The organism is Terriglobia bacterium, from assembly GCA_020072845.1.
Lineage (GTDB): Bacteria > Acidobacteriota > Terriglobia > Terriglobales > Acidobacteriaceae > JAIQGF01.
Genome location: JAIQGF010000011.1, coordinates 1 through 56,090, shown reverse-complemented (window position 1 = coordinate 56,090; position 56,090 = coordinate 1). Strand labels below are relative to the sequence as shown.

The 56,090-nt window shown below is 61.5% G+C and carries 53 protein-coding genes, 2 rRNA genes and 1 pseudogene; 23 read left to right on the top strand and 33 right to left on the bottom strand.

The window, feature by feature from the left end:
- The first annotated feature begins 43 nt into the window (after positions 1-43).
- Positions 44-817, top strand: coding sequence for a zinc ribbon domain-containing protein (locus tag LAN70_11740; GenBank protein MBZ5511824.1), 774 nt, complete (start codon positions 44-46; stop codon positions 815-817).
- A 439-nt stretch (positions 818-1,256) separates the two neighbouring features.
- Here the strand turns inward: LAN70_11740 and LAN70_11735 are convergent, their stop codons facing one another.
- The 10 genes from LAN70_11735 to xseA form a co-directional block, all read right to left on the bottom strand.
- A complete protein-coding gene (locus tag LAN70_11735) occupies positions 1,257-2,090 on the bottom strand; it encodes a hypothetical protein (protein ID MBZ5511823.1) in 834 nt (277 codons plus the stop codon).
- A gap of 525 nt (positions 2,091-2,615) precedes the next feature.
- Complete coding sequence (locus LAN70_11730) at positions 2,616-3,650, bottom strand: OmpA family protein (protein MBZ5511822.1); 1,035 nt, start codon at positions 3,648-3,650, stop codon at positions 2,616-2,618.
- A gap of 323 nt (positions 3,651-3,973) precedes the next feature.
- On the bottom strand, positions 3,974-4,774 hold the full coding sequence (uppS, locus tag LAN70_11725; protein MBZ5511821.1) for a di-trans,poly-cis-decaprenylcistransferase: 801 nt from the start codon (positions 4,772-4,774) through the stop codon (positions 3,974-3,976).
- Between the two features lie 98 nt (positions 4,775-4,872).
- Positions 4,873-5,148, bottom strand: a complete 276-nt coding sequence (locus LAN70_11720) for a transcriptional regulator (GenBank protein ID MBZ5511820.1) — start codon at positions 5,146-5,148, stop codon at positions 4,873-4,875.
- 100 nt (positions 5,149-5,248) lie between these two features.
- Positions 5,249-5,863, bottom strand: a complete 615-nt coding sequence (locus tag LAN70_11715; protein ID MBZ5511819.1) for a hypothetical protein — start codon at positions 5,861-5,863, stop codon at positions 5,249-5,251.
- Between the two features lie 99 nt (positions 5,864-5,962).
- Positions 5,963-6,310, bottom strand: coding sequence for a VOC family protein (locus LAN70_11710; protein ID MBZ5511818.1), 348 nt, complete (start codon positions 6,308-6,310; stop codon positions 5,963-5,965).
- Between the two features lie 192 nt (positions 6,311-6,502).
- The gene (locus LAN70_11705; protein ID MBZ5511817.1) at positions 6,503-7,162 is read right to left on the bottom strand and encodes a hypothetical protein; all 660 of its coding nucleotides are present in this window, start codon (positions 7,160-7,162) and stop codon (positions 6,503-6,505) included.
- Between the two features lie 116 nt (positions 7,163-7,278).
- Positions 7,279-8,136: a diadenylate cyclase CdaA gene (gene cdaA, locus LAN70_11700; protein MBZ5511816.1), complete on the bottom strand. Its 858-nt coding sequence runs from the start codon at positions 8,134-8,136 to the stop codon at positions 7,279-7,281.
- 103 nt (positions 8,137-8,239) lie between these two features.
- The gene (locus LAN70_11695; protein MBZ5511815.1) at positions 8,240-8,695 is read right to left on the bottom strand and encodes a DUF4442 domain-containing protein; all 456 of its coding nucleotides are present in this window, start codon (positions 8,693-8,695) and stop codon (positions 8,240-8,242) included.
- Positions 8,696-8,700: 5 nt separating this feature from the next.
- The gene (gene xseA / locus LAN70_11690) at positions 8,701-10,071 is read right to left on the bottom strand and encodes an exodeoxyribonuclease VII large subunit (GenBank protein ID MBZ5511814.1); all 1,371 of its coding nucleotides are present in this window, start codon (positions 10,069-10,071) and stop codon (positions 8,701-8,703) included.
- Between the two features lie 157 nt (positions 10,072-10,228).
- Here xseA and tnpA point away from each other — a divergent pair, with 157 nt between their 5' ends.
- Positions 10,229-10,672 (top strand): IS200/IS605 family transposase, encoded by a 444-nt coding sequence (tnpA, locus tag LAN70_11685; protein ID MBZ5511813.1) that lies wholly within the window; start codon positions 10,229-10,231, stop codon positions 10,670-10,672.
- A gap of 414 nt (positions 10,673-11,086) precedes the next feature.
- Here the strand turns inward: tnpA and LAN70_11680 are convergent, their stop codons facing one another.
- Positions 11,087-11,311: a DUF2905 domain-containing protein gene (locus tag LAN70_11680; protein MBZ5511812.1), complete on the bottom strand. Its 225-nt coding sequence runs from the start codon at positions 11,309-11,311 to the stop codon at positions 11,087-11,089.
- A gap of 70 nt (positions 11,312-11,381) precedes the next feature.
- Between LAN70_11680 and LAN70_11675 the strand changes: the two genes are divergently transcribed.
- Positions 11,382-13,127 (top strand): tetratricopeptide repeat protein, encoded by a 1,746-nt coding sequence (locus LAN70_11675; protein ID MBZ5511811.1) that lies wholly within the window; start codon positions 11,382-11,384, stop codon positions 13,125-13,127.
- Between the two features lie 145 nt (positions 13,128-13,272).
- On the opposite strand, the gene bstA is transcribed toward LAN70_11675, so the two are convergent.
- Positions 13,273-13,809 carry a bacillithiol transferase BstA gene (gene bstA, locus LAN70_11670; protein ID MBZ5511810.1) on the bottom strand — a complete coding sequence of 179 codons (537 nt, stop codon included), beginning with the start codon at positions 13,807-13,809 and terminating at the stop codon, positions 13,273-13,275.
- Between the two features lie 62 nt (positions 13,810-13,871).
- Here bstA and LAN70_11665 point away from each other — a divergent pair, with 62 nt between their 5' ends.
- Both LAN70_11665 and LAN70_11660 read left to right on the top strand, forming a co-directional pair.
- Positions 13,872-14,243, top strand: a complete 372-nt coding sequence (locus LAN70_11665; protein ID MBZ5511809.1) for a sulfurtransferase — start codon at positions 13,872-13,874, stop codon at positions 14,241-14,243.
- Positions 14,244-14,268: 25 nt separating this feature from the next.
- The gene (locus tag LAN70_11660; protein MBZ5511808.1) at positions 14,269-14,508 is read left to right on the top strand and encodes a hypothetical protein; all 240 of its coding nucleotides are present in this window, start codon (positions 14,269-14,271) and stop codon (positions 14,506-14,508) included.
- A 26-nt stretch (positions 14,509-14,534) separates the two neighbouring features.
- Here LAN70_11660 and LAN70_11655 read toward each other — a convergent pair whose 3' ends face one another.
- From LAN70_11655 to LAN70_11645, 3 genes are all read right to left on the bottom strand, one after another.
- Positions 14,535-14,849, bottom strand: a complete 315-nt coding sequence (locus tag LAN70_11655) for a PilZ domain-containing protein (protein MBZ5511807.1) — start codon at positions 14,847-14,849, stop codon at positions 14,535-14,537.
- Between the two features lie 113 nt (positions 14,850-14,962).
- Positions 14,963-15,517 carry a hypothetical protein gene (locus LAN70_11650; protein ID MBZ5511806.1) on the bottom strand — a complete coding sequence of 185 codons (555 nt, stop codon included), beginning with the start codon at positions 15,515-15,517 and terminating at the stop codon, positions 14,963-14,965.
- Positions 15,518-16,193: 676 nt separating this feature from the next.
- Positions 16,194-17,570 (bottom strand): choice-of-anchor D domain-containing protein, encoded by a 1,377-nt coding sequence (locus tag LAN70_11645; GenBank protein MBZ5511805.1) that lies wholly within the window; start codon positions 17,568-17,570, stop codon positions 16,194-16,196.
- Positions 17,571-17,657: 87 nt separating this feature from the next.
- Here LAN70_11645 and LAN70_11640 point away from each other — a divergent pair, with 87 nt between their 5' ends.
- Positions 17,658-18,233, top strand: coding sequence for a hypothetical protein (locus tag LAN70_11640; GenBank protein MBZ5511804.1), 576 nt, complete (start codon positions 17,658-17,660; stop codon positions 18,231-18,233).
- Here the strand turns inward: LAN70_11640 and LAN70_11635 are convergent.
- The 3 genes from LAN70_11635 to LAN70_11625 form a co-directional block, all read right to left on the bottom strand.
- Positions 18,230-18,790, bottom strand: a complete 561-nt coding sequence (locus tag LAN70_11635) for a hypothetical protein (GenBank protein ID MBZ5511803.1) — start codon at positions 18,788-18,790, stop codon at positions 18,230-18,232. The two genes, LAN70_11640 and LAN70_11635, sit on opposite strands and share 4 nt — an antisense overlap.
- A 452-nt stretch (positions 18,791-19,242) precedes the next feature.
- A complete protein-coding gene (locus LAN70_11630; GenBank protein ID MBZ5511802.1) occupies positions 19,243-19,641 on the bottom strand; it encodes a nuclear transport factor 2 family protein in 399 nt (132 codons plus the stop codon).
- Positions 19,642-19,732: 91 nt separating this feature from the next.
- A complete protein-coding gene (locus tag LAN70_11625) occupies positions 19,733-20,362 on the bottom strand; it encodes a SagB/ThcOx family dehydrogenase (protein MBZ5511801.1) in 630 nt (209 codons plus the stop codon).
- Between the two features lie 283 nt (positions 20,363-20,645).
- Between LAN70_11625 and ggt the strand changes: the two genes are divergently transcribed.
- The 6 genes from ggt to LAN70_11595 all read left to right on the top strand — a co-directional run bounded on the left by ggt (position 20,646) and on the right by LAN70_11595 (position 30,234).
- Positions 20,646-22,454: a gamma-glutamyltransferase gene (gene ggt / locus LAN70_11620; protein MBZ5511800.1), complete on the top strand. Its 1,809-nt coding sequence runs from the start codon at positions 20,646-20,648 to the stop codon at positions 22,452-22,454.
- 177 nt (positions 22,455-22,631) lie between these two features.
- On the top strand, positions 22,632-23,474 hold the full coding sequence (locus tag LAN70_11615; protein MBZ5511799.1) for a sugar phosphate isomerase/epimerase: 843 nt from the start codon (positions 22,632-22,634) through the stop codon (positions 23,472-23,474).
- A gap of 87 nt (positions 23,475-23,561) precedes the next feature.
- A complete protein-coding gene (asnS, locus tag LAN70_11610) occupies positions 23,562-24,917 on the top strand; it encodes an asparagine--tRNA ligase (protein ID MBZ5511798.1) in 1,356 nt (451 codons plus the stop codon).
- An 80-nt stretch (positions 24,918-24,997) separates the two neighbouring features.
- Entirely contained in the window at positions 24,998-25,975 is a 978-nt protein-coding gene (rocF, locus tag LAN70_11605) for an arginase (protein MBZ5511797.1), read from the top strand.
- A 377-nt stretch (positions 25,976-26,352) separates the two neighbouring features.
- Entirely contained in the window at positions 26,353-26,553 is a 201-nt protein-coding gene (locus tag LAN70_11600) for a cold-shock protein (protein MBZ5511796.1), read from the top strand.
- 357 nt (positions 26,554-26,910) lie between these two features.
- Positions 26,911-30,234, top strand: a complete 3,324-nt coding sequence (locus tag LAN70_11595; protein MBZ5511795.1) for a fibronectin type III domain-containing protein — start codon at positions 26,911-26,913, stop codon at positions 30,232-30,234.
- Positions 30,235-30,439: 205 nt separating this feature from the next.
- Here LAN70_11595 and LAN70_11590 read toward each other — a convergent pair whose 3' ends face one another.
- The 6 genes from LAN70_11590 to LAN70_11565 all read right to left on the bottom strand — a co-directional run bounded on the left by LAN70_11590 (position 30,440) and on the right by LAN70_11565 (position 38,118).
- Positions 30,440-31,372 (bottom strand): ABC transporter permease, encoded by a 933-nt coding sequence (locus LAN70_11590; GenBank protein ID MBZ5511794.1) that lies wholly within the window; start codon positions 31,370-31,372, stop codon positions 30,440-30,442.
- Complete coding sequence (locus LAN70_11585; GenBank protein MBZ5511793.1) at positions 31,369-32,244, bottom strand: ABC transporter ATP-binding protein; 876 nt, start codon at positions 32,242-32,244, stop codon at positions 31,369-31,371. The genes LAN70_11590 and LAN70_11585 overlap by 4 nt, the downstream gene beginning before the upstream one ends.
- A gap of 4 nt (positions 32,245-32,248) precedes the next feature.
- Entirely contained in the window at positions 32,249-32,668 is a 420-nt protein-coding gene (locus LAN70_11580; protein MBZ5511792.1) for a GntR family transcriptional regulator, read from the bottom strand.
- A 44-nt stretch (positions 32,669-32,712) separates the two neighbouring features.
- Positions 32,713-33,222, bottom strand: coding sequence for a hypothetical protein (locus LAN70_11575; protein ID MBZ5511791.1), 510 nt, complete (start codon positions 33,220-33,222; stop codon positions 32,713-32,715).
- 282 nt (positions 33,223-33,504) lie between these two features.
- On the bottom strand, positions 33,505-36,531 hold the full coding sequence (locus LAN70_11570) for a protein kinase (protein MBZ5511790.1): 3,027 nt from the start codon (positions 36,529-36,531) through the stop codon (positions 33,505-33,507).
- Between the two features lie 162 nt (positions 36,532-36,693).
- Positions 36,694-38,118: an adenosine deaminase gene (locus tag LAN70_11565; GenBank protein ID MBZ5511789.1), complete on the bottom strand. Its 1,425-nt coding sequence runs from the start codon at positions 38,116-38,118 to the stop codon at positions 36,694-36,696.
- 329 nt (positions 38,119-38,447) lie between these two features.
- On the opposite strand from LAN70_11565, the gene LAN70_11560 reads away from it, so the two are divergent.
- Complete coding sequence (locus tag LAN70_11560; GenBank protein MBZ5511788.1) at positions 38,448-38,972, top strand: DUF4337 domain-containing protein; 525 nt, start codon at positions 38,448-38,450, stop codon at positions 38,970-38,972.
- Positions 38,973-39,092: 120 nt separating this feature from the next.
- Here LAN70_11560 and LAN70_11555 read toward each other — a convergent pair whose 3' ends face one another.
- On the bottom strand, positions 39,093-40,307 hold the full coding sequence (locus tag LAN70_11555; protein MBZ5511787.1) for a P1 family peptidase: 1,215 nt from the start codon (positions 40,305-40,307) through the stop codon (positions 39,093-39,095).
- Positions 40,308-40,578: 271 nt separating this feature from the next.
- Here LAN70_11555 and LAN70_11550 point away from each other — a divergent pair, with 271 nt between their 5' ends.
- The 3 genes from LAN70_11550 to LAN70_11540 all read left to right on the top strand — a co-directional run bounded on the left by LAN70_11550 (position 40,579) and on the right by LAN70_11540 (position 45,691).
- Positions 40,579-43,194 (top strand): tetratricopeptide repeat protein, encoded by a 2,616-nt coding sequence (locus tag LAN70_11550; GenBank protein ID MBZ5511786.1) that lies wholly within the window; start codon positions 40,579-40,581, stop codon positions 43,192-43,194.
- A gap of 155 nt (positions 43,195-43,349) precedes the next feature.
- Positions 43,350-43,601, top strand: a complete 252-nt coding sequence (locus LAN70_11545) for a hypothetical protein (protein MBZ5511785.1) — start codon at positions 43,350-43,352, stop codon at positions 43,599-43,601.
- Between the two features lie 338 nt (positions 43,602-43,939).
- Positions 43,940-45,691: an LOG family protein gene (locus tag LAN70_11540; protein ID MBZ5511784.1), complete on the top strand. Its 1,752-nt coding sequence runs from the start codon at positions 43,940-43,942 to the stop codon at positions 45,689-45,691.
- An 82-nt stretch (positions 45,692-45,773) separates the two neighbouring features.
- Here the strand turns inward: LAN70_11540 and LAN70_11535 are convergent, their stop codons facing one another.
- Together LAN70_11535 and LAN70_11530 are read right to left on the bottom strand one after the other, a co-directional pair.
- Positions 45,774-46,286 carry a nucleoside deaminase gene (locus LAN70_11535; GenBank protein MBZ5511783.1) on the bottom strand — a complete coding sequence of 171 codons (513 nt, stop codon included), beginning with the start codon at positions 46,284-46,286 and terminating at the stop codon, positions 45,774-45,776.
- A gap of 69 nt (positions 46,287-46,355) precedes the next feature.
- Positions 46,356-47,057, bottom strand: a complete 702-nt coding sequence (locus LAN70_11530; protein ID MBZ5511782.1) for a hypothetical protein — start codon at positions 47,055-47,057, stop codon at positions 46,356-46,358.
- A gap of 89 nt (positions 47,058-47,146) precedes the next feature.
- On the opposite strand from LAN70_11530, the pseudogene LAN70_11525 reads away from it, so the two are divergent.
- A pseudogene (locus LAN70_11525) lies at positions 47,147-47,278 on the top strand (lysine decarboxylase).
- Between the two features lie 225 nt (positions 47,279-47,503).
- Here the strand turns inward: LAN70_11525 and LAN70_11520 are convergent.
- Positions 47,504-48,091: a VOC family protein gene (locus LAN70_11520; protein MBZ5511781.1), complete on the bottom strand. Its 588-nt coding sequence runs from the start codon at positions 48,089-48,091 to the stop codon at positions 47,504-47,506.
- Between the two features lie 152 nt (positions 48,092-48,243).
- On the opposite strand from LAN70_11520, the gene LAN70_11515 reads away from it, so the two are divergent.
- Together LAN70_11515 and LAN70_11510 are read left to right on the top strand one after the other, a co-directional pair.
- Complete coding sequence (locus LAN70_11515; GenBank protein ID MBZ5511780.1) at positions 48,244-48,957, top strand: thiamine phosphate synthase; 714 nt, start codon at positions 48,244-48,246, stop codon at positions 48,955-48,957.
- Positions 48,958-49,056: 99 nt separating this feature from the next.
- The gene (locus LAN70_11510; GenBank protein MBZ5511779.1) at positions 49,057-50,280 is read left to right on the top strand and encodes a DUF711 family protein; all 1,224 of its coding nucleotides are present in this window, start codon (positions 49,057-49,059) and stop codon (positions 50,278-50,280) included.
- A 206-nt stretch (positions 50,281-50,486) separates the two neighbouring features.
- Here the strand turns inward: LAN70_11510 and LAN70_11505 are convergent, their stop codons facing one another.
- The gene (locus LAN70_11505; protein ID MBZ5511778.1) at positions 50,487-50,675 is read right to left on the bottom strand and encodes a hypothetical protein; all 189 of its coding nucleotides are present in this window, start codon (positions 50,673-50,675) and stop codon (positions 50,487-50,489) included.
- 166 nt (positions 50,676-50,841) lie between these two features.
- Between LAN70_11505 and LAN70_11500 the strand changes: the two genes are divergently transcribed.
- Together LAN70_11500 and LAN70_11495 are read left to right on the top strand one after the other, a co-directional pair.
- Positions 50,842-52,680 carry a M2 family metallopeptidase gene (locus LAN70_11500; GenBank protein MBZ5511777.1) on the top strand — a complete coding sequence of 613 codons (1,839 nt, stop codon included), beginning with the start codon at positions 50,842-50,844 and terminating at the stop codon, positions 52,678-52,680.
- 142 nt (positions 52,681-52,822) lie between these two features.
- Positions 52,823-53,668 carry a prohibitin family protein gene (locus LAN70_11495; protein MBZ5511776.1) on the top strand — a complete coding sequence of 282 codons (846 nt, stop codon included), beginning with the start codon at positions 52,823-52,825 and terminating at the stop codon, positions 53,666-53,668.
- A gap of 37 nt (positions 53,669-53,705) precedes the next feature.
- On the opposite strand, the gene LAN70_11490 is transcribed toward LAN70_11495, so the two are convergent.
- Both LAN70_11490 and LAN70_11485 read right to left on the bottom strand, forming a co-directional pair.
- Positions 53,706-54,062, bottom strand: coding sequence for a phage holin family protein (locus tag LAN70_11490; protein MBZ5511775.1), 357 nt, complete (start codon positions 54,060-54,062; stop codon positions 53,706-53,708).
- Between the two features lie 143 nt (positions 54,063-54,205).
- Entirely contained in the window at positions 54,206-54,673 is a 468-nt protein-coding gene (locus LAN70_11485) for a YdeI/OmpD-associated family protein (protein ID MBZ5511774.1), read from the bottom strand.
- Positions 54,674-54,786: 113 nt separating this feature from the next.
- Between LAN70_11485 and LAN70_11480 the strand changes: the two genes are divergently transcribed.
- Complete coding sequence (locus tag LAN70_11480) at positions 54,787-55,026, top strand: hypothetical protein (GenBank protein ID MBZ5511773.1); 240 nt, start codon at positions 54,787-54,789, stop codon at positions 55,024-55,026.
- Positions 55,023-55,256: a hypothetical protein gene (locus tag LAN70_11475; protein ID MBZ5511772.1), complete on the top strand. Its 234-nt coding sequence runs from the start codon at positions 55,023-55,025 to the stop codon at positions 55,254-55,256. Before LAN70_11480 ends, LAN70_11475 begins: the two co-directional genes overlap by 4 nt.
- Before the next feature lie 50 nt (positions 55,257-55,306).
- Here the strand turns inward: LAN70_11475 and rrf are convergent.
- Together rrf and LAN70_11465 are read right to left on the bottom strand one after the other, a co-directional pair.
- Positions 55,307-55,423, bottom strand: a 5S ribosomal RNA gene (rrf, locus tag LAN70_11470).
- A 244-nt stretch (positions 55,424-55,667) separates the two neighbouring features.
- Positions 55,668-56,090: ribosomal RNA gene (locus LAN70_11465) — 23S ribosomal RNA — on the bottom strand; the annotation flags it as partial.

The following is a 56,090-nucleotide window of genomic DNA, read 5'->3' as shown; positions in this document are numbered from 1 at the left end:
CGGCTGCGCAGTCCCCGCGCTGATGGCGTATCCTTGGGCAGAAATGGCGTTTTGTAGCCACTGCGGAAAACGGGCGGAAGGAGGGCGTTTTTGTGCTGCCTGCGGGGCACCGATTGCGCCCGACGCGGTCGTGGCCATGACCGCCGAACTCCATCGCCACCACAAACAGATGCGCCTCATGGTGGTCGTGCTTGGCCTGGTCGTATTAACCGGGGGGCTAATCGTCATCCGGGTGATGTTCGTCCAACGGGCAGCCCGCTTCGGCGGCGAGACCTCCGCTGCCGCGCTCCAGCCACCGCTTCCCACCCAAAAAGGTAGCGCCGCGCAGACTCCGCCAGGTCAGGCAATCGCTCCCGACACATCCATATCGCAGCCGCCGCAGCAACCCGTAATCGTCCCGGACGCCAACCACCCCGCGAGCCACTCGTCGGCGGGCAGCATCGACCCGCAGGCGGTGCAGAGCGCGTTGAGCACCCTGGGTCAGCAGGGCAAGCAGGGAGACCCATCCCTGCAACGACTGCCGGCGCCAGCGGTGGGTTCGTCCGACTCCGACCGTTATCCCGGCTCGCAGCCGGTCGAGGTTAAGGACGCCAACCTCCCCGACATCGGCATCCCCGTTGCCAGCGAGGTCTATACCACTTCCGACTCCGTCGCAACGGTCATCAGCTACTACCGGCGGCGCTACCCCGACGCCGAAGTGACGGAAATCAGCGGCCAGAAGATTATTGCCGTCAACCGGCCGGGGGCCACCAAGGTGTTCGCCATCGGCACGACCGGCTCGGAGACGCGAATCGCAATCGTGCAGCCGGCTCATTGAAGCTCACAGGTGGATTGCTTGCGGGTGGCCCGTCACACAGGAGCAGGTCGGCAGTTGAGAACTCAAGTCCAGAATGTCACGTTCCACAAGCCGACTTCCCGGTACTGATCTCGTCATGGCGAGGCCAGATTACTTCCGGATCGCCGACTAACCGCCCAAGTGGACGCGTGATGAGCTTCAATCCCGCCAGGGTGCGTGTTTACCCGCATGACAGTGAAGCTTCATTCTTGACACTGCGGGCTACATGTGTCGCCTGAACAAGCAAAAGGCAAGTCCGCAGACCGCTCAGAGGCACGGCGTGCGTCAGCGCGTCATGGCGTTTTCGGTCGGAGTTCGGGGACCGACCTGGGGGCGATCTTCTATCCGTGGAACTCCAGCCAGCCGGAGCGGTTAATGGGTTCCCGCCGGGCTGTCCAAGTCAAGGCCAGCCACGTGGTCTTCACTCGGGCGGCGCCGGTGGCGTCCCCGGATCCTCGGCCCCCGCCACGTGCGGCCCTGCCCTCCGGCGACGCAGCCACACCACGAGCAGCAGGATGACGATTACGAGGGCCAGCCCGGCCGCCCCGGCCGCGACGTCGCGACGCACGTCGACGCTACCGATGCGAACCATCGCGTTCAGGCGGCCCTGGGAGTCGACCCTATACGTCCCGGTCCGGCTGGCACCGAACAGGGTAGCGGCCTCGGTCGATGAGAGCCGGACTTTCGTGTCCGTCGAAAAGAGGCAGGGTTCCTTGTCGACGAACGGGACCCACCCCGTAATGACGGCGTAGCGGAACTCTGCCGGTGCCTGGGAGGACTCCTTCACGTTGATCGTGAACTGGCGAACCTCGCTGGCTTCGTAGTCCCCCTGGAACCCTTTGCACTCGAGGCGGCGCACTCGGGAAGCGTCGACCCACAGACGCGATACGCGCAACTCCATGTTGGCGGGCTGCGCCTCGCCCCCGATCGTGAGGTTGAGCGTCATCTCCCGGATTTCGTCGATGTTTCCCAGGAGCCATCCTCGGACCGTGAGCCGCGCCACGAAAGGACCGACGCCCTGGCAACCCTCCGCTTCGTGGGCGGCACAGGCCACGCTGAACGCCTCGAGCGCGGAGATACCGTCACCCTTCTTGACGAACTCCCCGGCAAGCTCGAGGCAGCGCCGAGGGTCTTCGAGCCTACACCCCTTCGCCACGACCACTTTTTCCGGCGCCTCCGCGGGTTCGGCCGCGTACACCGGCCTCCACGACGCGTGGGCTAGACAGATGCCGATGATTAGGGCGATGACTCTCAATTGGTTTTTCCCATCCTTCGCGATCTGAACTGTGCGCTCCGGCGAACGACAGTAGGCTTGCCGACCGAGCAGGTGAGAGGTTACACACCAGCAAGCGGCCAGGCAGTGACCATGAACACCTTCTTTGGTGATGAGTCCAGTGGAGGGGGCAACCGCTAGCACGACCAGGCCATCCCCGTGCTGGAAGTGGAACGCGACCATCGCCTCGGCATGGAATGTGGTCCAAGCTCAACTGGACGTGTAACGGGCTAACCGGAACTAATGCCTCCGGATTGGTCCCGATAAACGCCCTTGTGATCACGTTACTCCCGGATTGTCGCCGACTCGGTAGCAATTCCACCGCCCGCCTGGACGTTAGGTCGGCGTAACCGGGCCGCCTCGCTCCGAAGTCGGAAATCACCAATGAAAAAGCCCCTCGCTGTCGAGAGGCTTTAACTCCGAGTTCCTGTCAATGCGCCGGAGCCCAGGAACTCGGGGGGGGCGCCCGGTACGCGCGGGGGAGCCACGTACCGGGCTTCGGGGTTGCTACTGCTGAGGATTCGACTGCGGCGGCGGAGTGCTGGGGGAAGCGCTCTGCTGTGCAGGCAAAACCATCTGAGCGGTAGCCGGAGAAATACTGGTTGCCGGAGCGGTGATGTTCGAAGTCGGGCTGTTCGACATCGGGGCGCTGAGCTGCTCCAGGTCGTTCTTCAGCAGGCTGACTTCGACGCGGGCGCCGCGCACGCGCTTCGCCGTACCGTCGCTCGACGGCATGGGAGCATTGCCCAGGCCGAGCACATGCACGCGGTACACCGGGATGTCGTTGTTGATGACCAGGTAGCGGCGGACGGCGTCGGCCATGCGCTGCGAGCTCTCGATTGCCGACTCACCGCGGCCGGCGGAGAAGCCCTGGATTTCCACGATGTAGCCCTTCTGGTCTTTTATTCCGTTCGCCATGTCGTCGAGCACGTCCTTGGCTTTCTTGCTGAGCACGGTCTGGCCGGGACGGAAGCGGATTTCGGTCTGCGTGACCGGCTTGTACTGGTCAATGTTGGTGACTACCTGCTCGACGGTCTGCAGGCGCGTGGTCGCCTGGGTGGCGGTCTGCTGCGCCGCCTGGGCACGGTTGCCGGCGTCCACGGCGTGCAGATCGGCTTCATTGGCCTTGTTGTGCGCCAACTGGATGCCTTGCTGCGCGCGGTAGTCCACGTCCTTGATGTTCTTGGCGTTGGCGGCGGTCAGCTCATCCAGTTCGTTAGTGCGTTCGCGGATCGGGCCGAGCTGGCGCTGCACGTACTTCTTGCGCGCGAAGGGGTTGATCTTGCCCCAGAAGCCTTCGTGCCGCTCGGCGGTCAGGGGCTGGCGCGCCTGCAGGTCATGGTCGGCGGCCTTCTGGTCGGGCGTCTGCCGGGGAGCCGGGGGCTGGTCCTGCGGTAAAGCCGGGAGCTGCTGGGCCGAGTTATCCACTTGCGACATCGGGGGTGGGTTGTTCTGATTGCTGGAGCTGGGGGAGATCTGCGCGGCAGCCGGAAGGATCAAGGTGGCGGCCAGCGACAGAGCGATCCAGAAACGAGTCTTCATTGCGAAATTCCTCCGAGAAACGTGAGCGGCACATCCCGGCAGCTTGCGCCAGGGCGAGAACTGATCGCGCTCCGGAAGGTTGATAATCAAATCAGTTGCCAAAGTTCTCTTTAGTTTTTCGCCTGTAAATGACTGAAGAGTAAAGACGTGGCGTTTGCGGCCAGGTGACGCGGTACGTAGGAAAGGGCGGAGTAAGGTAATTTTGTCGGGGCGGGAGTTGCGAGTTGCGAGTCGGGAGTCCCGAGTCCTGAGCCGCGAGTCGGAATCTCTCCATCGCGCACAGTTTTCCCGGCGCCGTGAAGTGGCCGTTCGTGCGACCTGTTCTAACCGGCGTTAACCGCTGGTTGATTCACCACTGGCAAGGACGCGCCGGCCACCGCCTCCGGCACCCCGCCGAAGCGCCGCTCGCGCCGGTGAAACTCTTCTACCGCCAAGGCCAGATCGTCGCCGTCGAAGTCCGGCCACTTGCGCTGGGTGAAGACAAACTCGGCGTAGGCCGCTTCCCACAGCAGGAAGTCGCTGATCCGCTGCTCGCCTCCGGTGCGGACCAGCAAATCCACGTCACAGGCGGCATCGGCGTACATGGCATCGGCCATCGCCTGCGCGAAAGCCTCGGGGGTGAGTTGCTTGGGGCGCTCGCCAGCGCGCATGGCCAGCGCCGCTTCCATCGCCATGCGCCGCGCCGCTTCCAGGATGACCTCGCGCCCGGAATAATCCACCGCCAACCGCACCAGCAGCCTGCGGCCATGGCGGGTGGCGTTCTCGGTGGCCTCGATTGCAGTTTGCAGCAGGTCGGGCAAGCGGTCGCGGCGGCCGATGACGCTGATGCGCACGCCTTTCTCCGCGCATTCCTCCGCCTCCGACCGCAGGTAGCGCAGGAACAGCCGCATCAGCGCCTCCACTTCGGGACGCGGACGGCGCCAGTTGTCGCTGGAGAAGGCGTAGAGCGTGAGCGTGCCGATGTCCAGGTCCGGCGCCGCCTCGATCACCCGCCGCACCGCCTTGGCGCCTTCGCGATGCCCGGCCACCCGCGGCAGCCCGTGGCTACGCGCCCAGCGCCCGTTCCCATCCATGATGATGGCGACGTGCAGCTTGGCTTTGCCGTTGTCTCCCGCAGCGTTCATTCGGCCTTCCTTCCCCGGTTCCGCCTCTGGCCGGCAGCGACCGGCAACCATCCTTGCTACAAATAACTTTGTGTTGCAAAGCAAGCATTCAAAAAAAATCAGCCCTGCCGGGTTGCCCGGATAATCTCTTCCATGCGGTCCAAATATCGCTGCAGCGACTTGCGCCCGGTGACGGTCAGCCAGAACTCGGTCTTGGGGACGCGGCCATCGAAGTACTTGTCGCAACCGAGGTAGCCGGCTTCCTCCAGCTTGCGCGCGTGCACGCTGAGGTTGCCGTCGGTGGTGCTGAGCAGCCGCTTCAGCTCGTTGAAACTCAGGCGGTCGTTCACCGCCAGCGCGCTGACGATGCCCAGCCGGATGCGCTCGTGGATCATGGGATCGAGATCGGGAACGGCCTGTTCGGCGCGCGGACGCGCCACCGTCTCCCGCCGGCGCCCGCGTTCTTCGCTGCTTCCGTGCCGTCCTGGTTGTGCCTTACCCACCGTGCCTCCTTGCGATCAGCGTTCCGAACACCGCGTGCAGCCCGCAAAAGCCGCTCAGCATGAACCAGTTCTCCCAGGGGCCGGGGGCCAGCAGCGCCAGCCCGCCCAACAGCATGAAGCAACTGCCCATGGCGGGCACGATGCGCACCGAAAACGCGCCGCCGCTGACCACCGCCGTGCCGTACAGCAGCAGCCACATGCCGGGAATGGCGTGCAGCGAACCGCCGCGGTACATGGCCGCGGTCAGCACCGCGCCCACCAGCATGGGCGGCATGAAATTCAGCAGAAAACGCCGGCCCGGTCCGGAGAAGAGCGGAACCTGCGCCCGCCGCGCCTTTTGCCGCATGGCAACCATCGCCAGCGCCAGCGCCACCACGCCTTCGGCCAGCCACACGAACATCCAGCGCTCGAACTGCGCCTGCCACCAGGCGACGCCCGCCGCCACCAGCGCCGTCGCCGCCATCCCCACCATGCCCCATCCGGGAACGGCGGTGAACGAGGCCGAGTTCTCCAGCGTCTGGCGGATGAAATGCAGGTCATCGAGCGCGTTGCTGGTGGTGACGGCCGGCCGCACGCGGGTTGCCCGGCATCGCCTTGCATCTGCCATGGGGGTAGAAATATCTTGGATTGGAGGTGTTGTCAAGTACTTTGTTATACAAAGTGACCGGAAATTTCGGTAGTGTCCTAATTTGAATGCGACGTTCGGTTAGTCATGGTGGAAATAGAAGAGGTTCCCGTCCAGATCCTTTACGGTGAACTGCCGTAATCCCCAAGGCTTTTTTTCCAGAGGATCCACGATGTTTGCACCTAACGACTTCAGTTCCTGGTGCGACGCATCTATATCTTCGGCGAACACCCAGTGCACGGCAGGTTCAAACGGCGGCTTCCTCTTCCGAAAAAATATTGGCCCCATATCACCGTGTGACACTGCCCCAATTTCTTTGCCTGGGTAAAGCCATCCGATCTCAAAGCCGAGTGCATCTCTGTAGTGCTGTTGTGCGCGTTCGACATCAGCGACCGGCAACTCCGGCACTGGCTTGCCAATTGAGTTCATTTTCTCTCTTGCGCCCACAGAACTCTCCTTGCACTCCTTTATGCAACAAGACCGCCAGAGCGTCAAATTAGGACACTACCGAAATTTCGAGCATTCGGCTATCGGCTATCGGCCGACGGACCCCTCGCCGACAGAGCGCAGGCGTGACACGTCAGTCATCGCTCCTGACGACTGAAGACTGACGACCGAAGACTATTTCTTCGATTTTTCCGTGGTCACCGTCACCCGGATCGGGCTCGGGTTCGCCAGCCGCACCAGCGGGTCGGAAACGTAGGCGTGGGTCACAAAGGTCGCCGTGCCCACCACACCGGAGGCGTCCACCGGATCGGTAATCGCTGTCTCCACGCCGCGGACGTGGGTGGCCGGGCCCACGATGGTCACCGACTGGGGAATCGCCGTGACCTGCTCGATGCGATAGCCGGAGGCGAAGGTCCCGATCACGCGCGGCTTCACTTCCACTTGCCGGCTCTCGCGACGGTCGAAGCTGATGCGGATTTGCGCCGGCACCGCCTGCACCACCTGCACGCCGTCGGGGACGTGAATCCGCGCCGGCGAAAGATCGTAGGTGCGCTCGCCGGGCTGCACGTTGGCCAGGTCAATCACCGCGTGCACCTCCGAGGCCGAAAGGTCGCGCACGGCGCGCACCGGCCCGCGTACCCGCACCTGCACCTGCGGAATGGTCTCCGAGTTGATCTCCAGATGTTCCGGCGAGTTGTGAAATTCGATGGGCACGTTGAGCGCGACCTCCGCCACCGGATCGCGGGTCACCGCCATCCACAGCAGCACCGCCACGGCGAGCGACAGCACCTTTAGCGCGAAGTTGTGGAACACGTATTTGCGGAGAAAATTCATCGCTTCATTTGTGATTTAGTGATTTGTGATTTAGCGATTGCCAAAAGCAGTGCAGCGCCTATCACTGACCACAAATCACTAAATTGCTAAGTTACCAATCCACTCGCGACTCGCGACTAATCGTGGTCCGCCCTCTCCAGCTTGGGGGGCGCCAGGCGACGTTCCGCCTGCTCCGCCGTAGTGGCAACCGGAGTCGGCAGGGTGGTCGGCGGCACGTAGCGGCGCAGCAACTCGCTCAGCCGCTCGCGCAGCGTCTCCACGGAGATGTCGCGCTCGATATTGCCGGCCACGGCGATGCTGATCGCCCCGTTTTCTTCCGACACGATGACCGCGATCGCGTCCGTTTCCTCGGTGATCCCGATGCCGGCGCGATGCCGCGTTCCCATTTGCGTGGACAGCACCGGGTTCATGGAAAGCGGCAGGAAGCAGGCGGCGGCGGCGATGCGGTCTTTCTGGATGATGACCGCGCCGTCATGCAGCGGCGCGCTCGGCCGGAAGATGGTGGCCAGCAGGTCGTAGGAGAGCTGCGCGTCCATGGGCACGCCGCTTTCGATATAGGTGCGCAGCCCGATTTCGCGCTCGATCACCACCAGCGCCCCGGTCTGGTTCTGCGCGAACAGGTTGGCCGCCAGGACGATGTCGTCATACGATTCCGCCACCGCCGCCGACATGCGCGACAAGGTCAATTTCCTACCCAGCTTGGCCAGCGCGAACCGAATCTCCGCCTGGAACACGACAATGAGCGCGAAAATGGCGTACGGCAGCAGCGTGCCGACCAGCCAGTTCACCGTCTTCAGTTCGAAGGCGTGCGCCAGGTAAAAGGCCAGCGCCAGGCCGCCGACGCCCACCAGGATGGGCACCGCGCGCGTGCCTCTGATCAGCACCAGGAATTCGTAAATGAGCACGGCCACGAGCAGGATGTCGATCACCGACACCGCCGACACGTGTGGCCACTGTAGCCAGGCTGGCGTCACCTACGCGCTCCCTTCCGTGCAATGCGCCGGACAACGACAGGTTAATTGTAATGCAATCGGAGCGATGGCCGCGGCCCGATGAATGGCCGAGTTGGGAGACGACTTAGGAGTTCTTCTTGCGCACGTGCAACACCTTCTGCACCTCGGCAATGACCTCGCCGCTTTCGTCGGTGACCTCCACCAGGAACGTGGGCTCGATCTTGGGCTGCGTTTGCAAGCCGCGCCGGATCCCTTCAATCTGCTCGTCGGACAAACGAAAGCGCGCCACGACTCTGCCTTTGCCCGGCTTGCGGAAGCGAATGTTCGCCGACTTGTCCCAGACGATGTAGTCGCGGCCCAGGTTCTGGATCAGCATCAGCATGTAGAACGGGTCGGTCATGGAATACAGCGACCCGCCATAATGCGTGCCGACGAAATTGGCGTTCCAGAAATGCAGGTTCATCTCCACGTCGATCTCTTTCCAATCGGACTGCAAGCGCTTGACCCGGATGCCAGCGCCCAGCAATGGTGGCCACAGGTTCAGCAACCGTCGCATGTTCCGCTTGTGCAGTCTTGGCATGGGTCCTACTCCGTCGTCTTCTTCACGGTTGCGGCAATCGTGCCCCGGCTCACCCGGGCGCGGATCTCATTCCCCGGCTTCACCTGTCGCGCATCCTTGACCAGATTTCCCCTGGCATCGAACACCAGCGCGTAGCCGCGTTCCAGGATGCTCAACGGCGAGAGCGCTTCCAGGGTTGCGCGCAGTCCCTCGAAGCGCGCCCGCCGGCGCGCCAAATCCGACCGCGCCGCCGAGGCCAGCGCCGACGTGTGGGCGTCGAGGTCGCGCCGCATTGCGTCCAGGGTTCGCCGCAGGTCGCGCGCCCGCACCCGAGCCGACGCCGTATCCAGCCGCGTCCGGTACTCGTGCAAACGCCGCCGTTCCGCCGATGCCAGGCGGAACACCAGCTCGTCCAAGCGCTGCTGGCGGCGCCCGATCAGATCGTGCATGCGGGCGAACGCGCCGTGCTGCGCCAATTGCGTGAGCGTCTGCCGTGCCATCAGCAACTGGTAGCGCGCCGCCCGAGCCAGCCGCTGCCGAAACGTTTCCACGCGCTGCTCGAGCTGGTGCTGCGACTCGATCACCAGTTCCGCCGCCGCCGAGGGCGTGGGCGCCCGCAGGTCGGCGACGAAATCCAAGATCGTGAAATCGGTTTCGTGCCCGATCGCGGAGATCAGCGGCAACTCCGACGCCGCCGCCACGCGCGCCAATCCTTCATCGTTGAACGCCGCCAGGTCCTCCATGGACCCGCCGCCACGCGCCACCACGACGACGTCCACGTTGCCGGCGCGATTGAAATACTGGATGCCGGCGCTGACCTCGCCCGCCGCCGCCTCGCCCTGCACCTGCGCCGGATAGATGAGCACGTTGAGCCCGCGGTGCCGCCGCTGCACGATGTTGACGATGTCGCGAATGGCCGCGCCCCGGGGCGAGGTCACCACGCCGATCCTCCGCGGCAGCGCCGGAATCGGCCGCTTGCGCGCCGGGTCGAACAGCCCTTCCGCCGCCAGCTTCTGCTTGAGTTGCTCGAAGGCGATCTGCAACGCGCCCGCGCCCCTGGGCTCCAGGTACTGGGCCGAGAGTTGCAGTTCGCCGCGCGTTTCGTACACCGTCACCCGGCCGCGCGCGATCACCGCCATGCCGTCGGCGGGCTTGAACCGCAGCAGGCGCGCCTGCGAGCGGAACATCACCACCCGCATCTGCGCCCCATCTTCTTTCAGCGTGAAGTACAGGTGTCCCGACTCCGCCGGCCGGTAATTGGAAATCTCGCCTTCGACGAACACGTCGGTGTACTCGCGCTCGACGGCCGAGCGCACCGCGCTCATCAGGTCCCTGACCGTCCAGATGCGCCGCGCCGGCGCCTGGAAGGTGAACCCCAGTTGGTCGGGAAGGGACATGGAGGGCAGTGTAACTCAGGGAGGCTTCGGGCTTCAGGCGCAAGGCACAGGGGACAAGGCGAAGAGCACAGCCGCGGAGCGGCGGAATTCGTTAGCCCACCGCGCGGCAGCGGTGGGTAGTCGTTCCCCTATAATACGAGCCCCGGAGGGGCGGCACATGAGCCATTCCTACTGCACGAATCTTGTCCATTGCGTGTTCAGCACCAAGAACCGTGCCGCGATCATTCCCGCGGAATTCCAGGAGCAACTGTGGGCCTACCTGGAGGGAATTGCGAACCACCATCACATGCCGTTGCTGGCGGTTGGCGGAACCGCTAACCACGTGCATCTTCTGGTCTCAATCCCCAGTACGACAACGGTAGCTTCGGCCATCAATCGGTTTAAGGCGAATTCGTCGCGATGGTTGCGCGAACACGGCAACAATTTCGAATGGCAGAAGGGGTATGGCGCGTTTAGCGTCAGCCCGTCGCAGGTGCCGGCCGTCAAGGATTACATTCGCAACCAGGCGGAACATCACGCGAAACACACGTTCGAAGAGGAGTTCATCTCGTTATTGCAGAAATGCGGTGTGGCGTACGACCCGAAATACGTGTTCGGGTAGGTGCCGCGCCGCTGGCGCTCCGCCACGTATCCCAGCCTACCCACCGCTGCCGCGGTGGGCGAACGAATTCCGCGGCTCCGCCGCTGACAATCGAAACGGGTGATTTCCGGCCAAGACCGAAAAAGCCTAAAGCCGAAGACCGAACATCTCGTTATTGCAGCAATGCGGTGTGGCGTACGACCCGAAGTACGTTTTCGGCTAGGTGCCGCGCCGCTGGCGCTCCGCCACGTATCCCAGCCTACCCACCGCTGCCGCGGTGGGCTAACGAATTCCGCGGCTCCGCCGCTGACAATCGAAACGGGTGATTTCCGGCCAAGACCGAAAAAGCCGAGAAGCGAATACCAAGGACTGAAAACCGAAGACCGAAAACCTAAAACCGAAAACCTAAAACCGAAAACCGAAAACCCTTCCCACCTACCGGCTAAACCGGCCGATCAGGTACAACACCAGCGAGAGCACGATGCTGATCAAGATTGAGGTCACGATGGGAAAATACACCGTCGTATTTTTTCCGCGATAAACGATGTCGCCCGGCAGCCGGCCGATGGGCAGGTGCAGGCGGCCCCCGAAGACGAGAAGCACCCCGAACACCGCCAGCAGCACGCCGAGGAAGATCAGGATCTTGCCGAGCTCGGTCATCAGGTGAATTCTATGCGCGCAGAGCGACCAGCTACCACCTGCCAGCTACCTTATAATGGCTTCGCGCCCCATGAGTTCCTCCTCGCAGCTCTCCCGCGCCGACACGCCGGAAGTCTCCTGGTTCGAAAAGCCGTGGGCGCCGCCGGCGCTGGCCTGCGGTCTGGTGTTCCTGATTTACGCCGGCGCAGTGTGCTTCGAATTCGTGTACGACGACACCACCCAGATCCTGCAAAACCCCTGGCTGACCTCATTCTCTTACCTGCCGCGCTACTTCACCTCGCACGTCTGGGCGTTTGCCAACATTGCCGGCGCTTACTGGCGGCCCCTGTTTCTCATCTGGTTGCTCCTCCACCGCATCCTGTTCGGAACCCATCCGGCGATGTGGCACCTGGACAGCGTTCTGCTGCACGTCGCCGCCACCGGGTTTGTTTACCTGCTCGCCCGCCGCCTCACCCGCGACCGCGCCGCCGGCCTCATAGCCGCGCTCATCTTCGGACTTCATCCCGCGCTGATCGAAAGCGTCGCCTGGATTTCCGGCGTCACCGATCCTCTGCTGGCGGTGTGTCTCGTCCCGGCATTTCTCACATTCCTGAACTGGCGCGAAAGCCGCTCACCACGCTGGCTGGCCACGTCCCTGGTGCTTTACGCGCTTGCCCTGATGTCCAAGGAACCGGCGATCGTCCTGGGGCCGCTGATTTTCATTTACGCGTGGATCTACTCCAACCACCGGAGCACCGGCCGCCTCCGCGACGCCTTCGCCGCCGTTGTCCCTTACATCCCGGTAACCATCATTTACCTCGCCATTCACCTGCTCGTGCTGCAGCGCGTCAGTTACTCCCGGACGCTGGCAACGCCGGCGCGCACCCTGCTTACCGCGCCTTCGCTGCTGCTGTTTTACCTGCGCACGCTGGTCTTTCCCGCGGTCATCAGCCCGCATTACAACTTCAAGCTTGTCACCGCCTTCTCCGCGATCCGGGTGCTGCTGCCGTGCCTGGTACTGATCGCCGCCGCCGTTCTGCTTTACCTGTCGGCGCGGGGTGATCGCGATCGCTCCCACCTGACCGCCTTCGCCAGCACCTGGATCCTGCTTCCTCTGCTGCCTGCCTTCTACCTGGCGCCGCAGGGCCCGCACGACTTCGCCCACGCGCGCTATCTTTATCTTCCGTGCATCGGTTTCGGCATCATCGTGGCAGCCGCGATTCGGCGCCTGCGGGTACCGGCGATGCAGGCAGGGGTCGCCGGCGCCATCGTCGTCCTGCTGGCCGCCGGCACCGCCGCCCAACAGCGTTACTGGACCAACGACATGACGCTGTTTTCCCGCGGCGTTGCGGTCGCTCCTGACAATCCCACCGCCCTCACCGGCCTGGGCATCGAGATCGGCAAACGCGGACGCTATCCCGAAGCCATCAACCTGTTTCAGCGCGCTCTCGCCATTGACTCCGACGACTGGCACCCCAACTTCTCCCTCGGCTACACCTATTTCATTCTCGGCCGCTATGCGGAAGCCGAGCCGCTGATCGCCCGCGCCGTTGCCATCAATCCCTGGGGCGCCGATCCCGACCAGTTTGCCTATCTCGGCCTGGTCGAATCGAAGCTCGGCGATTTGCCCAAGGCGGAGTGGGCGGTGCGCCAGGCGGTGCGGCGCCAGCCGAATCGCGAGCAATTCCGCTTTGCTCTGGCGCTCATCCTCGAGCAGGAAGGCAAACTCCCGGATGCGGTGAAGGAGTTAAAGGAAACACTGGCCATTAATCCCAACAACGCCAGCGCCCGAGGGCGCTTGGATCGTCTACAGAAGTCGTTGGTCGACAGTCGTTAGTCGTTGGCGCATTGCGCCTGCGCCGCAATCAAGCACTCTTACCACGGACGGCGAGCGACCAACGACCAACGACTTTCCCCACTCATCCCGGAAACGAAGACCGAAGACCGAAGACCTAAGACCTTAAGACCTGAGACCTGCTTTTCTACCATCCCATCCTCTTCCGCAAGCTCATGATGTGCGCCACGTGGTGCTTGCCGTGCCAGGCGTACAACCCGAGATAGCGGTCCAGGTTCAGTTCGCCCAGTTCCGGGTGCTTCAACTTGAACTCAAACTGCTCCGGGGTCATCGCTCGCAGCACCGCCACCCAGCGATGATGCAACGCCTCCAGCAGCACCAGCGAGGTCTCGATCGGCACCTGCACGTCCGCCAGTTCCGCCCACAGCTTTTCGTCGTAGGGCTTGACCGTAGGGTTCGGCTCGGTGAGCGCCAGCTTGAAACGGATGAAGGCATTCATGTGACTGTCGGGCACATGATGCACCACCTGGCGCACGGTCCAGCCGCCGGGACGATAGGGCGTATCGAGCTGCGATTCGCGCAGGTTGTGCACCGCGGCGCGCAACCGCTCCGGGGTAGCCGCGATCTCGTCGATGAAGTGCCGCCGCTGATCGTCCGTGTACGGGCCTTCGTAGTTGAATTTGCCGATGGGATAGCTCAGGTTGGGGGTCGCTGCGGTGCTCATTTGCACATTTTAGCGGGGAATTACAATTTCAAATTTTCAAGCTTCAAATTTACAATTCCGGGATGCAACATTCCCCGCGGTTCCTGCAAATCGTCAACGACGCCAAGAAGCGCGTCCGTGAAACCACCGTGGACGAAATCAAGCGTCGCCACGATCGCGGCGACCGCTTCACCCTGGTCGACGTCCGCGAAGAGAGCGAGTACGCCAAGGACCACCTGCCCGGCGCCATCCATTTGGGCAAGGGAATCATCGAGCGCGACATCGAGGTGAAAGTTCCGGACACCTCCGCCGAGGTCGTGCTCTACTGCGGCGGCGGCTTCCGCTCCGCCCTGGCCGCCGACAATCTGCAAAAGATGGGCTACAGCAATGTGGTTTCCATGGATGGCGGTATCCGCGAGTGGCGCCAGAAGAACTACCCGCTGACCGACCAATAGCCGGCTCAATTTTTTCTCAACCGCGATGCGCAGACTGCAACGCAAGCTGGAAGAATTCGCCGGGCCACGATGGCCCCGCTGGGTGCGGCTGCTGATCGGCCTTGCCGTGGTGGCCGCGGGATACGTGTGTTATCGCTGGCGCCTGGTGCACGCCAAGGAATTCGGCGCGCTTGGAATCGCGTTTGTCGGGGCACTGCTGCTTGTCCGCCGGGCGCTGTGGAAGGCGCGTGCCGGCCGAGTCCCGGAAGGGGCGAATCGCCAGTAGCCTGGGACCCAAGTCCTGGGCCGGAACTACTTCTGCTCCTCCGCCACCGCCGCGCACAGCTCGTTGATCGCCCGGCGCTGTCCATCGCGCGAGTAGAGAAACTCGAACCCATGCTCCGTCCCGCGCGTGTTGCGCACCATGGCATAGAGCGCGGGCATCGGCGGCATCTCCAGGCGCACCACCTCGCCGAGGTAGAGTTGGTCGGTGAGCCTGGCGCCCAGCCCGCCCTCTCCCACCACCACGGCGCGCCCGTGGAGCTTGCGAATGGGATTGTCTTCCCAGTAGACGGTGGCGTTCACGGGTCGGTTGATGAGATAGCGCGGAAACCGGCGGGATTGCACCGTACAGTACCTCTCAGTCTTGAATACTGGGACCTAAATTGTAGGGTGGGCGGTTCATCTTGTCGCGTCACGAAAGGCGCTGGCGGGAGGTAACGCCGGCGCCTAGCGCCGCTCTACCGCGCCTGGCGTCCCGCGTAGAGCTCCACGGAAACCAGACCTCGGTCTGGGTTTTCATCGTCCCGGGGGCGCTCCTCGATCAGCTTGTCGTCGGCTGCGGTGTGAAACGAGACGACCACCCAATCCCCGGCCCCCATCACCGGCCGATGCCACACGTTGGTAGGGATGGAGAGCCACCGCTCCTGCATCGGCGCTTGCGGATCGCTGCACAAAACGTGTGACACCCATTCCTGGGCATTCCACGTCTGCATATCGGCGGAACCGCGGTACGACATGAAGCGCTGGATGCTGTTGGGGTGGCGCTCGGCGCCGGAGGTGCATTCGGCGCGCAGCACAAATACCCAGCTCGATGCGATTCCTTCCGGCAACCGGTCATAGGTCTCCAGCGGAATCGGCCGCCACGCCAGCCGGGCATTGGATTTTCCCGCCAGCTCGGCGCTGACCTCATCCACCACCGCGGCAAGGATCGCAGCCGAGCGCGGCGCGCGAATCGCCGCGTCCAGCGACTCAAGGATGGCTTGCTCGTCTGGCGTCAAGGCAGTCATGTTCATGGGTATTTGATATCAGGTTGCGTGCTGGGGTTGCGGAACGGCGTCGCAGCATCCCAGTTGCAACGCTGCGGTGAATCCGGGCTGGTTTTGCCGACGGACAAGTTAGGCGGGCTGCGAAGGAAGGAAGTGGCCTCCACGCAATGGCAGCCTCGCACTACTCTTAGGGCAGTTTCGCCATTTCCTTCCTCGCCCATCCACCGCATTCGAGACATTTTTCACAGTTTCTCCACAGATATTCTGCACTTTAGACTTCCAAAAGATACGATATCCAGCGAGCCTAATTGATGTCCGCCGAATGTTGCAGCACTTAAGGCTGGAAGGCAAGCATTCGCGGTTCCGAAGTTACCGATGCACCATTGTTGCTTGTGGATTAGTTCCACGTGCAGGGGGTCCGATCCGGAGACGAGCAGTAATCTGAAGCGAGGCGATGATGGTTGCGAAGAAAGGCAAAGCGACCAAGATCAAACCCGCACCGCGATGCCAATGCGAATGCCGCGCGTGCGACATTGGGATAGCAACAAGTCCTCGAAGTTGTTGAATCGACGATGCTGCGCTTTGCGCTCCAACCAAGCATCAGTTCATCACGGTCATGCAGTTACAACAACTTACGCTTGTGTTGCAAGAGCTGATTCATTTGTGGGACTGCTTCTAGTCCCTCTCGCCGTCGGCGTAAATGTCACCCAAACGGTACAACTGCTGTTCGCTGCAATTCCGCTTTCGCAACCACTAGCCGCAAAGTCCCCCCCGTGGTGTTGATGCCAGTTGTCGTCACCGGAATGCTTTGCTGATTTCGCATGACCACGCCCTGCCGCACGCTCGTCGTCCCGACCGGCGTAGAAGAGAAGGTCAGGCTGCTCACCGACAACACGACCGGGTTGGTACCGGTACCCGACAAGGGGATCGTCTGGGGGCTGGTCACCGCTCCATACACTGCAGTGACAGCGCCGGTGCGCACTCCCCCGACCGTCGGCTTGAAACGAAGCGTGAGAGTACAGCTGGCGCCACTCGCCAGCGAAGTGATGGCGCAGCCGGACTTGGTGAAGTCGCCCGAGATTGTGATGCTGGAAATGGAAAGGCGCGTATCCAGATTGTTGGTGATGGTTATGGAATCCGGGCCGCTGGTGGTCCCCACATCCGTCTTGGGGAAATTCACGCTGGCCGGCGTGAATGTCACCGGCGGCGTTCCTCTCCCGTTGAGCGATACCGACTCGACCCCAGCGTTGGAATCGTCGGTAATCGTCAACGTAGCCGTCGTCTTCACGGTAGTCGTAGCCAGGAAATTCACCGACACCGTGCAGGTCTGCCCGGCGGGAATCGGCGATGTGCACGGATTGGTAACCTGGAACTGGGGATCGCTGACCGCCGTGCCGAGGATGTTCAACGGACGTGGCTGGTTGTTCTTGATTGCAACCGTCAGCGCGGTGCTTAGCTCGCCCAGCGGCCAGGTGCCGAATGCAAGGTTTGCCGGCGTCAGCTTGACCGGCACCACGCCCGTACCGGACAACGGTACATCGATCGAGTTGGGTACCGAATCGCTCTTGACGCTCAGCGTGCCGGTACGCGCACTCGCATCGGTCGGGGCAAATGCCACCGTGATTGAGCAGCTCAAGCCGGGCTGTAGCACCCCGCAAGTGGTGCCGGTTCGGATGAAGTCGCCGCTGATGACCGACGTGACGGTCATCGGTGTAGTACGCGCGTTCTTGACGGTCACGCTCTTGGTCGTCGTGCTAGTAAAGCCCACCGCCGTGTTCGGGAATGACAAGCTGGCAGGCGTTACGGTTGGTGGGGTCGTATCCGCCGACGAGTTCACCGTAATTCCAGTCTGCGAACCCGCGATGCCGGGCGAAACGACATCGGCCGCAGAGATCGACTGCACCCCCGCCGTCTGCAGGGTGGCACTGAACAGGTGCGATCCGGCATCCGCCGACACGAATGTGTAGTTGCCGGGCAGGGTTGCTGCTGCATCCGAGCTGCTGAAGCCGACCGTTCCAGTGTAGCCGGTAACCGTGTTGCCGAACGGGTCTCTTGCCGGGGGATCAAACCCCTTACGCATACCCACGAGACTGAGATTAAGATTCTTTGAGCATCAACAGGAAACGAACAAGGGTTGTCCGATACCGCTCCAATGAGGGAATAGCCCATGAAAATCTTAGGAGTGTTTCTTTTCGCCGGTTTCGCTTTCTTATTCGCCGCAGTCCCTGCCTGGACCCAAAATTGCAACTCTCACGTGACCCCGTTCGACACCGTCCAAAGCGCAATCGCCGAGCTGAGCCGGGGGCAGGACTGTCTTAACTTGGCCCTCATGAATTTGAAGCGGCCGGAAACAAGCGATGTTGAAAACAAAATTCAGACTCTTCAAAAGAGAATCGAGGATTTTCACGTTGACTGGCTGCAGTCCACGGCAAGCTTTACGGAAAATCGGGCCATTGATAACGAGCACAAAATTAGCGAACTCGAACTGCGGCTTTCTACCGTCGAAACCAAGCTGCGAATGGCTGAAGAAACCATCCAGAGGCTGCAGTTGGAGTCATCGCTCCAGATGCCGCGTCATCCGGCAAGGGCTGCCGCGAGCAAGCCCAAAGCCGCTGTTAGCAAGCCCAAGGCTAACAAACCGAAGATTGATGACTGGCAGGATGTCGCCACTCCCCGCTCTAGCAAGCCCAAGGGTCTGGTTAAGAAACCGACGCCCACGGTTGACCCGCCGAAGGATGACTAGTTTCGATCGCGAATCGGCTTTGCAACATCGTGGGTTTCGCTGATGGGTTGTTGGTCGGCAGCGCCGCAGATTACAGCGCGGAGTTGAGTGCCGGACATCTCACCGCATTCAAGCAAAGCCGTGGCAACCGCCTCTACCAGATACCAGTGCTGCTCAATTAGGTGGATAGTCCATTTACGCAGCATCAGGTAATGGTTCTCTATGTCCAGCTTCTTTTCATCAGGGGCGTATTTGCGCAGAAGTTCACGGCATTTGTAGAAGTCGTCCTGAGAGTGAACACGGCGAACGGAACCGGAATTGTAACGACGTTGCGCCACTTCCCCAGCTTGCAGGATCATAACCCGCTTCTCCAGCCGAAGCCGGGAAGGGTGCCAGCGGTCGCCCGAATCAATGCCCTTGTAGGTGCTTGGCTTTTCCCGAAGGCTCTCGACATGACCAGCCGAATCTTCATCGGGGACAACGGTAGCGCCGGGCACCCTCAGCCCGAGACACCAGCACATAACCGCGTGACCGGCTTCGTGGTAGGCGACAAACGCATTCTTGTTTCTGTTCTTCATTGCGCATCCGGAATTGGTTTAGTCTCCTAGTCTCCCAAGTAGTCTCCCGAACGTGTCGAATGAGGCGATGTTGCATCACTTAGGATGGTCTAACGTGCACGCAAGCTATTGAGAATAGGTTGGAGAATGTCAAGTCAGCCGATTTCAAGACCGCCCGTTTCGACCGCTCACGCATCCCTCCGCAATCAACGGGTAAGTATTCTCATCAGTCTACAACCACTGCAGCCCCCTTCGCGGCGGAATTGGTTGCACCGTAGTTGTACAGTAAGCTGTCCAGCGCTTTCATCGCGGCAATACCGGTAATCGCGTTTGCCAGCCGCTCATTTCCTGCCGGAGGAGGCGCCCGACGAGACGCTGGAGGCACTGCTCTCGTTCCTACAGAATCTGCAGAATCGCTGCTCCGCTCGCGTTTCGGCGCAGAAAGCTGTGTTTGCAAGGGCCCGAAGGAGGCGCTACTGCTGCCGCCTCGCTAAAATCTCGTAAACCGGCTTATTGTCAGCGAACACCCGCCATTCCATCACTTTGCCGTCACGCATCACCGCCTTCCAAGCCGCGGGCGTCCGCCACGATGTGCCGTCTATCGTCCCGCCCGCCTCCCCCGCCGCTAACACTACGTCATCCTCCGCCATCACATTGTCTGTGTGAATCCAGTAGTCCGGACACATCGCGAAGTAGCTGCGCCAACCAACTTCCATGGATGTCGCGGTGTGCATCCGATGCCCCACTGAGTCTACGAAGACATGATCGGCTGCCATCAGGGCCGTCAGAGCTGGCATGTCGTGATGATTGATGGCCATTGCGAATTGCACGAAGATTTCCGCAGAGTTCATTGTGGTCACCCGATCAGGCATGCCCATTGTCTCGCAACGGAACTGCTACAGACGGCAGTTACACCCGTATGGTCGGCAAACCGGAAACTGGAAGCTACCTTGCTGCGCGGTGTCACTTCTGTGGGTAGCCCACCGTTTGCGCCAGGATGATCCTCTGATCAGGGCGCAGCCGCAGGATCTTGGCCAGTGCCGGACGGTCAAGGCTGCCGCGAACCACGGTCGCCAACCGTTCGGAAGCGCAGAACAGATAAACATTCTGAGCGATGAAGCCGGCGTCGGCGGCCACGAACAGGTCGCGGTCGGCAGAGCTGCTGCGGGTCTTGGCCAGATCGGCAACGTAGACCAGGTTCAGGGGTGCGTCCTTCACGAAAGCCTGAGTTCCGGTCTGGGCGCGCACATCGTCGTGCAGCACCGGAATCAGTTGCTGCGACTTGGCGTCGTAGACATAAAGCCCATCGGCGGTGGCGACGTAAATCTCGGTCTCCTCCCAGTCCATGGCGGAAGGGGCGGTGCGTTTGCCGGAGTCGGGGCGATTCACCCCGAAGGCCGCCCAAAGCAGATTCGATAGCACCTGGGGCGGCAGCTTTTCCGGACTGAAGCTGCGCGTCGACCTGCGGTCCTTCAGAACTTGCATCAGCGGACGACCGACGTCGGTTTGTGGCTTGGGAAGCTGGACCGGCTTGAGTTCCTGGGCGAAAGCACCGGCCGGACATAGGATCAGGACTAACAACGCCCAACGCATTCTGCAGCGGCACCATGCTGGCATACGGGAGGCCCCCTTAGCCGAGTTTTTATTTCTGGGCTGCGGTCGATCGACAGAATACCCCCGCCGCGCCCGACTTCAGCAATAACGCCGCGCGAGGGCGCGGATATAGTATTCCGAATCGGGAAGAAATGGCCCGACTTGCCGGCGAGACTGCGCGGCTGGGCCGGACAGGCCACCAGCCATTTCTGGCAGGCACATTTGACTCTCCGTCATCCCCTACGCTAGCCTCAGAGATTCTGCTGTGGGACGAGAACTTGCCATGCCACTCCACCGCAAATCATTGATCGCGCTGGTTTTTGCGACCGTAGCCGCGGTATGCGCCGGGGCGGCGCCGATGCGTCCGACGCACGCGCCGCACGCCATGGTCGCCAGCCAGCACGAATTGGCGTCGCAGGCGGGCGTGGACGTGATGAAGCAGGGCGGCAACGCCGTGGATGCCGCGGTGGCCACCGGGTTTGTGCTGGCGGTGGTGCATCCGCAGGCGGGCAACATCGGCGGCGGCGGGTTCATGCTGATCCGCCTGAACACGGGAAAATTCCACTTCATTGATTATCGCGAGAAGGCGCCGGCAGCCGCCGTGCGCGACATGTATCTGGACGCGCAGGGCAACGTGATTCCGGGCGCGAGTCTGGTGGGGTACAAAGCGATCGGCGTGCCGGGCTCGGTGGCCGGGCTGGCGTACGCGCAGAAGAAATACGGCAAGCTGACGCTGGCGCAGGTGATGGCGCCGGCGATCCGGCTGGCGCGCGAGGGATTTGCTCTGTCGTACGAAGACGCGCAGGACCTGCGCAATCCGCACTACCACCTGGGCGAGTTTGCCGAGTCGCGGCGCATCTTCCAGCGCGACGGCAAGTTTTATGAGCAGGGTGAGACCCTGAAGCAGCCGGAGCTGGCGCAAACCCTGGAGCGGATCGCGAAAAATCCCGACGACTTCTATCACGGCGAAATGGCGCGACAACTGGCCGCCGCGGTCGAGAAGGGCGGCGGCCTGATGACCGCGAAGGACCTAGCGGATTACGAGGCGAAAGAGCGCGAGCCGGTGCACGGCACGTACCGCGGGATGGACATCTACAGCGCGCCGCCGCCGTCGTCGGGGGGAGTGGCGCTGCTGGAGATTCTCAACATCCTTGAGGGATACGATCTGAAGAAGTACGGCGCCGGTTCGGCGCAAGCGACGCACTTGGCGATTGAGGCCTTTCGCCGCGCGTTTTATGATCGAGCGGAATTCATGGGCGATCCCGACTTTGCGCGCGTGCCGGTAGCGCAATTGATTGACAAGAAGTACGGCGCGGCGTGGCGCGAATCGGTGAACCCGGACAAGGCGAGCGCCAGCAACGGGCTGCAGCGTCCCGCGATCTTCAATGAGCTGGAACGCTACGCAGCGGTCGACGGTCGACGGTCCCCTCGGCTGCGCTCGGGGCAGGCTTTGGTCGACGGCCGTGCTGCGCTAGCGACGGTCAATGAACCCGTGAATACCACGCACTACTCGGTGGTGGACGCCGAGGGCAACGCCGTGGCGGTCACTACGACCTTGAACGAGAGCTTCGGATCGGCGGTGACGGCCGAGGGACTGGGGTTCCTGCTGAACGACGAGATGGACGACTTCACCTCGAAACCGGGCGTGCCGAACCTGTTCGGGCTGCTGCAGGGCGAGGCCAACGCGATCGGGCCGGGGAAGCGTCCGCTGTCGGCGATGACGCCCACCATGGTGGTCAGCAACGGCAAGCTGCTGCTGGTGTTGGGGTCGCCGGGCGGGCCACGCATAATTACGACAGTCGCCAACGTGCTGCTGGGCATCCTTGATTACGGGCTGAACGTGCAGCAGGCGGTGAACGCGGCGCGTTTTCACCAGCAGTGGCAGCCGGATTGGGTCTACGTGGAGCGGGTGGGATTTTCGCCGGACACGCTCAGCCTGCTGCGCAACATGGGGCACAAGCTCGCGACCGAGGACCCGATGTACCCGAGCGGTTACTGGAGCGACGCCGAGGTGATCGAGATCAACCCGAAAACCGGCGAGCGGCTGGGCGGGACGGACGCGAGAAATAATGGGAAGGCGGTAGGGTACTAGTTGTCGGTTTACGGTCGTCGGTTATCGGTTGTCATCGTTGGACTTGGATTTGTAATTTGCAATTTGTAATTTGTAATTGAACAACGCCCCGGTATTGCACGCGGACGAACCATGAACCGACAACCGTTAACCGATAACCGAAAACCTCTGAAAGCTGAGAACTGACGGCTGATAGCTATGCTCAAAGCGATGTCCACATACGCATACGTACGCGAGCGCCTGCACCCGGGCTTGCTGGATGGACTGACGCGCGCAGGCGCGGAGGCGATCGAGATCTTCGCCTTCCGCGGACATTTCGACTACGCGCAGCGGAAGCAGCACGTGCTCGAAATCGCGGCCTGGTTCAAGAGCACGGGCGCGCAGCTCAACTCGGTGCACTCGCCGATGTACAACAGCTACGAATGGCGCCGCCGCGATGTCGCCCCGCTGAATATCGCGGAAAAAGACCGCAAGGGCCGCATTGATGCCATGGACGAGATCAAGCGCGCCATCGAAGTGGCCGAGCACGTGCCCTATCGCTACCTGGTGCAGCACGTCGGGATCGGCAACGAGGAATTCGATGAGCGCAAGTTCGAGGCGGCCATGACCTCGATCGAGCACCTCCGCGCCTTCGCCAAGCCGCTCGGCGTGAAGATCCTGCTGGAGAATATCCCCAACGAGCTGTCTACGCCGGAGCGGCTGGTGGAGCTGCTGCACACCTCGCATTTCGACGACGTGGGCGTGTGCTTCGACGTGGGACACGCGCACATCATGAGCGACGTGGGGGGCGCGTTCGCGATTCTGAAAAACCACATTCTTTCGACGCACGTGCACGACAACAAGAAGGAAAAGGACACGCACCTGTGGCCGGGCGAGGGATCCATTGACTGGGCGGAGACGATGAGGTTGCTGCGCTCGGCGCCGCATACGCCGCCGCTGCTGCTGGAGATCGAAGGCGACGGCAAGACGCAGGCGCAGGTGGCGAGCGGAATGAGCGAGGCGTTTAAGAAACTGGAGCAGGCAGCGAGCGCCGCGGGATAAAGGACTTACCGCAAAGGACGCGAAGTATGCGAAGTCATTCCTTTGCGACCTTAGCGTCCTCTGCGGTTCAATGTTTGAGTTGCCTATATGCCAACCGAAGAAGTCAAAACAGAATTGAAGACCGAAGCGCCGGTCGCGCGCATTGACGAGATCGGAAAATACGAAGGGCAGACGGTCGAACTGCGCGGCTGGCTGTACAACCTGCGCGAGAGCGGCAAGCTGCTGTTTCCGCAGTTTCGCGACGGGTCGGGCGTGATCCAGGGCGTGGTGCCGAAGAATCAGGCGCCGCAGGCCTTTGAAGCGCTCAAGGGGCTGACCCAGGAATCGAGCGTGATCGTGCGCGGCAAGGTGCGGGCCGACAAACGCGCGCCCGGCGGATACGAGCTCGACGTCAGCGACGTGCAGGTGGTGCAGAAGGTCGCGGAAGACGACCCGTACCCGATCTCGCTGAAGGAACACGGCGTTGATTTCCTGATGGAGCATCGCCACCTGTGGCTGCGCACGCCACGCCAGGCGGCGATCCTGCGCGTGCGGGCGGAGATCATCAAGGCAGTACGCGATTACTTGGACGAGCAGGGTTTCGTGCTCACCGATCCGCCCATCCTCACGCCGGCCGCGTGCGAGGGCACGAGCACGCTGTTTCCGGTGGACTATTTCGAGGAGCAGGCGTTCCTGACGCAGTCGGGGCAGCTCTACATCGAAGCGACGGCGATGGCGCTGGGCAAGGTGTATTCGTTCGGGCCCACGTTCCGCGCGGAAAAATCGAAGACGCGGCGGCACCTGACCGAGTTCTGGATGGTGGAGCCGGAGATGGCGTTCGCCGACCTCGACGACATCATGAACCTGGCCGAGGGGCTGCTCTTGCAGATCGTGCGGCGGGTGCTGGAGAAGCGGCGGAAAGAGCTGGAATTCATCGGGCGCGACGTCAGCCAGTTGGAAAAAATTGCCGCGCCGTTCCCGCGGATCAGCTACGACGAGGCAGTCGAAATCCTGCAAAAGGGTTATGCCGAGGGCAAGCTGGAGACGAAATTCGAATGGGGCGGCGATTTCGGGTCGCCCGACGAGACGTACATCTCGGCGCAGTTCGACCGGCCGGTGATGGTGCATCGCTACCCGGCCGAGGTGAAGGCGTTCTACATGGAGCCCGACCCGAACAATCCCAAGGTCGCATTGTGCGTGGACGTGCTCGCGCCGGAAGGGTACGGCGAGATTATCGGCGGCTCGCAGCGTATGGCGTCGTACGACCTGCTGCTGCAACGGATCCATGAACACAACTTGCCGGAGGCGGCGTTCAAGTGGTATCTCGACTTGCGGAAGTACGGCTCGAACCCGCATGGCGGCTTCGGCATGGGCATCGAGCGAGCAGTGGCGTGGATTTGCGGGCTGGAACACGTGCGCGAGACGATTCCGTTTCCCCGCATGCTGCATCGGATGTATCCGTAACGCTGTCGATGGTCGATGGTCGATGGCCGCCGAGCTTACGATGTTGCCATCGACCATAGACCATGGACCATCGACCTTTTATGCCTGACGGAACGACACCACACACGCCGCCCGCGCCGGGTCCGATCCTGGCGCCGTCAATCCTTCCCAAGAAGATTCGCGTGATCGGCGTGCCGCTCGATCTGGGGCAGACGCGGCGCGGGGTGGACATGGGCTGTTCGGCGGTGCGGGTTGCCGGGCTGGAAGCGCGGCTGGAGCAGCTTGGCCACAAGGTGGAGGACGCGGGCAACATCGGCGTCGCCATCGCCGAAACCAAGGCATCGTTCGGCGCGGCCAATGCCAGGTACCTGAAGGAAATCACGCAAACCTGCACCAAGGAAGCCGAGCTGGTGGTGAAGACGCTGGAGGCGGGGAAGGTGCCGCTGGCGGTGGGCGGCGACCACTCCATCGCGGTGGGCACCGTGTCGGGCGTGTCCGAGTTTTACCGGCGGCAGAACCAGGCGGCCGGGCTGCTCTGGATTGACGCACACAGCGACATCAACACGCCGCACAGCTCACCGAGCGGCAACGTGCATGGCATGCCGCTGGCGGCAATCATGGGACTGTGGCCGTCAGAGCTGGCCAACATTTTCGGTTTCTCGCCCAAGGTGAGGCCGGAGAATTGCGTGCTCATCGGGGTGCGTGACGTTGACACCATCGAGAAGGAAAACATCAAGCGCGCCGGCATCGAGGTGTTCACCATGCGCGACATCGACGAGCGCGGCATGCGCACCGTGATGGAAGAGGCGCTGCGCATGGCGGGACGCGGCACTGCCGGATACCACGTCTCGCTCGACATGGACTGGATTGACCCGGAGGACGCGCCCGGGGTGGGTACCCCCGTCCGCGGCGGCGCCACCTACCGCGAAGCTCACCTGGCGATGGAGATCATTGCCGACCACGGGCGCATGGTGAGCTTCGAGATCGTGGAAGTGAACCCGGTGATTGACGAGCATAACCGCACCGCCGATCTGGCGGTGGAACTGGCGCTTTCGGCGTTCGGCAAGAAAATTCTGTAGGTCAAACTCTCCCGCAACGACCGGCTCCTAAAGGGCTGCTGAAAAACTCGCGTAGATAGAACAAAACCGAGATTCCTCGGGGCTGAAGCCCCTCGGAATGACAATAATAAAGGGCAATTTGCGGCGCGGCTGAAGCCGCGCCCTTTCAAAACGAGCTTCACTTGGTGTTTTTCAGCGGCCCCCTAAGCTATTGAAAAATAGATAGATATATGATCGCCACGAGTTCGGTCCCGGCCATCCGGCTGCTTTCATGTATGATATTAGTGCGTGGTTTTGAAGCGGTCGAGAGCAGTATCTGCAAGCAGCACGCTCCTGCCTCTGAGGTTCCGATTCAAGATCCCACGTCCAAACACCGAAGAAAAGGAATTGGCACTGCCATGGAACAAGGAACAGTAAAGTGGTTCAACGACGCCAAGGGGTATGGATTCATCAGCCGGCAGAATGGGGAGGACGTTTTTGTCCATTACTCGGCCATCCAGGCCGGAGGCTTCCGCAGCTTGCAGGAAGGCCAAGTGGTGCAGTTTAACGTCGTCAAGGGGCCCAAGGGTTGGCAAGCGGAAAACGTGCAGCCGGTTTAACATCGGAGATTGCATGATCGATTCGGGGCGGCTTCGGCCGCCCTTTTTGCATTTCGCTGCATGATGCGGAAGTACAGAAGTTTTCTCTGGAATGCGCAGAAGTTTGCGGCTGAGGCGCCTGCCGGCCGTCCTTCCAATCGTAATCAGCAGCCTGGCAAAGACTTATGCTTCCACAGCCGAGCTACGAGTGGCAGCAAGAATGCTGCGCTGCAGTCAATAATGCGGCTCGCGTCGCTTTGCTTTTGTCAGGCCGAGCGATTAGTATGCTTGCACTCTAAGTAGCAGGATGGCAGAAGTCTCCGGCCCGCCCAGGGGTGTGCCCAAGCACCGAACAACGAAAAAGAGAGAGGAATTCCCATGTCGCTTTTCAGTATAGCGAAACCGCGTTCGCGCCGCATGGTGGCAAGGACGACCGTGATCGTGTCAGTACTTGTGCTGTCGCTGTTCGCGCTGTCAGCGTTGGCGAACAACCCGCCGGCGCCACCCCCTCTGAATTTCTTCAACAATTATTTCGTGACCGGCGATTACGTCGTCGGCGGGGTCGGGTTGCGCGGGTCGGGGGTCAACGGCTTCGCGACCGGGACCATTAGCATTCCCGACGCGAATTCCGTTCCTGCCACGGGCGTGCCTCCCGGCGCCGACATCGTCGCGGCGTTCCTCTACTGGCAGACTATCGAAAGTTCGCAGACGACGTTCGCCGGGCAGCAGGGGTATTTCAACGGTTACGCCATCGCGGGAGCAGTGCTGGGCAATCCCAACGCTCCCGTGTCGTGGAGCTCGGGTGGATGTACGGGCTGGTCCAACGGTTCCAAGACGATCCGGTCCTATCGCGCGGATGTGCGTCCCTATCTGAAGTTGGATTCGAATGGGCACGTCCAGGGTGTAGTGCGCCTGGCCGATAGTGGAAGCAATGGTGGCGGAGCCCCTCTGACCCTGGGCGCAAGCCTGGTGATCATTTACCGGGTTCTCTCGCCGACAGTTCCGCTGACCTCGGTGGTCCTCTACGACGGCGCTTTTACTCCGAGCAACCACTCGGATGACATGCTCCAGGGGATCCAGGGGTTCTATGAGGCTGCCGCAGGCCCGGTGGCGAAGATCACGCACATCGTGGGCAACGGTCAGAGTAACAAAAGTGAAAGCGTATATTTACTCAACGACAAGACCCACGTCGCTGTTCGCCTTCCCTCTCTGTACGGCACCAAGCCTCCGTTCCCGGGGTACTACAACAGCTCGGGAAAGCTCTACAACGGCTCCTGGGACAATCCGACCTGGGTGGTGAATAACTACGGCAGTGCCGTCAACGCCGAGGATTCTTCGGAGACGACTTTCGTGGACCCGGACTGCGGCTGTGTGTCATGGAGCGCAGTCGTCTTCAGCAGCACGGTGCAGAACACTGACAACGACGGACTGCTGAACACATGGAAGACCAACCATGGCTACACCGATGTGAAGGACGGTTCATGGGTGGATCTGACGGGTGCAGTCCTCGGCCAGAAGGACCTCTTCATCCAAGCCGATTACATGCACAACTGCAGCTCGTTAAACCCAGATGGGACCTGTGACCCGGCCAATGGACATTCGCATGTACCGGATCCGACTGCTGTGGCGATGATGAAAGCCGCATTCTTGGCGCAGGGCATCAACCTGCATCTGGCGCCGGGCAATGTAATCCCCGAGACCGCGTGTACCGACGACTACTCCACCTCGCCGCCGAAGCTGTGTCCATACCCTGGTCAAGCGGGGGTGGTTGGCTGGAAGGGCGGTTTTGAATTCCTCAAGAACCAGCCACTCAATTACCCGGACGAAGCCTCGTGCGAGGCCGCCACCAGCCCGGCGTGCATCAGGCGTTTCCAGCACGGGCGGAAGGATAGCTATCACTATGCATTGTTCGGCCATTCCCTGGGGCTGGCGAATTGGACCTTGCAAGACGGATCGCTGGCCAGCCTGGTGGACGCCAGTAACGTTGCAACATTGACTACTCTGTATCCCCACGGGCTTACGGCGGGGACGGACCGGGTTACCGTCTCCGACGCAATCTCGAGTGCCAATCTGAGCGGGACATACTTTGTCCAGAGTGTCACGTCGGCGAACAGTTTCACGATCCAAACCGCCAATGTACCCGACGGGAGTTACACCAAGACCACCGACCCCAGCCTTTCCGTCAGCAAGGGCACGGCCGGAACAACTTCCGGTTATTCCGACATTGGGGGGGCAGACTCGACCATTACGCTGGGTGGTTGGGGCGCCGACGGTCAAACCGTGCCGGTGCAAGCCGGAACGTTCATGCATGAACTCGGGCACACACTTGCATTGACGCATGGCGGCTTGTATTTCGACACCCCAGGTAGTTCCGTGGGTACGATTGGGCCCAACTGCAAACCGAACTTCCAGAGCGTGATGAATTACCTGTTCCAGGTGGACCTGTTGGGGCCCAATAACGTCCTGGACTATTCCAGTCAGGAGCTGACCCCACTGGACGAGAGCAGTGCGTCGCCGTCCAATGTGCTGGCGAGCGCCTTGTTCGGCACGACGACTTGGTATGCTCCCAATCAACCGGTAGGCAGTGCGGCGACGCATCATTGTGACGGCTCACCGCTGCTGGCAACCGACCCTGCTACGTTTCGTCTGGATGGTCCAAGCGCAGCGATTCAGTGGTCTGCCGGTCAGGACATTAATTTCGACGGCATTCCCAGTAGCACTTTGCGCGGCTTCAATGATTGGGCGCATGTTGACCTGCGGCAGATTGGCGCCACCGGAAACAACATACCGGGCGCCGGAATCTTCGGCGTGGGCGGCGGGATTTTCGGCGTCGGTGGCGGGATCTTCGGCGTGGGCGGCGGGATTTTCGGCGTCGGCGGCGGAATCTTTGGCGTCGGTGGCGGGATCTTCGGCGTGGGCGGCGGAATCTTTGGCGTCGGTGGCGGGATCTTCGGCGTGGGCGGCGGCTTAGGCAGTGGGGAGATAACTGTCGAGGTGGCCAACTCCGTTGTCCGTCCTCCGAGGAACCTCAACGCAACCCTGACGGCGGCTAACGCCATACAACTGAGCTGGACCGCCCCAAGCTTCGGTACGATTTCAGCTTATAAAATCTACCGCGCAGTGAATGGCGGGGCTGCCAGCCTCTACACCACGGTCACGGGCGCCCCTCCGGCGACCAGTTACCTCGACACACAAGTGGGCTGCGCCAGTTACACATATTTCGTGACTGCCGTGCTGGCGTCGGATGGCCGGGAGAGCGTTCCTTCGAATACGACTGCCAGTATCAATGTTCCTTGCATCTTCGTCGGGTTCCTGTCACCGCTCGCAACGGCTGGGGATAGTTCTAACTCGGGCGCCCTTGAGGATGACCTTATTCCCATCAAGTGGCAAATCACCGGCCCGGGCGGTAATTTCATCAGCGCGCTGAATTTCAACACGTTGGGGGTGTACTTCAGCCCGCTGCCAGCGAATCACGTGTGCCCGCTGCCCAGCACTGTGCCGCCGGGTACCAACCTGACTTCGCTGTACAATCCGTCAACCGGGGCGGTTGCAGCGCACAGCTCGTTCAGCTACGACACCGTCCACAACCAGTTCGTCTTTAAATGGAACGCCGAGTATTTCCACACCGGTTGCTACATTATTGAGCTGGATTTGCAGGATGGCCATGTAGAGAGGACTGCGCTGAGGGTGTTCGAGTGGTAAGAAATGCCCGGCAAACCCGGGCTTGACTCGGCTTGTTCCGAAGTGCCCTGGGCCTTGATCGGCGCACACCGATCAGGGCCCTGTTGTCTTTTAAGGGATCATCCTCTGTTCCGAGGATCGCCTCTGCAATCCGTTCCATCATTTCTGCTGTGGTTCATCATCGTTTCCCCTTATGGGATGAATTGGGATCAAGACTGCATGCGACTCAGATCGGCCCTTGATAGCGGCGCAGCCGGACGGCTGCGGCGAGGAATGCCGCGGCGATTGCCAGCCCGATCCACAGACCCGGGCTGAACAGGAACTGACCCGGAGTAAAGTGCATCAGGGGATCCATCGAGAGGCTGCCGGTCATGAAGTCGTCGCTGCCTCCCCCACCACCGAGCATGCGGTTTACCAGCATCGCGGCGAAATGCGAAGTATTAAACGCAATCTTCTCGACGACGCCGATCGCGAGCAGCGGTAAGGCGGCCCATAGAAATGGCGAGCGCCTTGCCCACACTGACACCAGCAGCAGCCAGCCATAGATTGGCGCGTACCAGAGGCCATGAACAGTCAGGAGGTGGTAGAGCAGCATCAGCCACGTCTGGAACAGCGACGCATGGGTCCATAGCGGCGCGACACTCAGACCGCTCCCCAGCAGGACCGCGGTGCTCACCAACAGCATGATCCACTGCGTCACAACGGTGATCGCGAAGTTGACCAGCGGGAGGATCACGATCGGAGTGATCGCCTTGGAAAGCACGGCCGTGAGATCGGAAACCGGCAGCGACTTCCAGAACAGGATGCTGCGATCGCGACGTTCGCCGTGCAGCGCGTCGAGACAGTAGAACACCCCGACGACAAGAGTGGTCAGCATCATCAGACCCGAAGCGATTAGGTACGGCTGCGCGACCAAGTTGTGCTGCTGTATGATGTCGAGCACCAACGCAGCACGCACCTTGCCCGGCAGACGAATGGTGCTGATCAAGAAGCCGAACAGAAACAGGGCGGCAACGGCCAGCGGCGCGATAAAGATGGAACGGTTCTCCCACAATTCGCGTCGCACCGACCAATACATTGGCCGAGTCGCTGACATGACCGCGGGCGCGACTCCCTGGGAGTCGAAGGACTCAGGCACGGCACTCGAATGAGTATTCATACAGCCGCTCCTTGTGTTTCTCCGGCCGGATCGCCGATCACGGCAACGAACAAGTCGGCGATGCTGGGTGTCCGCACCTCGCCCAGTGCGGCGAGTTGCTGACGATCGACAGCATCGAACAGCAGGATGCTGCGACCGAACCCCTGGCGCTCGTGCATTGGCTTGAGCGCCCGTGCCGCGGCGAGTTGCTCGGGATGCACCATCACTTCCAGATAGCGCGACTCCAATTGTTCCATGCTGCAATCGAGTACGATGCGGCCGCGGTTGATGAACATGAGATCGGTGAGGACGTGCTGGACCTCTTCCACCTGGTGCGTCGTCACCACGATGGTGCGACTGCGATCGAAGTAGTCGTTCAGCAGGGAATCGTAGAACTGCTTGCGATAGAGGATGTCGAGACCAAGCGTCGGCTCGTCCAGCACCAGCAGCTTCGCGTCAATGGCCATGACCAGGGCGAGATGCAGTTGGGCCACCATGCCCTTGGATAATTCCCTGACTTTGCTGGCGCGGCGGATCGTGGTCTTCGCCAGAAAACCTTCCGCCTTCGCGCGATCGAATCGCGGGTGCACGCCGGCGACGTAATCGAGCGCCTGCGAAACCTGCAACCAGCGCGGCAGCACGGCGACATCGGCAATGAACGAGGCGTCGCGCATGAGCTGATCACGCTCGGTCCAGGGGTTGCGTCCCAGCACACTCAGTTCTCCCTGGTAGGGAATGAGGCCGAGAATCGCGTTGAGTGCGGTGGTCTTGCCTGCGCCGTTGGGACCAATGAGTCCGAGGATGCGGCCCTCTTCAACACGCAAATTGATGCCGTCCAGCGCGATCGTTGTTCCGAACGCCTTACGGAGACCGCGTGCTTCTATGCATGCCATGGCTTCAGCGCTCCTTCTCGGGGGGATTCGACTCGGCGGGTTTCGACTGTGCGTCATCTGGAGACGACCGGTGGGTTACGCCGTCCAGGAGTTCTTCCGCCGTCAGGCCGAGCCGCTGAATGGTTGCCTGGACCCGGGGCCATTCTTCGGCAAGAAACTTCTGGCGTTCGCCCTTGAGCAACAAACTGCGCGCGCCGGCATTGATGAACATGCCGCGGCCTCGTTTGGCCTCGACCAGCCCCTCGTCCACCAGTTGCTGATAGCCCTTCAGAACCGTGAGCGGATTGACCCGATACTCGGCCGCGACATGGCGCACCGAGGGCAGCGGGTCGCCTTCCTTGAGAACTCCGTCGAGTATCATCGCGACGACACGGTCGCGAAGCTGACGGTAAATCGGCTGACTGTCGTTCCACTCAAGGTCCATCAGGTTTTCCAGGAAACCCAACCTTACCAAAGAGGCGGCGCGCCTCAGTTCTTCCGCCGCAGATCGAAGTGCGCGTGGATCGGCTTGTCCTTCATCATGAACGTCTGCATGTGGTACTCCGTGCTCCCGCTGATGTCCTTGAACTCGAACTCGACCGTCTTGCCGTCGGGCGACATCTTGCCGGTCATGCGCGGCCGGTTCCCCGCGTCGCAATAGTGAACCAGCGTGAGCTGGTCTCCGTCCACGTAAAGCATCGTGACCGGATGGTCGTACTTGGTCGCATCCAACGGCGTTCCTGCTTCCTGTAACTCGTGCACGAGCGCGTTCCCCCTCGAGGTCACGCGCAGCGAGACGTGCATCGGCATGCCGCCTGACATCTCCGGCATCTCCGGGACGGTTACGGGGCCTTCCCACTCTCCCGCCAGGGTTTTCATGGTTGCGAAGGACATCTGCGCGTCGGACTTCTGCGCGGCGGCTTTTGGCGCGTCCATCTTGTGCGCCTGGGACTGCGCGAAAGCCACGGTGGAGAGCGACATCAGAACAACGGACAGCACAAAACGAAGGGATTTCATGTTTCATTCTCCTTAAGCTTCTTTACTTTCGGGTCGGGCTTCTCTCTCGCGTTCTCAGGTGCGAGCGCTCACCGGTCCGCTTAGTGTTATAGTTAACTATAACACTAGAGCACAATGCAAGCTCTTTTTTTGATTTTTCTTTGGGCCGCCGGTTCCCGCCACCGCTTGGGAGTCTTAGTAGGGTTTTGTTACACGCTCTTAAGCTTGCGTCTTGTGCGGTAGCGAGTGGAGGCCGGGTGCGCGCGGCAAGGGCTTTCCCAGATTTCACTGACCGAGGCGCCGGCGGACTGCGGGGACCAGGGGATCCTCGCCAGTCTGGCCGCGGATGCTCAGATAGGTACGATAAGACTCCGCGAAGCCGGGGCTCTTGAGCCCTTCCCGCACACGTCCCTGGTAGTAATAAACCGGGGGAAAGTAGGCGTACGTGGCCACATTATCCATGAAGAGTTCGAGAGCTTCGCCACGGCGCTTGATGCAGCGGTCGAATTCCGAATCCGCTTCCACGAACTGCCCGGCTTCCAGATAGACCCGGCCAAGCTCGAAGCGGCCGATCCAGGTATCCAACAGGTTGTTGGCCTCGGTAAGATCTTTAATGGCCTGGCGGGCGTCTCCCCGCTTGAGAGCGGACTTTCCCGCAATGATTTTGGCATAGGCCTGAGGCTCGGCCTGCAGCTCGGAACCGAGACCGGCAGCGAGTTTTTGCGCTTTGGCCGTTTCTCCAGCCTCGAGAAAAGTCTGCGCCGCCAGGAACCTGACTTGCACGGACTGGCTATTGGCCAGCGCCTTGTCGGCGGCGGCGACTGCCGCCCCCTTCTGGCCTCGCAAGAGCTGCGTGTTGGCCAGCGCCGCAAACTTGTCGGCGGCGTTCTCAGGTCTTTTGGCCGCGAGGTCGGCGGCCGCGCCATGTTCAAGGAGTCGCACAGCCGTTTCGAAACGGCCTTCATAGGAAGCCAAGTCGGCGAGACCTGAAGCGGCAATGGAAGCGCCCAGCGCGCTGACCGTTTCCAGCTTGTGATAGGTTTCGGCGGCTTGCGACAACTGCCCCTGCCCGACTTGGGCCTCCGCCAGAGCGAGATAGGCGCCGTAGGAGGGGTTGCGGTCGAGCGCTGCCCGCGCTTCGCGCTCGCCGCCCTGGAAATCTCCGCCATAAGAGCTGTAAAACGACAGAACGAGATGTTGCAATGCGCCCTGGGGAACGATCTCGACCGCTCGCCGCGCCGCCTCAACCGCCTTGGGAATGTTGCGCAGGGCGGTATAGCAGGCGGACAGATTTGTGTATCCAATGTTGTCCGCGGGGTAGAGCTTGACCAACTCGCTGTATTCCTCGACGCATTTCTGCCAGTTACCCGTGCCCATGTAATACACGCCGCGGACGCGGATACGCTCGCGGTCGGTCAGGCGATCCTCGTGTTCCATGGCCAGTTTGATGTACTTCTCGCCGTCTTGTTGTTTGCCCAGGTTTCTCGCCATGGCGCTCATGCCGGAGTAGGCGCGGGCAAAGTTGGGATCGAGTTCGGCGGCCTTGGCGAAGGATTTCAGCGCCTCCTCCACCTTGCCGGCGAACTGCTCGTCCAACGCGATGCTGTACTGGTGCACCACCTCCAGGGAGGCAGCGGTGAACGTACCTGCGGCCTTGTTGAGTTGCTCCGATTCCGGCGTGGTATCACCGAGCGCCTTGCGGATGGGCGCCGCCAGCTTGGGAACGACAGTCAGGACCGCATCTTTGTTCGCGGCGGTGGCTTCCGCACTCGCAATGGTGTTGCCGCTGACCGCGTCCATGGCCTCCACTGAAACCTTGTACTCATCGCCACGCCGGCTCAGGGAGCCGGTCACGATGGCGCCCAGACCTTGGCTGATGGCGATCAACCGCGCCGACTGCTCGTCGAGTCTGTCAGTGGGATGCGGAAGTTTCTGGGCGAGCTTGCGAGCGGTGCCACGGCTGTAGGCATTAATGAAGCTGGCGCCTTCCAGCGCGACGTTGAACATCGGTTCCAGCGTGCCATCGAAAACCGGATCGCCGGTGTGATTGCTGAAATCGGCCACCAGGACGGTCACCGGCTTTCCTGACCCCGGACCGGCCGCCTTGAATCTGCCGCGAAGCACCAGGGCGCCGATGGCTACTGCCACCACGAGGATGGCCGCAATTACGCCGGCCCAGCGGGCTCGGGACATCACCGGCAATGCAAAGGTGAACTGGCGGCTCTCGGGCGGTTTCGCGACGGTGGGCGGCGCCACCCCAGCGTTGATGTCGTGCAAGATTTCGGCTGCGTTCTGGTAGCGCTGGTCGGGATTGCGTTCCAGGCATTTCATGATGATGCCCGTGATCCAATCGGGCAGGCCGGGGTCGAGGGTCTGCGGACTCTTGGGGACCTCGTGCACCCGCTTGTACATCAGTTGCAGGGTGGTGTCGGCGTGGAAGGGGACATCGCCGGTCACCATTTCGTAAAGGATCAGGCCGAGCGCGTAGAGGTCGGCGCGATGATCGATTTTTCCGCCCTGCACCTGCTCCGGCGCCATGTAGCGCGGCGTGCCCAGGAACTCGCCGCTCTTGGTCATGCCGCTATCGTGCTCCAGCGACTTGGCCAGACCGAAATCCGAAACGTAGACGTTCTCTTGCTTGTCGAGCAGGATGTTTTGCGGCTTGAAATCGCGGTGGACGACGCCTTCGCTGTGCGCCGCCTCCAGCGCGCCGCATAATTGCCGGGCGATCTTCAGCGTGCGTTCCAGGGTCAGCTTGCCTTCGGCGGTGAGAAGCTGGTGCAGGTCCTGGCCCTCAACGAACGCCATGGAGATGAACTTCACCCCCGCGGCCTCGCCCAGGTCGTGAATGCGCAGGATGTTCTTGTGGGAAATCTTGCTGGCCAGCAGCAGTTCCTGTTTGAAGCGCTGCTCCACCGCCGGATCCACGGCTAGTTCGGGACGGATCAGCTTGAGCGCGACCGGACGCTCCAGTTCCTTGTCCCAGGCCTTGTAGACCGCGCCCATGCCGCCCTGGCCGAGCATGCGGTCAATGCGATAGCGCGGGCCGAAATCCACGTGGTCCGAACTGGAGGAAATGCCCAGCGCCGCCCACGGCCCAGCGGTGGCAACGTTGGAGCCATCGCCCTGACGGGGTGGAACCGGGGGCGCAGGCGCGGGCGCCGCCGCCGCGCCGGCTTTGGCTGCCGGCGTGGGAGGCAAACTTACCCCGATAAAGGTGGCCGCCTCGCCCGCAGGTACCAGAGCTGCGCCACAGCGGACGCAGGCGGACAGGTTATCGAGGTTGCTGGTCCCACATCGCGGACAATTCATCAGGGGAGCTCGAGGCCCGGCAAGCTGCAAGATTATTTCACTAGCGTTGCGCAAGCGCAAACACCGGGGAGAATGCGCGCTGCGCGCCGATTTGCACCGAGTACCGAGTACTGAGTACCGAGTACCGAGTACCGAGCAAAGACCAGTTCCAGGTACCGGGACTCATTTCCCCACGGTTGCCTCGAATGCGGCAAACTGTTCTTCCAGCTTCCATTGCAGGCGAGCACGCTCGCTGCTTTGTAGAACTTGACGGCATAAGCTCGGCGACGATGTTTCCGCCACGCCAGGAGGGGGCGCCTCGCAGCCGGTGCGCCGAAACCCTTTCGTATTCGCAAACAGGCTGATGCCTGGAACAAAGGCGTGTTCCAGGCTGCTGCGGGCCATCTGCTTCAAGGTTTGATAGCTGAGGGCGTAGGTTTGGATGGCGCGCAGGTATTCGTGATCGAGGTCGGAGCGCGCCACACCCTCGTCGTCGGTGGCGAGCGCGACCGGCACACCGTACCGCAAATACATCGGCAGCGGGTGGTCGGGGCCGCGCACGCCGAGAATCATGTCGTTGCTGGTCAGGCAGATTTCCACCAGGATGTTCTTGGCCCTCATTTCGCGCAGCAATCCCAGCGGGTCGCGCTCGTGCATCACGTCCACGCCGTGCCCGATGCGCTCCGCGTGCCCAAGCTCGATGGATTGGCGAATGTGAAAGCGCAGACCGTCGGGCGGCACCAGGCCGGGCGCCAGCTCGCCGGCGTGCAGCGAGATGCGCACCTTGGGATAGAGCTTGTGCAGGTAGTCCATCATATGCATGTGGAGAGTGAAGTCGCGCATTTCCACCAGGCCGTCTTCCGGCATCACCAGGTTGATTCCGACCACGCGCGGATCGGCAGAGCCCATTTCGAATCCCGCCACCATCTCCGCGAACACCTGATCGCGTCCCAGCCCGCGGTGGACTTCATAGAGGTAGCGCACGGTCACGGCGCATCCCGGATCGGCATCGATCGAGCTGCAACGCAGCATGGAGCGCATTTTGGCTTCCGCCTGATCCACGTTGGCGCGCGCCGCCGCCACCACCCGCGCGATGTCGTTTTCGATCAGCTTCTGGCGCTGCCCCACCATGTCGCCGGTCCAGCCCATGCCCGCGCCGAATTTCGCGACGGCGCCGTTGTCCGGGCTGAGGATGAACTCCAGGTAGGTGACGTGCTCGTGACCGGCGCGCGATACCGCTTCCGCCAGCATTTCGCCCATGTGATCGTTTTTTGCCAGGGAGAATTTGCCGAAGGTATCGAAGAAATGATCGTGCGCCGACCGGTCGTTGCGATCGGGGGTGAAGTGCCGCATGGACCAGGCATCGATGATGTCGCGATAGAGCACGGGGTCGCTATGGGCGCGCGCTGCCGGCACCTGGCCCTTGGCGTCGTCACAGGCAGGCTTCTGCCCATCCGCGGCTTTTTCCGGCGCCACCGCGCGCAGCGTCTGGCGCTCGATGCACAGGTCGTCGTGGGCAGCAAAGTCAATGAAAGATTCGGCGTAGGCAGCGCCGGTCAGGTGGTTATGCAGGTCGGCGCCCTTGGGCAGTTGCCGGACAAACTCCAGCAGCAGCGACGGCTGGTGGCGGATGGAATCCAGGTAGCGCGCAGTGCGCTGCTCGCCGAGATCGGCCACAGCGGCGCTTGCGGCGGGTTTCTTGACCGGCGTCTTGGCCGCCGGCTGCTGCCCCACGGCGATGGTCGCGATCAGGACAAATAGAAGCGTGTGCCAGCGGCGGCTGAGTGCCAAAGTTTCACCTCAAGGAGTGTGGAGGATTGTAACGCGTGTTAGCTGTTAGCTCTTAGCTGGTTCATCGCTGGTTCGAAAGCAGCTTTGACCACAAAACGACTCCAGCCGACAGCTAAGAACTGTTAGCTGATATCCTACGCAGCACCATGGAAGTGAATGAAGAACTGCACGAGGTCGCGCACGAGGCGCGCAGCCGCTCCGACAAGCAGATTGGGCTGACCATGGCGGTGGTCGCGGTGCTGCTCGCCGTTTCCACCATGCTCGGCCACCGCATGCACACCGAGTCCGTCCTGCTGCAGAACCGCGCGACCGACCAGTGGGCGTTCTACCAGGCGAAAAACATTCGCGCCCACATGTACGAGGCCAATGCGCAGATGGCCGCTGCCCTGGGAGCGCAGGGCGCAAAACTGGCGGAAGATTTCAAGTCGCGCGGCGAAAAGCAGCGCAGCGATGCCGAGAAGATCCGCGCCGAGGCCGAAAAGCTGGAAGAGGAGACACAGGCCACGGAGCGCAAGGCCGGGCATTACGACTTGGCGGAGATCTGCTTCGAAATCGGCATCGTGCTGTGCTCGATTTCGCTGCTGTCCGGGTCAGGTCTGTTCTGGCGGCTGTCGTTCATCAGCACCGCTATCGGGATCATCATCGCCGCGCGCGGCGCCTGGCTGCACTAGGACAATTTACGGATTGTCGAATTGAAGAAATGACGGATTAAACCTGAAGCGCGCCGAAGTGCGGCAACTCGCAGATTCTTCAATTCGGCAATCCGCGAACAAGAATCCGGCTCCAGCCCTTTACTTCCGAATCATCCCGTGCACCTTCAAAATCTCCACGACCCGCTCGACGGGAAGCGCCTCCACCGTCTTCGAGCGCGCAGTGACCGTCGTTGCCTTTAATAACGAGTTGTAGATGGCCTCCTCGGTCGCTTCGATCGCCGCCAGAAACAGCGGCGACAGGGCCTCATTCCCCAGCACCGTCACCTGCCGGGGCTTGGTCTCATCGCCGGGACGAATCCGCAGTTGCGGCGCGGTGGAGAACGCGATGACGTAATCCCCGCTTCCATTCGACCCCGCCGCGCCCGTGCGCGCCATGCCCATAATCGCGCGCGCCGCCAGCCGCTTCAGATTGCGCGCCTCCAGCGGCGCGTCGGTGGCGACCACGATCATGCAGGAGCCGTTGGCCGAGTCGGTAGTGGACGCGCTCGAGGGCGAGCGCGCTCCAGCACTGTTCTCCAGTTCCCGGCGAAACGAATACCTCCCCAGCTCTTTACCCACCGGGGCGCCGGCGATGGTCAGCACGCCGCCGAAGTTGGTCTGCACCAGCACGCCGACAGTGTATCCACCGAGCGACGCCGGCAATTTCCGCGACGCCGTCCCGATTCCGCCTTTCCACCCAAACGCGATCGTGCCCGTGCCCGCGCCGACGCTGCCTTCCTCGACCGGCCCGCCGTTGGCGCCCTTGATCGCCGCCAGCACATCCTCGCGCGTGATCGGCCGCGAGCGAATGTCATTCAGGTATCCGTCATTGGTCTCGCCGACCAGGGGATTGATGGAGCGCACGTCCTCGTTTCCCGGCAAGGCCAGCATGTAGTCAATCACCGCGTCGGCCACGCGCGGCACCGCCAGGGTCGAGGTCAGCAGGATGGGAGTCTCGATCTCGCCTAACTCATTTACCTGAGTCGAGCCGGCGAGTTTGCCGAACGCGTTGCCGATAAACACCGCGCCTGGCACCTTCTCGCGGAACAAGTTGCCGCCGTGCGGCAGGATGGCGGTGACCCCGGTGCGCACCTTGTCGCCGCGCACAATCGTGGTCTGTCCGACGGTGACGCCGGCAACGTCGGTGATTGCATTCAGCGGCCCGGGCGGCAAGACGCCGACTTGCACGCCGAGGTCGCGAATGCGCGGGCGCGTGGTCGTGCCGCCGGCGGTCTGCGACCACGCAGGCAACGGCGCAACGCAGCCGGAAAGGCAAATCAGCAAGGGGAGGATCAGCTTGGGCCGCGGGTGCATGAGACAAAAATTGTACGCCATCGGTCCGTACTCGCCGGTTCGGGTTCCGATCCGGGCGCGCAGCCTGGATCTGGCGCCTGGGACTCGCAATCTCGCGACTCGCTGTGATAGTGTTAGCCGCATTCCAGAGAAATCTGGCGAAACCCGTCCGCGAACAGCTTTTCCGCGCCTCCAACCTCGGGCCGAGGGCATGCCCGGTGGGGGAGCGTCGAGCGAAAGCGGCGCATCCCTCTAGAGGGTGGCGCATTTTTCAGCACGGAGTCCATGGTTTATGGCGCTCGGTTTTGGCTTCAACAAGGCGAAGGTCCTCAGCGCGGCGGAAAAGCACGTCCAGCAGGGCAAGCTGCAGAACGCCATCAGCGAGTACGAAAAGGTCGTCAAGGAAGACCCCAAGGACCTGACCGTGCTCAACACCATCGGCGACCTCTATGCGCGCCTCGGCCAGACCGACCGGGCGATCGCGCACTTCCGCAAGGTGGGCGATGCCTACGCGTCCGACGGGTTCACCGTCAAATCCATCGCCATGTACAAGAAGCTCACCAAGCTGGCGCCCAACTCGGTGGAAGGCCTGCAGAAGCTCGCCGACCTCTACACCCAGCAGGGCCTGTACAACGATGCCCGCCAGCAATACGTTGCCCTCGCCGACTACCGGATGAGGGCCAACGACCTGGACGGCGCCGCCCGTGTCTTCCAGAAAATGCTGGAGCTCGATCCGGAAAACGCCGCCATGCAGAGCAAGCTGGCCGATCTCTACATTCGGATGGGCAAGAAGGAAGACGCCAAGGAAATCTATTTCCGTGCGGCCGAGTCGCTGTACCAGCGGGCGGCCATGGACGCGGCCGACGAAGCCCTGGGGCGCATCCTCAGCATCGATCCTGCCAACCCCCGTGCGCTGCTCAAGCGCGGCCTGATCGCGGTGGATTCCGGCGACGGCGCCGCCGCCATCCGCCACCTGGAGTGCATTGCGCACATCGACAGCAATCCCGACGCGCTCGGCATCCTGTTGCGGGCTCACCTGCAGGTGAAAGACCTGGGGAACGCGGAAACGGTGGCGCGCAACCTGGTGGCGCAGCACAAAGACTTCAGCGGCATCCAGGCGCTGGCGGAAACGCTGATGGCGACCGGTTCCTACCGGGAAAGCCTCGCGATTTACCGCGAATTCTCCGGCCAGCTCTCGCTCGGCAACACCGAGTCGCTGCAGCACGGGCTGGAAGCCGCGCTGTACAAGGTCAGGGAGGATGCGGCGTTGCTGGAAATCGTGCGCGAGCTCTATCGCAAGCTCGGCGACCAATCGCATATCAGCGAATCCACCGAGCTGCTGGCGCACGCGCTGGTGCAGGCCGGTGACCTGAAGCGCGCCCGGGATCTCTATCGCGAGCTGACCGAAAGCGAGCCCGAAAATCCCATGCACGAGCAGCAATACCGCCAGGTTCTCGCCAAGCTCGGCGAGGACGCGGCGGTGCGCCCGCTGACCGCCGCCGAAGGCTCGCAGGCGTTCATGGTGGATGAACTGGAAATGACCGCGCCCGCGATCACGCAGGAGTATTCCGACGAGATCGCCGATGCGGTGAAGTCGGCGCTCACCGACTCCGAACTGCTCGATTCCTACAACATGCCGGCCAAGGCGCTGGCGCCGCTGGAAAAGGTCCTGCCGCAAGCCCCACGCGATTTCCGCCTCAACCAGCGACTGGCCTCGCTCTACGCGGCCGCCAACCGGTTTGGCGATGCCGCGCAGTGCTGCGCAACCCTGGAATCGGTTTACCTGCAAGCCGGTCATCCCGATCAGGCGAGACAATATCGCGAGATGGCGGCCGGATATCATGAGCGCGCCGGCGCCGCGCCCGCCATTGAGGTGCAGGCGCCGTCGTACTCGGTTGAGGTCGAAGCTGCTCCGGCAGCGCCACCCGCCGCAGCGGCGCCCGAGATTGATATTTCGGAGGAATGGGAGACGCACGCCGCCGCGCCCGCTGCCGCGCCGCTTCCCACGGCCGGCGAATTGCTCGACGAAATCCGCTTCTACATCTCGCAGGGAATGTGGAACGAGGCCCGCGCCGCCTGCGAGCGATGCCAGGCGATCGCGCCCGGGAATCCCGAACTCGTCGGGATGCAATCGCAGGTTACCGCCGCATTGGTCCCGGTGATTGAAGTCCAGGGACCAGCCGACTTTGGCATCGAACCTCCACCCCAAGTTGAGCCACCGCCCGCGGCGGAAATTTCGCCAGAGGCCGCTGCCCCCGCGCTCGAAGCGGCAGCGCCGGCGAAAGCCGACGTTTTGGGCGCCTTCGTCTCCGATCTGGAACAATCCCTGGGCACGGATTTTGCCGTGGGCGGCACGACGCCAGCATCCGCGGAGCCCGCCGCGCCTCCTCCCGCACCTCCCCAGGCCGCGCCTGCGATGGAAGCCGCGCCCGGCAAGCTTGCGGAAGAGGTACACGAGGAGGCGAGCAGCGTTCTTTCCGACATGTTTGCCGAATTCAAGGAGGATGCCGAAGCCGGCGCCAGTGAAGTGGAGGACCCGGACACGCACTACAACCTGGGCGTGGCCTTCCGCGAGATGGGCCTGATGGACGAGGCCATCGGTGAACTGCAAAAAGTCTGCCACGCCATTGAGAAGGGCATTCCCTTCAGCCAGCCCATGCAAGCCTATACCTGGCTGGCGCAGTGCCTGGTGGACAAGGGAGTCCCCGCCGCCAGTTACCGGTGGTACGAACAAGCGCTCAAGATCGCCACCGACGAGCAGCAGCGCTTGTCGCTCCACTACGACCTGGCGAAGGCCCACGAGGCCGCCGGCGACCGTCCCTCCGCCCTGCAACACTTCATGGAGGTTTACGGCAGCAATATCGACTACCGGGATGTTGCCGAGCGCATCAAAGCTTTGAGGTCGTAGAATCCAAATATATGGGTCCTGCGAGCGATCCCAGGGAGCCAATCCGCCAGGTGAATCCGGACGCCAAGGTTTTCCCGGCTGAGCGCTTGCCGGTGGAGAGCAAACCGCAGCCCGCTGCATCCGCCCCGCCCGGCGCCAAAGTCTCGCGCACCAGCATTTGGCTGCATCGCCTCTCGCTGGTGATCTTCGTCATCTTCTGCATTGAACTGGGCATGCTGCTTGCGGTGTTGCCCTGGACCCGCATCTGGACCAACAACTCCCTGCTCGCCGCGCATCCCGCCTGGCGCGCCCTGGCGCAGGACAACTTTGTCCGCGGCATCATCACCGGGATCGGCCTGGTGGACGTGTGGATCGGAATCTGGGAGGCGGTGCACTACCGCGATCCGGGGAAGAAGAAGGATTTGTAATTTCCTGATTTGTCATTTGTAATCTGATCCTGCAGATTCGTCAGAGAGTGGGCTCACTCGGATCGTGAAGATCCATTTGCGCCTACGTGAGGTGGACCGGCTGAATGTTGATACGATACGAAACTCCTGAGACTGACGATGGCCGGGTTGTGAGCGTAGATCACACGGCCGACGGACTTATTAATGTCGAGCTCCACTTCAACATTCCGGATTCATTTCGAGAACGTAGTGACCGTCTGTGGGAACACGTTCGCTTCGTTACGCGTAGTCGGCTGGCCCGATTAGGAATCAATGTGAGGCCTGTGGCTCCGCTGAAAATCGGCGGAGGCTCCGCGAGTTTGCGGGCCACCGTCGACGCCCTGGTCCAAAGCTATCCTGTCAAGAAGTACCTGAGCCGACTGATTGTGAGCGGCCTGCGAGTTGGTAGACTCGTGCTTTGCGATCCCGCCCGGCGCTTGACGGGTGATGCTGTTTATCAGGCCACGATCGACCACGCATTCCAATTGCCCGCCCCTGTATCGATTGACGCGGAGGGCCGAGTTACGATTCGCCCACATCGTTGCGTCTACGATCTGGCAGAGCCCATTGATGAGGAGGGCCTGCTCGCCATCCTAACGCGCGAGGACGGAAAGACTATTCTGAACCGCCTTCAGCTCAGACGCGACGTCGATCACATCGTGCTCAAACCAGGAGATGCTGTCATAACGTCTTGCACGATGTTTCTCCATAGACATTTCGTAGTTTTGGACACGCGGTCTGATACGCGTGGTCAGCACCTGGAGTCGGCGATCCTGGACCCCGTAACCACTCGTGGTACCCAGATTTTCTTGGAGTTCGCGAATTTTTCGGGTAAGACGATTGTCAATCCCGAAGTCTCAGCGGAGATTTACGATGCGGAGGAAGTCCGTTTCACGCCCCGGCGCTGGTTTGGCGGCTCCCCGCTGGACCAACCGGGCACGTTCGGGGACTCAAAAGGGGATGACGACTATCGTGACTTGGCCACGTTTTTTCACTCGGAGTCTTTCAAACGGGATCGGGCATCGTACGCAGTCAGGCCGGTTGGAATCATTACGGATATCGCCGCGGCACGTGCGATGGGCAAGCCTCAGATGCACGCAAGGCCCGCTCCCATCCGGAAGGATATAGAGAGGTCCGCGCGCCGCATCATCTCCGAAAGGCCCGCGAACGTTCTCGATATCGCGCCCCTGCGCGACCTGGCCCCTGGGGCAGAAGCCACTGTCCTGATGGAATACTTTCCAAACCACCTGGAGCATCTCCAGCTTTGCACAGCGGCGGCGGATAGGCGCATACGAAGACTCGTTTTCCGGAATGCCTCGTTTGAACATGGGCCGTTTCTTTCCGCCCGAGATCACGGCCGGCTTGCCGACTACGAAGCGTTTGGCATAGAAGTTATTTGGTTCAACGAAGTCTTCGGGGAAACGGCTCTTCACGTGTACAGGGGGAAACGAGGATTTTTCGTTCCATTCCGCAATATCGAAGCGTTCAAATCGAGCTTGGTGTTTGCCATCTACGGCTCCACCCTGCCGCTGCCAGAGCAGGAGTTCCGTAGTTTGAGGACCCTCCTGGAAAAACTTCAGCATCTGCTGGGGGGACACGTCGCGTTCCTGACCGGCGGCGGCCCCGGAGCCATGAAGCAGGCAGCCGACGTCGCACTGGGCTTGGGGTTGTTGGTTGGCTGCAATTATCTTGAAGTCGTGGACCAGCCTCTGCAGGAACCTGTTGATTTCTACCAGACGTTTCAAGAGACCGCTCGCCACTTCCGGCAACGGTGGTTTGAGATCGCCAGTTTCCATCTCTTTTGTATTGGGGGAGTCGGCACCTTGGAAGAAATCGGCCTTACACTAACTGACATGAAGCTCGGCGTGATCGAACGGGGACCCCTAGTGTTCTTCGGTTCAATAGAGGGTCGCCTCTATTGGGACGATCTGGCAAAGCAGCTTGATAAGATCGCTGGTTCCGATCGCGGTCCTTCCTGGCTAAAAACGAATGTGCTTATTACTGATGATCCCGACGAGGTAGTTCCGTTCTATGAGCGAATTCTTGAAATCGGCATTCACGCCCGACGGTAAGCATCGTTTCATAAAGACGAATCTTCGCAAAACTTGCATGTAACTCGCGCGCGAGTCTCATCTATACGGCTTCTGGCGGGGATTAGGTTGTCATTTGGGCCTCCCGCAGGCGTGGATTCGGCCCACCTCCCCAATCTTCGGTCCATAAGTCAGGCCTCTCCCCCTTGAAACGGGCAGCAAGTTCGATGCAGTCCGCCGCGGCGGGACTGGAACGCGAGTCCAAGACTACTACTTCGACTCCCCTCGCTCGCAGAAAGGCGAGGGTTTCTCCGTCTGACGTATTTTTCGTATCACCAACCACCACGCGCGGAATACCAAACTGGGCGATGGCGCCTGCGCACATAAAGCACGGCTGCAGCGTAGTGTAGAGGGTCGTATTGTGTCGGTTTTTCATTCGCTTGGCGGCGCGAAGGGTGGCCATTTCTCCATGAATGATCGGATTATCTTCCTGGACAAGCCCGTTGTGACCTTCGCCCAGCACTGTTCCGGTATCGTTGTCTACCAATGCGCCGCCGATAGGACAGCCGCCCTCCTCATAACTCTTGAGCGCTTGGTTGAAGGCCATTCGCAAATAGGCTTCGTCATCGAGTGGCATGATTCCTCCCACTAGTTTCTGAATCATTTGCTGAAATCTGAGACTGCTACTGCCAACAGCTATCTTTGTCTACGCCGCAAATAGATTGCATACGAATATGTCTATTACGAAAGCGACGCCGTTAATCACTGTAACTTCCCACAATGTTCTCGTGGAAAGTGGTTCATTCCACGAGCAAAACAACGGAAATCCGAGAGCTATGATCACTCCTACGTTGAGCAGTAACCAGTTATAAAGATGGGTGGCCGGTCTGTTTTCCCGCCATCGCCGATTGAGGTTGAGGAGCAACTGAATGCAAATCCAAACCACGTCTAAGGCGGAAATGAGGATCAGCAGGCCAACCAGAAGATTTACGCTGGCCTTAACTGAACCTAGACCTCCCAGCAGGATCATGGCAAGACTTTCCAAAGCTATGAAGAAAGCGTCACAATAGTAGAGGTTCCTGCTACTCCGTTCCGCCCATCTCGGCTTCTTCTCCTTCTCATGGTTCTGGTTCTCCGGTTTTTGATTCTGAGGGTTGGGGAGATCTTCATTCCAGTGCTTATCTGTCAAATGAAGATGGTTCCCGACAAAAAAACGCACGGTGACCATGAAGAATATGGCAAACACTAGTACGGGCCCAAGGCTTAACCCCGAACCATGGTAGGCTTCTATAAAAATCGTGGCGGCTTGCTGATAGGCCTCAGCGTAGAAGATCACAATGAGAAGTTCGCCGAGATGAGAAATCCTCTCAAATGAAGGAGGAGACGCGCCGAAGTCGGGACTCGCCATCTTGGTCCTCGGCACGACAGTCTAGCATTCTGAGAACCGATTGCCAAAGGTTGCGAAAACCGCGTCGCGAAGCGACAGGCCGAAGTCCCTCACGCCAGGGAGCGCGGGAAGCCGGCGGCAAGACCATCGGGCTCAACATCAACCTGCCCTACGAGCAGATGCCCAACCGCTACATCAGCCCGGAACTGAATTTCGAGTTCCACTACTTTTTCATGCGCAAGCTAGACCGGTTCGCATGTCCGGCAGCTTAACCCAAAGCCGTTACTTATGCTAGTTACTTATGGGACACTACACTAGGAGGCTGCTGAAAAACTCGCGTGGGTGGAACAAAACCGAGATTCCTCGGGGCTGAAGCCCCTCGGAATGACAAAATAAAGAACTCCTCCGGCACGGCTGAAGCCGTGCCCTTCCCAAACGAGATTCACGCGGAGTTTTTCAGCAGCCTGCTAGCGCCCCTTCGCGGCCGGGACCTTCTCCACTTCTTTTGCGGTGCGCATGACGGTCTTCTTCATGCGGTTCTCGCCGGCCCAGTAGAGGCTGATTTCGTGACCGTCAGGATCGTTGAGGTAGGCGTGCCGCCAGCCCCACGGCATCATTTGCGGCAGTTGCGTGATGTAGAAACCGTTGGCCTGCAGCTTGCGGCAAAAGCCGTCGAGGTCGCGAATCTCGAAGTACAAACGCACGCCCTCGCTCGCCAGCGACGCTCCCGGTCCCGCCTGGTGCAAGGCGATGGTGCCGTCGCCCCCAGGCGCGCGCAGCCGCGCGTACACCGGCTTGCCTTCGTAGCGGAACTCGTCCACCTGCTTGAATCCCAGCAACTGGCAATAGAAATCCAGCGCGCGCTGCACATCCTTGACGTACACCATCGCGTGATTGAAGCTGAGCTTGTCGCCTCCCGGTAGCAAGGCCGGCTGCGGCGGAGCTGCTTTCTTCGCCGGCCGGACGGCTGTTTTCGCCTTCTTGGCCGCGGGTTTCTTCGCCTTGGCGGCGGGGCGCGTCTTCTTTTTTGCCTTCTTCACAGATACTTTCGCCATGGCTGCACTTACCCTGCAATGTGGCGCGCCATTCTACCTGAAGCGCTTCGCCATCGGAAGCGAACCAGAACGTCAGCCTGGATGTGCCGCCCGGAGCGCCGGGATTGCATACAATTGTCTGCGATTTGCAATTTCAAGTTTCAAAACTTCACATGCTCCTGTACTACATCAGCGATCGTCGCCAGTTTTCCGGCTCCGCGGCGGAGGGGCGCGCGGCGCTGCTGCGGAAAATCTCAGAGGCGGCACGCTGTGGCGTCGATTACATCCAGCTCCGCGAAAAAGACCTGAGCGCGCGCGAGTTGCGCGAACTGGCATCGGATGCCATGGCAACCATCGAGAGCGCCAAGGCACAACAACCGGGAACTGGAAACCGGAGACCGGAAACTCGCCTTTTGATCAACTCCCGCATTGATGTCGCTCTCGCCTGCCGCGCCGCCGGGGTTCATTTGAGGTCGGACGATATCTCCGCCGCCGACGCTCGCGATATCTGGATGAAGGCTGCCGCTGCTGGTCACGGGCCACTGGCCACTGACCACTTCACCATCGCGTGCTCCTGCCACACTGCCAGCGAGGTTCGCCGCGCCCAGTCCGAAGGCGCCGATTTCGTGGTCTTCGCGCCGGTGTTCGAGAAAGGCGGACAGCGCGGCGTGGGACTGGAAGCGTTGCGCGCGGCCTGCCGCCCGGAACCTTCACCGGCGGTGAATCTGCCCGTGCTCGCGCTGGGCGGAGTGACGCTGGACAATGCCCAGGCCTGTCTGGAGGCGGGAGCCGCGGGAATTGCGGGGATTCGGCTGTTCCAGGACAACGATGTCGCGGAGGTCGTGGCGCGTTTGCGAAATATCGCCACCGCAAAGGACGCGAAGTAGGTCTTTCGGTCTTTCAGTCTATCGGTTTGTCGCCTACCGCGGCTTGCAGCGAACGACCGAAAGACCGATAGACTGATAGACCGACGTGGAGAGCTGCTCATGCGCAAGTTCGTTCCCCTGATGTTTGCCGCGCTGGTCCTCATCGCACCTGCCTTCGCCCAGCAGAAGCCGAAAGTGCGCGCCATTACCGCGTTCGTGCGCCTGGAGCGCGCGCACTACCAGGACGAGGTGCGCGACACGCTGGTCTTCCTGCGCCGCGCCAAGGCGTCATTCGAGCAGCGCGGTTACGAGGTGGAATCGCTGCGCATCACCACGCAGCCCTTTCCGGACCTGGTGCGCGGGCTCAAGCACGACGAGGCTCTGGCGTTCCTACGCAGCTATGACGAACTGGCGCAGAGGGAGAACTTCGACACCTCGATCGGCCCCGCCATGCTCACCGACTCCGACGATCCGGCGGCGGCGCATCTGCTGGCCGAAGCTCTGGCAGCGACCAAAATGCTGGAAGGCAGCATCATCATTGCCGCGGCAGATGGAATCCACTGGAAGGCGATTGCCGCGGCCGCCGAGGTGATCAAGTACCTGGAAGAGCACAGTCCCCACAGCCAGGCGAACTTCAACTTCGCGGCCACGGCGATGCTGCCACCGCTGGCGCCGTTCTATCCCGGCTCGTACCACACTGGCGCCGGACACCAGTTTGCGGTCGGGTTGGAATCCGCGAATGTGGTCGGCGAGGCGTTCGCAGCATCCACCGGCTACGAGGCAGGCGCGCAGGAACTCACCGTGCGGCTGGGCCGCTTCGCGCAGGACATCGAGGCGGGAGCGCAGGGAATCGCCACACAAACCGGCTGGAGCTACGCCGGACTGGACCTCTCGCCGGCGCCGCTGAAGGAGGTGTCGATCGGCGCGGCGATCGAAAAGCTGACCCACGCCCGCTTCGGCTCCAGCGGGACGATGAGCGCGGTGGCGGCGACAACGGCGGGGTTGAAGGCCATCCCGGTGAAGCAGGCAGGCTATTCGGGGTTGATGCTGCCGATCCTGGAAGACAGCCTGCTGGCGCAGCGCTGGAGCGAGGGAGCGGTGTCGATGGACGCGCTGCTGGCTTACTCGGCGGTGTGCGGCACCGGGCTCGACACCATTCCTCTGCCGGGCGACATCACGGCGGAGCAGCTCCGGCGCATCCTCAGCGATGTGGCATCGCTGGCGTGGAAGTGGAACAAGCCGCTTTCGGCGCGGCTGCTGCCGGTAGCCGGGAAGAAAGCCGGGGAACGCACCGAATTCGACGATCCTTTTCTGGTGAACACCACGTTGCAACCGGCGCCATGAAACAACCCGCAGCCTGACCGTCAGAGTCTGTGTGAGAACTGTGCCGCGCCGCTGGCGCTCGACAATTCTGTTCCACTTTCCCCAGCGCTACCGCGCTGGGCTAGCGAATCCCGCCGCTCCGCGGCTGGACTTTCGCTCCACTTGGACCACTGCTGTCTACGAAACTGAGTCTGCTGTATACGAAACTGGGTTCTGACACAGACTCGTCAGCCCTGTTCGATGCGGCGCAGCTCGTTCTTGAGCGCAGCTTCCACGCGCGGGGAGCGGCGTTCGCCACGCGCGACGCGGCTGACGTAGGAGCGGTCCACCGCGAGCTGGCGAGCGACACGAGAGTACAGCCCGCGATAAAGGCGGTAACGCTTCAGACCCGGGTTTTTGTTTTGATTCCGTGTCACCAACGGTGACTCTCTGCTGGATCCCGGTTGTGCCTGGCGGGGGATTATATGCGGAAGTGTGTCCGACGAACAGTTATCGGTCTTCGGTGATCGGTTCCCGGTGATCCGGCCCGGCCGCACTGCAATCGGTGCGGTTCCTCGGGTACAATCCGGCCCGGGAGGACACATGGTTCAGCGTATCAGCACTCTCATCGGCATCATCCTGCTCGGTTCATCCTTGATGGTCGGCCAGAATTCGAGCACCACCGCCACGGCGACAAAGGCCGCGCCGGCCGACGCGGAAAGCTTCATGCGCGGCGCCGAAACGCGGCTCGATGAAGTGATCGTAAAGGCAAGCCGCGCCAGTTGGGTGCAGTCCACCTACATCACCGACGACACGGAAGCATTGTCGGCCAGCGCGAATGAACAAGTTCTGGCCACCACCACCGAACTGGTCAACGAGGGCAAGCGATTCCAGGGCGCGCAACTCTCGCCCGTGCTGCAGCGGAAATTTACGCTCCTGAAGCTGTCGCTTACATCGCCCGCGCCGAACAATCCCGCGGAACGCAAGGAGCTGGCGGAGATCGGAACCTGGCTGGAAGGGACGTACGGCAAAGGCAAGTACTGCCCGAAGACCGGGCCATTCGCGGGGAAGTGCCTGGGGCAGAGCGAAATGGAGCAGGCGTTCGCGACCACGAAGGACGAGGCCGTGCTGCGCGACCTGTGGGTTGGCTGGCACACGTTCGCGCCGCAGATGCGGCAGCGGTACGCGCGCGGCGCCGCGCTTTCCAACAAGGGCGCGCAGGAGATCGGGTTCAAAGACACGGGCGTGCTGTGGCGGTCGAACTACGACATGACGCCGGAGCAGTTCAGCGCCGAGCTGGAACGGTTGTGGAACCAGTTGCGCCCGCTGTATCTCTCGCTGCATGCCTACGTGCGCTCGCAACTGGTGAAGAAATACGGGCCGCAAGTGGTGCCGCCGAACGGGCCGATTCCGGCCCACCTGCTGGGAAACATCTGGGCGCAGGACTGGACCAACATCTACGACCTGCTCAACGTTCCCGGCAAGGGCAGCGGGCTTGACCTGACGCCCATCCTGGAGCAGCAGAAATTCGATTACGAGCGGATGGTGAAAACCGGCGAGCACTTCTTCGTGTCGCTCGGCTTCGATCCGCTGCCGAAGACGTTCTGGGAGCGCTCGATGTTCGTGCGGCCGCGCGACCGCGACGTGGTTTGCCACGCCAGCGCCTGGGACATCGATAACCAGCAGGACGTGCGGCTGAAGATGTGCATCCAGGTGCGCGACGAGGACTTCCGCACCATCCATCACGAGCTGGGGCACAACTTCTACCAGATGGCCTACGCCAAGCAGACGCCGCTGTTCCAGGGCAGCGCCAACGACGGCTTCCACGAGGCGGTGGGGGACACGATCGCGCTTTCGATCACGCCCGACTACCTGAAGGAGATCGGGCTGATCCAGCAGGCGCCGCCGGCGAGCGAGGACCTGGGCTTGCTGATGCACAAGGCGCTGGAGAAGATCGCGTTCCTGCCGTTTGGATTGCTGATTGACCAGTGGCGCTGGGACGTGTTTTCGGGCAAGACTGCGCCGGCCGACTATAACAAGGCCTGGTGGGAGCTGCGGCTGAAGTACCAGGGAGTGGCGCCGCCGGTGGCGAGGAGCGAGAAGGACTTCGATCCGGGAGCGAAATACCACGTGCCGGGCAATGTGCCGTACTCGCGGTATTTCCTGGCGGACGTGCTCCAGTTCCAGTTCCATCGCGGGCTGTGCAAGTCGATCGGCTACCAGGGCCCGCTGCATCGCTGCTCCATCTACAACAACAAGGTTGCGGGCGCGCGCCTGAAAAAGATGCTGGAGATGGGCCAGAGCCGTCCGTGGCCGGATGCGCTGGAGGCGCTGACGGGCGAACGCCAGATGGACGCGACGGCAATCCTGGATTACTTCGCGCCGCTGCAGAAGTGGCTCGATGAGCAGAATGCGAAGAATGGAGTGAAGCTGGGCTGGTAGTACCGAGTCCCGAGGACTGAGTAGCGAGCGCGGCAGCCGAGGGTGGCTGCCGCGTCCGCTTTTTGGGGAGCATCGCGGAGGCGCTGATTCTCCCAATCGATTGCGCGACGACGCATACAATCATTCGCGGAGGAAAAAGCGAATGGCGAACTATGGTTTTGACAGAGACAAGGTAATCGACGCCGGCGGTTCCAACGTGTTGCGGCTGGCGGGCGTGGCGGTGGCCGCGCTGCTGGTCATCCTGCTGCTGTTTGCAGCGGTGGCAAGAGTGCCCGCGGGTAACGTGGGCGTGCTCACCTTGTTCGGGCGGGTGACGGGCGAAACGCTGCCCGAGGGCATGCACCTGGTGAACCCGTTCAAGGAGAACAACATTCTCAGCATCCGCACGCAGCAAGTGAAGGAATCGGCCAGCGTGCCGTCCAGCGAAGGGCTGGTCATCGCGCTGGACACCTCATTGCTGTATCACCTGAACCCGGAACGCGCCGCCGAGGTGTACCAGAAAATTGGTCCGGCGTACGAAGCCACGATCGTGGAACCGAGCCTGCGGGCGGCGATCCGCGAAGCGACGGCGTCGCACTCGGCCAACGCGCTGTACACCGGGGAGCGGGAAACGGTGGCGCGGGAGATTAACACTCAACTGTCCACGGAGTTGAACAAGCGCGGGATCACGGTGGAGCAGGTGCTGCTGCGCGACATCCAATTGCCGGCGACCTTGAAGGCGTCGATTGAGACCAAGCAGCAGGCGGAGCAGGAGTCGCTGGCGATGTCGTTCCGGCTGCAAAAGGAAAAGCAGGAAGCGGAGCGCAAGCGCATCGAAGCGGCAGGCGTGCGCGATTTCCAGCAGATCGTGTCGCAGGGGATCAGCCCGGCGCTGCTGGAGTGGAAAGGAATCGAAGCCACCGAGTCGCTGGCGCGCAGTCAGAACACCAAGATCGTGGTGATGGGCAACAGCAAGAACGGACTGCCGATCATCCTCGGACACCAGTAGAAAAGGTTAGCGGTCTTCGGTCGCCGGTTATCGGTTTTCAGTATTGGTCGCGCCGCTTGGGCAGGAGCGCGCGGAAGAGCATGTTGACCAGCATGAGCACGATGGCCCCGACGAAGGCGGCGACGAAGCCGCTGATGCGGAAGCCGGGCACAAAGGCGGTGGCGAGCCACAGCATCAGCGCGTTGATCACGATCCAAAAGATGCCGAGCGTGAGGATGGTCAGCGGGAGCGTGATCAGCTTCAGCAGGGCGCCGAGCGTGGCGTTGATCAGGCCGATGATGACAGCGGCCCACAGCGCCGTGCCGAATCCGGGCATGTCGAAGCCGGGAACCACCCGGGCGACGACGAGCAGGGCGAGCGCGCTGAGGAGCCAATGGAGTAGGAGACGCACCATAAACCAAATATGCTGATTTGCCGATTGGGTGATTTGCTGTTTGGGTGATTTGCTGGCGTGCGGATTCAATCGGCAAATCAGGGAATCAGCAAATCACGCAATCGATTCCGGATGAAAATTGTACGCGCGGCGGCGGGGGCGCGCTAGCGCTGGCTGAGGTTGCGGCCGGCGGCCAGCATGGCAATGGATTTCTCCAGCCGGCGGGCGCGCGTCTCCGGCTTTTTCGCTTCCGTGATCCACTGGGCGAATTCCTTACGACAGGTATAAGAGTAGCGGTCCCAGGCGGCTTGCGCGGCCTGGTTCGTCCTAAGAGCCTTCTTGAGATCGGGCGGCGCCTGGATGGTGCGCGGGGCGGTGTCGGGCTCCATGACAACCTTAACGGTGTCGCCGACGCCGCACTTGCCACCCTCGCGCATGAAGCGGTTGACGCAGACAAAGTACTCGCCGCCCATGGGACAGACGGTGGTGCGGAACTTAAACCCGTTGATGGTGCCGGTGACCGGAACGCGCGCTCGGCCCCAGACTTTTTTCACGTCGAAGGGGATGTTCATGCCGGCGACCTGGGAGTTGCGGCCGGCGCCGAAAAGGGTGACCTTGAATTGTTTGCGCATGGGGACCTCCGGGTGAGCCGCAGATTAACGCAGAAGGGAGGGGATTTGGCAAGTCGGACCTCGAACAATCACAGACGCAGGTGTGAACCCGAGGGTACAATGCGCGGCTTCCAATGGACTTTGAAGTTGTTGGGGCAATCCGCGATATTGAAACGATCGCGACCGGCTCAGCTGTTCGTACGCGCAAGTACCTGTGGCGAAGATTCGGCCGTGACCATTGGCGGAAGATGAAAGGGATCGCAGAAGTGCGGTATGCTGACGGAAGCGTATGGCTAGCAGAGCTGCATTGGTACGAAGCACACGGAATCGGAAGAAGGCTGTTCAAGGTAAAAAGGCGGCTGCACCGCCTGTGAGCGGACGCCGCTTGCGGTTCGTCGTGTGTATTGACGCGGGCGAGTACGCGGGAGTCGATTTAGATGTGGGCAAGGTGTACCAAGCGCTGCCTACTGAAAAGAGCGCGCGCGATCAGGGACTGATTCGGGTTGTTGACAACTCCGGGGAAGATTACCTGTTCTCCGCCGATCAGTTTGTCGAAGTGAAATTGCCCCGCGCCGCGCAGCAAGCAGTGCTGTGCGGCCGATAGTCAGCCTAAACGGAAAAGGCCACACGTGGTTGACGTGTGGCCTTTATTTAATCCGGCAACGACCTACTCTCCCACACACTTTCGCATGCAGTACAATCGGCCCTGCGGGGCTTAACTTCCGTGTTCGGGATGGGAACGGGTGGGGCCCCCGCGGTGTGATCGCCGGAAACTTGCAGCTATCAGCCGTCAGCCCTCAGCAAAACCAAATCAGGTTTCACTGCCCGGCCGACAGGAGGCGACAGCAAGGTTTTCAAAGAGCGTGAGGGCGATGCCTCACAACTGAATAGATTGGGATTTACATTAGAAGGATTTGCGGCGCGGAAGCCTCAGTCATCGCTTCAGGTCAGCCAGGTTCGACTGAGGGTCTGAAAAGCTGACGGCTGAGGACTTCAACTGCACCGGGTAAATTTTATGGTCAAGCCGAACGGGCGATTAGTACTGGTAAGCTACGCGCCTTACGGCGCTTCCACCTCCAGCCTATCAAACACGTAGTCTTCGTGTGCCCTTCTTGACCCTTACGGGTTGGGAGATCTCATCTTGGGGAGTGCTTCCCGCTTATATGCCTTCAGCGGTTATCACAACCGAACTTCGCTACCCAGCCGTGCCCTTGGCAGGACAGCTGGAACACAAGAGGTTCGTCCATCCCGGTCCTCTCGTACTAAGGACAGGCCCCCTCAAATCTCCTTCGCCCACATCAGATAGGGACCGAACTGTCTCGCGACGTTCTGAACCCAGCTCACGTACCGCTTTAATAGGCGAACAGCCTAACCCTTGGAACCTTCTACAGCTCCAGGATGCGATGAGCCGACATCGAGGTGCCAAACCGGAGCGTCG

What these genes read in the sequence shown, in the direction of transcription:
- LAN70_11740 (MBZ5511824.1), top strand. Translation starts at nt 44, where the DNA reads ATGGCGTTTTGTAGCCACTGCGGAAAACGGGCGGAAGGAGGGCGTTTT.
- LAN70_11730 (MBZ5511822.1), bottom strand. Translation starts at nt 3,650, where the DNA reads ATGAAGACTCGTTTCTGGATCGCTCTGTCGCTGGCCGCCACCTTGATC.
- uppS (MBZ5511821.1), bottom strand. Translation starts at nt 4,774, where the DNA reads ATGAACGCTGCGGGAGACAACGGCAAAGCCAAGCTGCACGTCGCCATC.
- LAN70_11720 (MBZ5511820.1), bottom strand. Translation starts at nt 5,148, where the DNA reads ATGATCCACGAGCGCATCCGGCTGGGCATCGTCAGCGCGCTGGCGGTG.
- LAN70_11715 (MBZ5511819.1), bottom strand. Translation starts at nt 5,863, where the DNA reads ATGGCAGATGCAAGGCGATGCCGGGCAACCCGCGTGCGGCCGGCCGTC.
- LAN70_11710 (MBZ5511818.1), bottom strand. Translation starts at nt 6,310, where the DNA reads ATGAACTCAATTGGCAAGCCAGTGCCGGAGTTGCCGGTCGCTGATGTC.
- LAN70_11705 (MBZ5511817.1), bottom strand. Translation starts at nt 7,162, where the DNA reads ATGAATTTTCTCCGCAAATACGTGTTCCACAACTTCGCGCTAAAGGTG.
- LAN70_11695 (MBZ5511815.1), bottom strand. Translation starts at nt 8,695, where the DNA reads ATGCCAAGACTGCACAAGCGGAACATGCGACGGTTGCTGAACCTGTGG.
- xseA (MBZ5511814.1), bottom strand. Translation starts at nt 10,071, where the DNA reads ATGTCCCTTCCCGACCAACTGGGGTTCACCTTCCAGGCGCCGGCGCGG.
- tnpA (MBZ5511813.1), top strand. Translation starts at nt 10,229, where the DNA reads ATGAGCCATTCCTACTGCACGAATCTTGTCCATTGCGTGTTCAGCACC.
- LAN70_11680 (MBZ5511812.1), bottom strand. Translation starts at nt 11,311, where the DNA reads ATGACCGAGCTCGGCAAGATCCTGATCTTCCTCGGCGTGCTGCTGGCG.
- LAN70_11675 (MBZ5511811.1), top strand. Translation starts at nt 11,382, where the DNA reads ATGAGTTCCTCCTCGCAGCTCTCCCGCGCCGACACGCCGGAAGTCTCC.
- bstA (MBZ5511810.1), bottom strand. Translation starts at nt 13,809, where the DNA reads ATGAGCACCGCAGCGACCCCCAACCTGAGCTATCCCATCGGCAAATTC.
- LAN70_11665 (MBZ5511809.1), top strand. Translation starts at nt 13,872, where the DNA reads ATGCAACATTCCCCGCGGTTCCTGCAAATCGTCAACGACGCCAAGAAG.
- LAN70_11660 (MBZ5511808.1), top strand. Translation starts at nt 14,269, where the DNA reads ATGCGCAGACTGCAACGCAAGCTGGAAGAATTCGCCGGGCCACGATGG.
- LAN70_11650 (MBZ5511806.1), bottom strand. Translation starts at nt 15,517, where the DNA reads ATGAACATGACTGCCTTGACGCCAGACGAGCAAGCCATCCTTGAGTCG.
- LAN70_11645 (MBZ5511805.1), bottom strand. Translation starts at nt 17,570, where the DNA reads ATGCGTAAGGGGTTTGATCCCCCGGCAAGAGACCCGTTCGGCAACACG.
- LAN70_11640 (MBZ5511804.1), top strand. Translation starts at nt 17,658, where the DNA reads ATGAAAATCTTAGGAGTGTTTCTTTTCGCCGGTTTCGCTTTCTTATTC.
- LAN70_11635 (MBZ5511803.1), bottom strand. Translation starts at nt 18,790, where the DNA reads ATGAAGAACAGAAACAAGAATGCGTTTGTCGCCTACCACGAAGCCGGT.
- LAN70_11630 (MBZ5511802.1), bottom strand. Translation starts at nt 19,641, where the DNA reads ATGCCTGATCGGGTGACCACAATGAACTCTGCGGAAATCTTCGTGCAA.
- LAN70_11625 (MBZ5511801.1), bottom strand. Translation starts at nt 20,362, where the DNA reads ATGCGTTGGGCGTTGTTAGTCCTGATCCTATGTCCGGCCGGTGCTTTC.
- ggt (MBZ5511800.1), top strand. Translation starts at nt 20,646, where the DNA reads ATGCCACTCCACCGCAAATCATTGATCGCGCTGGTTTTTGCGACCGTA.
- LAN70_11615 (MBZ5511799.1), top strand. Translation starts at nt 22,632, where the DNA reads ATGCTCAAAGCGATGTCCACATACGCATACGTACGCGAGCGCCTGCAC.
- asnS (MBZ5511798.1), top strand. Translation starts at nt 23,562, where the DNA reads ATGCCAACCGAAGAAGTCAAAACAGAATTGAAGACCGAAGCGCCGGTC.
- rocF (MBZ5511797.1), top strand. Translation starts at nt 24,998, where the DNA reads ATGCCTGACGGAACGACACCACACACGCCGCCCGCGCCGGGTCCGATC.
- LAN70_11600 (MBZ5511796.1), top strand. Translation starts at nt 26,353, where the DNA reads ATGGAACAAGGAACAGTAAAGTGGTTCAACGACGCCAAGGGGTATGGA.
- LAN70_11595 (MBZ5511795.1), top strand. Translation starts at nt 26,911, where the DNA reads ATGTCGCTTTTCAGTATAGCGAAACCGCGTTCGCGCCGCATGGTGGCA.
- LAN70_11590 (MBZ5511794.1), bottom strand. Translation starts at nt 31,372, where the DNA reads ATGAATACTCATTCGAGTGCCGTGCCTGAGTCCTTCGACTCCCAGGGA.
- LAN70_11585 (MBZ5511793.1), bottom strand. Translation starts at nt 32,244, where the DNA reads ATGGCATGCATAGAAGCACGCGGTCTCCGTAAGGCGTTCGGAACAACG.
- LAN70_11580 (MBZ5511792.1), bottom strand. Translation starts at nt 32,668, where the DNA reads ATGGACCTTGAGTGGAACGACAGTCAGCCGATTTACCGTCAGCTTCGC.
- LAN70_11570 (MBZ5511790.1), bottom strand. Translation starts at nt 36,531, where the DNA reads ATGAATTGTCCGCGATGTGGGACCAGCAACCTCGATAACCTGTCCGCC.
- LAN70_11560 (MBZ5511788.1), top strand. Translation starts at nt 38,448, where the DNA reads ATGGAAGTGAATGAAGAACTGCACGAGGTCGCGCACGAGGCGCGCAGC.
- LAN70_11555 (MBZ5511787.1), bottom strand. Translation starts at nt 40,307, where the DNA reads ATGCACCCGCGGCCCAAGCTGATCCTCCCCTTGCTGATTTGCCTTTCC.
- LAN70_11550 (MBZ5511786.1), top strand. Translation starts at nt 40,579, where the DNA reads ATGGCGCTCGGTTTTGGCTTCAACAAGGCGAAGGTCCTCAGCGCGGCG.
- LAN70_11535 (MBZ5511783.1), bottom strand. Translation starts at nt 46,286, where the DNA reads ATGCCACTCGATGACGAAGCCTATTTGCGAATGGCCTTCAACCAAGCG.
- LAN70_11530 (MBZ5511782.1), bottom strand. Translation starts at nt 47,057, where the DNA reads ATGGCGAGTCCCGACTTCGGCGCGTCTCCTCCTTCATTTGAGAGGATT.
- LAN70_11520 (MBZ5511781.1), bottom strand. Translation starts at nt 48,091, where the DNA reads ATGGCGAAAGTATCTGTGAAGAAGGCAAAAAAGAAGACGCGCCCCGCC.
- LAN70_11515 (MBZ5511780.1), top strand. Translation starts at nt 48,244, where the DNA reads ATGCTCCTGTACTACATCAGCGATCGTCGCCAGTTTTCCGGCTCCGCG.
- LAN70_11510 (MBZ5511779.1), top strand. Translation starts at nt 49,057, where the DNA reads ATGCGCAAGTTCGTTCCCCTGATGTTTGCCGCGCTGGTCCTCATCGCA.
- LAN70_11500 (MBZ5511777.1), top strand. Translation starts at nt 50,842, where the DNA reads ATGGTTCAGCGTATCAGCACTCTCATCGGCATCATCCTGCTCGGTTCA.
- LAN70_11495 (MBZ5511776.1), top strand. Translation starts at nt 52,823, where the DNA reads ATGGCGAACTATGGTTTTGACAGAGACAAGGTAATCGACGCCGGCGGT.
- LAN70_11490 (MBZ5511775.1), bottom strand. Translation starts at nt 54,062, where the DNA reads ATGGTGCGTCTCCTACTCCATTGGCTCCTCAGCGCGCTCGCCCTGCTC.
- LAN70_11485 (MBZ5511774.1), bottom strand. Translation starts at nt 54,673, where the DNA reads ATGCGCAAACAATTCAAGGTCACCCTTTTCGGCGCCGGCCGCAACTCC.
- LAN70_11480 (MBZ5511773.1), top strand. Translation starts at nt 54,787, where the DNA reads ATGGACTTTGAAGTTGTTGGGGCAATCCGCGATATTGAAACGATCGCG.